General features: G+C 62.3%; 56 protein-coding genes and 2 tRNA genes (1 of these 58 running past the window's edge). 33 read left to right on the top strand and 25 right to left on the bottom strand.

Annotated elements, in window-relative coordinates:
- The 3 genes from NKI67_RS18500 to NKI67_RS18510 form a co-directional block, all read left to right on the top strand.
- Positions 1-451: TadE/TadG family type IV pilus assembly protein (locus NKI67_RS18500; protein WP_502909352.1), on the top strand; the 451-nt coding region annotated here is incomplete at its 5' end.
- Complete coding sequence (locus NKI67_RS18505) at positions 441-845, top strand: TadE/TadG family type IV pilus assembly protein (RefSeq protein WP_023677423.1); 405 nt, start codon at positions 441-443, stop codon at positions 843-845. The genes NKI67_RS18500 and NKI67_RS18505, both read left to right, overlap by 11 nt.
- A gap of 175 nt (positions 846-1,020) precedes the next feature.
- Complete coding sequence (locus tag NKI67_RS18510) at positions 1,021-1,902, top strand: YihY/virulence factor BrkB family protein (RefSeq protein ID WP_023677422.1); 882 nt, start codon at positions 1,021-1,023, stop codon at positions 1,900-1,902.
- 105 nt (positions 1,903-2,007) lie between these two features.
- Here NKI67_RS18510 and NKI67_RS18515 read toward each other — a convergent pair whose 3' ends face one another.
- The 4 genes from NKI67_RS18515 to NKI67_RS18530 form a co-directional block, all read right to left on the bottom strand.
- Complete coding sequence (locus NKI67_RS18515; protein ID WP_023677421.1) at positions 2,008-2,769, bottom strand: glutamine amidotransferase; 762 nt, start codon at positions 2,767-2,769, stop codon at positions 2,008-2,010.
- Positions 2,770-2,856: 87 nt separating this feature from the next.
- On the bottom strand, positions 2,857-3,858 hold the full coding sequence (locus NKI67_RS18520; protein ID WP_023677420.1) for a rhamnose ABC transporter substrate-binding protein: 1,002 nt from the start codon (positions 3,856-3,858) through the stop codon (positions 2,857-2,859).
- Between the two features lie 46 nt (positions 3,859-3,904).
- Positions 3,905-4,894, bottom strand: a complete 990-nt coding sequence (locus NKI67_RS18525) for an ABC transporter permease (protein ID WP_023677419.1) — start codon at positions 4,892-4,894, stop codon at positions 3,905-3,907.
- Positions 4,891-7,449 carry an ATP-binding cassette domain-containing protein gene (locus NKI67_RS18530; RefSeq protein WP_245274726.1) on the bottom strand — a complete coding sequence of 853 codons (2,559 nt, stop codon included), beginning with the start codon at positions 7,447-7,449 and terminating at the stop codon, positions 4,891-4,893. The genes NKI67_RS18525 and NKI67_RS18530 overlap by 4 nt, the downstream gene beginning before the upstream one ends.
- A 196-nt stretch (positions 7,450-7,645) precedes the next feature.
- Here NKI67_RS18530 and NKI67_RS18535 point away from each other — a divergent pair, with 196 nt between their 5' ends.
- The 5 genes from NKI67_RS18535 (at position 7,646) to NKI67_RS18555 (ending at position 11,575) form a co-directional block, all read left to right on the top strand.
- Positions 7,646-8,929: an ROK family transcriptional regulator gene (locus tag NKI67_RS18535; protein WP_023677417.1), complete on the top strand. Its 1,284-nt coding sequence runs from the start codon at positions 7,646-7,648 to the stop codon at positions 8,927-8,929.
- A gap of 192 nt (positions 8,930-9,121) precedes the next feature.
- Positions 9,122-9,322, top strand: a complete 201-nt coding sequence (locus tag NKI67_RS18540; RefSeq protein WP_023677416.1) for a CsbD family protein — start codon at positions 9,122-9,124, stop codon at positions 9,320-9,322.
- 524 nt (positions 9,323-9,846) lie between these two features.
- The gene (locus tag NKI67_RS18545) at positions 9,847-10,374 is read left to right on the top strand and encodes a hypothetical protein (protein ID WP_023677414.1); all 528 of its coding nucleotides are present in this window, start codon (positions 9,847-9,849) and stop codon (positions 10,372-10,374) included.
- Positions 10,375-10,639: 265 nt separating this feature from the next.
- Positions 10,640-10,897: a hypothetical protein gene (locus NKI67_RS18550; RefSeq protein WP_031211977.1), complete on the top strand. Its 258-nt coding sequence runs from the start codon at positions 10,640-10,642 to the stop codon at positions 10,895-10,897.
- An 84-nt stretch (positions 10,898-10,981) separates the two neighbouring features.
- Positions 10,982-11,575 (top strand): SOS response-associated peptidase, encoded by a 594-nt coding sequence (locus NKI67_RS18555; RefSeq protein ID WP_023677412.1) that lies wholly within the window; start codon positions 10,982-10,984, stop codon positions 11,573-11,575.
- 97 nt (positions 11,576-11,672) lie between these two features.
- On the opposite strand, the gene NKI67_RS18560 is transcribed toward NKI67_RS18555, so the two are convergent.
- Together NKI67_RS18560 and NKI67_RS18565 are read right to left on the bottom strand one after the other, a co-directional pair.
- Positions 11,673-12,224 carry a group I truncated hemoglobin gene (locus NKI67_RS18560; protein WP_031211976.1) on the bottom strand — a complete coding sequence of 184 codons (552 nt, stop codon included), beginning with the start codon at positions 12,222-12,224 and terminating at the stop codon, positions 11,673-11,675.
- A gap of 1,214 nt (positions 12,225-13,438) precedes the next feature.
- Positions 13,439-13,513 (bottom strand) — tRNA-Thr (locus NKI67_RS18565).
- A 159-nt stretch (positions 13,514-13,672) separates the two neighbouring features.
- On the opposite strand from NKI67_RS18565, the gene NKI67_RS18570 reads away from it, so the two are divergent.
- From NKI67_RS18570 to NKI67_RS18615, 10 genes are all read left to right on the top strand, one after another.
- On the top strand, positions 13,673-13,885 hold the full coding sequence (locus NKI67_RS18570; protein ID WP_023677409.1) for a hypothetical protein: 213 nt from the start codon (positions 13,673-13,675) through the stop codon (positions 13,883-13,885).
- Between the two features lie 157 nt (positions 13,886-14,042).
- Complete coding sequence (gene murA / locus NKI67_RS18575) at positions 14,043-15,335, top strand: UDP-N-acetylglucosamine 1-carboxyvinyltransferase (protein WP_023677408.1); 1,293 nt, start codon at positions 14,043-14,045, stop codon at positions 15,333-15,335.
- 301 nt (positions 15,336-15,636) lie between these two features.
- Positions 15,637-16,071, top strand: a complete 435-nt coding sequence (locus NKI67_RS18580) for a DUF2948 family protein (RefSeq protein ID WP_023677407.1) — start codon at positions 15,637-15,639, stop codon at positions 16,069-16,071.
- Between the two features lie 4 nt (positions 16,072-16,075).
- Positions 16,076-17,368 carry a histidinol dehydrogenase gene (gene hisD, locus NKI67_RS18585; RefSeq protein ID WP_023677406.1) on the top strand — a complete coding sequence of 431 codons (1,293 nt, stop codon included), beginning with the start codon at positions 16,076-16,078 and terminating at the stop codon, positions 17,366-17,368.
- 2 nt (positions 17,369-17,370) lie between these two features.
- Positions 17,371-17,856, top strand: a complete 486-nt coding sequence (locus tag NKI67_RS18590; RefSeq protein ID WP_023677405.1) for a UPF0262 family protein — start codon at positions 17,371-17,373, stop codon at positions 17,854-17,856.
- Position 17,857: 1 nt separating this feature from the next.
- A complete protein-coding gene (locus NKI67_RS18595) occupies positions 17,858-18,325 on the top strand; it encodes an arsenate-mycothiol transferase ArsC (protein ID WP_280952102.1) in 468 nt (155 codons plus the stop codon).
- An 89-nt stretch (positions 18,326-18,414) separates the two neighbouring features.
- Positions 18,415-18,633, top strand: coding sequence for a translation initiation factor IF-1 (infA, locus tag NKI67_RS18600; protein ID WP_006200926.1), 219 nt, complete (start codon positions 18,415-18,417; stop codon positions 18,631-18,633).
- A 25-nt stretch (positions 18,634-18,658) separates the two neighbouring features.
- A complete protein-coding gene (locus NKI67_RS18605; protein WP_023677403.1) occupies positions 18,659-19,288 on the top strand; it encodes a Maf-like protein in 630 nt (209 codons plus the stop codon).
- A complete protein-coding gene (yacG, locus tag NKI67_RS18610; protein ID WP_023677402.1) occupies positions 19,285-19,476 on the top strand; it encodes a DNA gyrase inhibitor YacG in 192 nt (63 codons plus the stop codon). Before NKI67_RS18605 ends, yacG begins: the two co-directional genes overlap by 4 nt.
- A 432-nt stretch (positions 19,477-19,908) precedes the next feature.
- Positions 19,909-19,984, top strand: a tRNA-Phe gene (locus NKI67_RS18615).
- 644 nt (positions 19,985-20,628) lie between these two features.
- Here the strand turns inward: NKI67_RS18615 and NKI67_RS18620 are convergent.
- From NKI67_RS18620 to NKI67_RS18655, 8 genes are all read right to left on the bottom strand, one after another.
- The gene (locus tag NKI67_RS18620) at positions 20,629-21,243 is read right to left on the bottom strand and encodes a class I SAM-dependent DNA methyltransferase (protein WP_245274725.1); all 615 of its coding nucleotides are present in this window, start codon (positions 21,241-21,243) and stop codon (positions 20,629-20,631) included.
- A gap of 217 nt (positions 21,244-21,460) precedes the next feature.
- Positions 21,461-22,216 (bottom strand): AAA family ATPase, encoded by a 756-nt coding sequence (locus tag NKI67_RS18625; RefSeq protein WP_051406149.1) that lies wholly within the window; start codon positions 22,214-22,216, stop codon positions 21,461-21,463.
- Between the two features lie 912 nt (positions 22,217-23,128).
- On the bottom strand, positions 23,129-24,721 hold the full coding sequence (ggt, locus tag NKI67_RS18630; protein WP_023677397.1) for a gamma-glutamyltransferase: 1,593 nt from the start codon (positions 24,719-24,721) through the stop codon (positions 23,129-23,131).
- A gap of 21 nt (positions 24,722-24,742) precedes the next feature.
- Positions 24,743-25,462: an ABC transporter permease gene (locus tag NKI67_RS18635; RefSeq protein ID WP_023677396.1), complete on the bottom strand. Its 720-nt coding sequence runs from the start codon at positions 25,460-25,462 to the stop codon at positions 24,743-24,745.
- Positions 25,459-26,172 carry an ABC transporter permease gene (locus NKI67_RS18640; RefSeq protein ID WP_023677395.1) on the bottom strand — a complete coding sequence of 238 codons (714 nt, stop codon included), beginning with the start codon at positions 26,170-26,172 and terminating at the stop codon, positions 25,459-25,461. Before NKI67_RS18640 ends, NKI67_RS18635 begins: the two co-directional genes overlap by 4 nt.
- A gap of 85 nt (positions 26,173-26,257) precedes the next feature.
- On the bottom strand, positions 26,258-27,103 hold the full coding sequence (locus tag NKI67_RS18645; protein ID WP_023677394.1) for a transporter substrate-binding domain-containing protein: 846 nt from the start codon (positions 27,101-27,103) through the stop codon (positions 26,258-26,260).
- 85 nt (positions 27,104-27,188) lie between these two features.
- Entirely contained in the window at positions 27,189-27,860 is a 672-nt protein-coding gene (locus NKI67_RS18650) for a GntR family transcriptional regulator (RefSeq protein ID WP_031211973.1), read from the bottom strand.
- A gap of 513 nt (positions 27,861-28,373) precedes the next feature.
- Positions 28,374-28,751 (bottom strand): VanZ family protein, encoded by a 378-nt coding sequence (locus NKI67_RS18655; protein WP_023677392.1) that lies wholly within the window; start codon positions 28,749-28,751, stop codon positions 28,374-28,376.
- Between the two features lie 166 nt (positions 28,752-28,917).
- Between NKI67_RS18655 and NKI67_RS18660 the strand changes: the two genes are divergently transcribed.
- Complete coding sequence (locus NKI67_RS18660; RefSeq protein WP_023677391.1) at positions 28,918-29,160, top strand: hypothetical protein; 243 nt, start codon at positions 28,918-28,920, stop codon at positions 29,158-29,160.
- Between the two features lie 247 nt (positions 29,161-29,407).
- Here NKI67_RS18660 and NKI67_RS33885 read toward each other — a convergent pair whose 3' ends face one another.
- Both NKI67_RS33885 and NKI67_RS18670 read right to left on the bottom strand, forming a co-directional pair.
- On the bottom strand, positions 29,408-29,698 hold the full coding sequence (locus tag NKI67_RS33885; RefSeq protein ID WP_502894410.1) for a DUF6894 family protein: 291 nt from the start codon (positions 29,696-29,698) through the stop codon (positions 29,408-29,410).
- Positions 29,699-29,776: 78 nt separating this feature from the next.
- Positions 29,777-29,968, bottom strand: a complete 192-nt coding sequence (locus tag NKI67_RS18670) for a DUF3606 domain-containing protein (RefSeq protein WP_023677389.1) — start codon at positions 29,966-29,968, stop codon at positions 29,777-29,779.
- Between the two features lie 410 nt (positions 29,969-30,378).
- Between NKI67_RS18670 and NKI67_RS18675 the strand changes: the two genes are divergently transcribed.
- The 3 genes from NKI67_RS18675 to NKI67_RS18685 all read left to right on the top strand — a co-directional run bounded on the left by NKI67_RS18675 (position 30,379) and on the right by NKI67_RS18685 (position 31,729).
- A complete protein-coding gene (locus tag NKI67_RS18675) occupies positions 30,379-30,678 on the top strand; it encodes a DUF1236 domain-containing protein (RefSeq protein WP_023677387.1) in 300 nt (99 codons plus the stop codon).
- Positions 30,679-30,756: 78 nt separating this feature from the next.
- The gene (locus tag NKI67_RS18680; protein ID WP_023677386.1) at positions 30,757-31,206 is read left to right on the top strand and encodes a hypothetical protein; all 450 of its coding nucleotides are present in this window, start codon (positions 30,757-30,759) and stop codon (positions 31,204-31,206) included.
- 181 nt (positions 31,207-31,387) lie between these two features.
- Positions 31,388-31,729 carry a hypothetical protein gene (locus tag NKI67_RS18685; protein ID WP_292663955.1) on the top strand — a complete coding sequence of 114 codons (342 nt, stop codon included), beginning with the start codon at positions 31,388-31,390 and terminating at the stop codon, positions 31,727-31,729.
- Positions 31,730-31,793: 64 nt separating this feature from the next.
- Here the strand turns inward: NKI67_RS18685 and ggt (NKI67_RS18690) are convergent, their stop codons facing one another.
- The 3 genes from ggt (NKI67_RS18690) to NKI67_RS18700 form a co-directional block, all read right to left on the bottom strand.
- Positions 31,794-33,530: a gamma-glutamyltransferase gene (gene ggt / locus NKI67_RS18690; protein WP_023677383.1), complete on the bottom strand. Its 1,737-nt coding sequence runs from the start codon at positions 33,528-33,530 to the stop codon at positions 31,794-31,796.
- Positions 33,531-33,809: 279 nt separating this feature from the next.
- Complete coding sequence (gene rhaI, locus NKI67_RS18695) at positions 33,810-35,102, bottom strand: L-rhamnose catabolism isomerase (protein ID WP_023677382.1); 1,293 nt, start codon at positions 35,100-35,102, stop codon at positions 33,810-33,812.
- Between the two features lie 124 nt (positions 35,103-35,226).
- Positions 35,227-37,329: a bifunctional rhamnulose-1-phosphate aldolase/short-chain dehydrogenase gene (locus NKI67_RS18700; RefSeq protein WP_023677381.1), complete on the bottom strand. Its 2,103-nt coding sequence runs from the start codon at positions 37,327-37,329 to the stop codon at positions 35,227-35,229.
- 187 nt (positions 37,330-37,516) lie between these two features.
- Between NKI67_RS18700 and NKI67_RS18705 the strand changes: the two genes are divergently transcribed.
- From NKI67_RS18705 to NKI67_RS18735, 7 genes are all read left to right on the top strand, one after another.
- The gene (locus NKI67_RS18705) at positions 37,517-38,326 is read left to right on the top strand and encodes a DeoR/GlpR family DNA-binding transcription regulator (RefSeq protein WP_023677380.1); all 810 of its coding nucleotides are present in this window, start codon (positions 37,517-37,519) and stop codon (positions 38,324-38,326) included.
- 55 nt (positions 38,327-38,381) lie between these two features.
- Positions 38,382-39,377: a rhamnose ABC transporter substrate-binding protein gene (gene rhaS, locus NKI67_RS18710; RefSeq protein WP_023677379.1), complete on the top strand. Its 996-nt coding sequence runs from the start codon at positions 38,382-38,384 to the stop codon at positions 39,375-39,377.
- 83 nt (positions 39,378-39,460) lie between these two features.
- Positions 39,461-41,002 carry a sugar ABC transporter ATP-binding protein gene (locus NKI67_RS18715; protein ID WP_023677378.1) on the top strand — a complete coding sequence of 514 codons (1,542 nt, stop codon included), beginning with the start codon at positions 39,461-39,463 and terminating at the stop codon, positions 41,000-41,002.
- Positions 40,999-41,976 carry an ABC transporter permease gene (locus NKI67_RS18720; protein WP_023677377.1) on the top strand — a complete coding sequence of 326 codons (978 nt, stop codon included), beginning with the start codon at positions 40,999-41,001 and terminating at the stop codon, positions 41,974-41,976. Before NKI67_RS18715 ends, NKI67_RS18720 begins: the two co-directional genes overlap by 4 nt.
- The gene (locus tag NKI67_RS18725; protein ID WP_023677376.1) at positions 41,973-42,974 is read left to right on the top strand and encodes an ABC transporter permease; all 1,002 of its coding nucleotides are present in this window, start codon (positions 41,973-41,975) and stop codon (positions 42,972-42,974) included. The genes NKI67_RS18720 and NKI67_RS18725 overlap by 4 nt, the downstream gene beginning before the upstream one ends.
- Positions 42,974-43,291: an L-rhamnose mutarotase gene (gene rhaM, locus NKI67_RS18730; protein WP_023677375.1), complete on the top strand. Its 318-nt coding sequence runs from the start codon at positions 42,974-42,976 to the stop codon at positions 43,289-43,291. Before NKI67_RS18725 ends, rhaM begins: the two co-directional genes overlap by 1 nt.
- Entirely contained in the window at positions 43,288-44,658 is a 1,371-nt protein-coding gene (locus tag NKI67_RS18735; RefSeq protein WP_023677374.1) for an FGGY-family carbohydrate kinase, read from the top strand. Before rhaM ends, NKI67_RS18735 begins: the two co-directional genes overlap by 4 nt.
- A gap of 36 nt (positions 44,659-44,694) precedes the next feature.
- Here the strand turns inward: NKI67_RS18735 and NKI67_RS18740 are convergent, their stop codons facing one another.
- Both NKI67_RS18740 and galE read right to left on the bottom strand, forming a co-directional pair.
- Positions 44,695-45,945, bottom strand: a complete 1,251-nt coding sequence (locus NKI67_RS18740; RefSeq protein ID WP_023677373.1) for a D-amino acid dehydrogenase — start codon at positions 45,943-45,945, stop codon at positions 44,695-44,697.
- Positions 45,946-45,988: 43 nt separating this feature from the next.
- Positions 45,989-46,984, bottom strand: coding sequence for a UDP-glucose 4-epimerase GalE (gene galE, locus NKI67_RS18745; RefSeq protein ID WP_023677372.1), 996 nt, complete (start codon positions 46,982-46,984; stop codon positions 45,989-45,991).
- Between the two features lie 265 nt (positions 46,985-47,249).
- Here galE and hemA point away from each other — a divergent pair, with 265 nt between their 5' ends.
- Positions 47,250-48,527 carry a 5-aminolevulinate synthase gene (gene hemA, locus NKI67_RS18750; protein ID WP_023677371.1) on the top strand — a complete coding sequence of 426 codons (1,278 nt, stop codon included), beginning with the start codon at positions 47,250-47,252 and terminating at the stop codon, positions 48,525-48,527.
- A 53-nt stretch (positions 48,528-48,580) separates the two neighbouring features.
- Here the strand turns inward: hemA and NKI67_RS18755 are convergent, their stop codons facing one another.
- Positions 48,581-49,747, bottom strand: coding sequence for a pyridoxal phosphate-dependent aminotransferase (locus NKI67_RS18755; RefSeq protein WP_023677370.1), 1,167 nt, complete (start codon positions 49,745-49,747; stop codon positions 48,581-48,583).
- 110 nt (positions 49,748-49,857) lie between these two features.
- Entirely contained in the window at positions 49,858-50,280 is a 423-nt protein-coding gene (gene mscL / locus NKI67_RS18760; protein ID WP_023677369.1) for a large conductance mechanosensitive channel protein MscL, read from the bottom strand.
- Between the two features lie 231 nt (positions 50,281-50,511).
- Here mscL and NKI67_RS18765 point away from each other — a divergent pair, with 231 nt between their 5' ends.
- Positions 50,512-54,000, top strand: coding sequence for a PAS domain-containing hybrid sensor histidine kinase/response regulator (locus tag NKI67_RS18765; RefSeq protein ID WP_352621853.1), 3,489 nt, complete (start codon positions 50,512-50,514; stop codon positions 53,998-54,000).
- Between the two features lie 3 nt (positions 54,001-54,003).
- Here the strand turns inward: NKI67_RS18765 and NKI67_RS18770 are convergent, their stop codons facing one another.
- Together NKI67_RS18770 and NKI67_RS18775 are read right to left on the bottom strand one after the other, a co-directional pair.
- Positions 54,004-54,666, bottom strand: a complete 663-nt coding sequence (locus tag NKI67_RS18770) for a response regulator transcription factor (RefSeq protein WP_031211969.1) — start codon at positions 54,664-54,666, stop codon at positions 54,004-54,006.
- Positions 54,667-54,784: 118 nt separating this feature from the next.
- The gene (locus NKI67_RS18775) at positions 54,785-55,216 is read right to left on the bottom strand and encodes a hypothetical protein (RefSeq protein ID WP_023677367.1); all 432 of its coding nucleotides are present in this window, start codon (positions 55,214-55,216) and stop codon (positions 54,785-54,787) included.
- A gap of 126 nt (positions 55,217-55,342) precedes the next feature.
- On the opposite strand from NKI67_RS18775, the gene NKI67_RS18780 reads away from it, so the two are divergent.
- Positions 55,343-55,693, top strand: a complete 351-nt coding sequence (locus NKI67_RS18780; protein WP_023677366.1) for a DUF952 domain-containing protein — start codon at positions 55,343-55,345, stop codon at positions 55,691-55,693.
- A protein-coding gene (locus NKI67_RS18785; protein ID WP_023677365.1) for a quinone-dependent dihydroorotate dehydrogenase crosses the window boundary here: on the top strand, positions 55,690-56,084 show its beginning. It continues 682 nt past the right edge of the window; 395 of the gene's 1,077 nt are visible here — the first part of the coding sequence; the start codon lies at positions 55,690-55,692; its stop codon lies off the right edge, out of view. The genes NKI67_RS18780 and NKI67_RS18785 overlap by 4 nt, the downstream gene beginning before the upstream one ends.

Here is a 56,084-nt window from a genome sequence, read left to right on the forward strand (position 1 = left end):
AGTAGTTTTCGTGGATCGGCTACAAGTCCGGATGTTCCGGAGTGATTCGGGTGTTGCCGCGGTAGAGTTTGCGCTGGTTCTGCCCGCCCTTTGCCTGGTACTTCTTGGCATCATCGACGGCTGGTCTTTTGTCTCGAGCGCATTGTCGATGCGTGCAGGCGTCAAAACCGCGGCGAACCTCGTGATGCAAGGAGCAGTCGAGGATACGACCATCCAAGCTGTCGCTCTTTCGAGCTGGGAAAACCATCCTGATGGCGCGCAGGTGGCAGTGAGCCGGAAATACATGTGCGGGAACATCGTGGCCGATCCATCGGTCCTGTGCGACACTTTGAAAGCCCCCTCGGTCTTCCTCGTAATACAGGCGACAGCCACCTGGTCACCGCCCTTCAGTTTTGGTGCGTTTTCCCTCTCGCGCGAACTCAGTCATCAACAGGTGATTCGTGTCCGCTAAGTCGAGAGCTTTCACGGGGGATGCATCAGGCGGAGCTGCATTAGAGTTCGCGCTGATCGCGCCTTTTCTGATAATGCTTTTGATCGGCATCTTTGCATTCGGCTGGGCTCTGAATGCTATGTCGAGTGTTCGGTACACGCTGGAAACGTCGTCACGTGCGCTGCAAATGAAGAACTCGCTGACGCAGGCCCAGATCCAAGCCATTGCCACGGAAAAATTACTGGATTTGGGATTGAAAGACGTCGATGTAACAATAGCAATCGACGCCCCCAGCGGCGGCTTTCGCATGGCACATCTGACCGCCCAATATGCGTTCGTGATCGAGTTCCCGTATTTCAACCGATATCCGATAAATTATCAGACAACTGTCACAGTTCCCCTGATTGCATCGTGAGCACGTCCCCGGCCAGTCGAGCGGCACCTTTCGCAGGATGTTCGCTGCACGCCGCCTTTATAGGCGATCGCCTTGTACAGCGCGCCGTTGCCGGCTTTGTTCCGGCCGAGCCGCCCACCCCTCGCCCAGCGCTGCGCCGCCGCTACTTGTTTGTTGACAGGCATGCGAGGCCTACATGTGGAATTTGGCAGCAGAGGGCTGGAGGCTCCTCAAGCAGAGCGTCATCGGCTTCATCGACGACAATGCGCTGAGCCATGGGGCGGCGATAGCGTTTTATGCCACGACCTCGCTTGCGCCGATCCTGCTCATCGTTGTGGCTATTGCCGGCATGGCCTTCGGGCACGAGGCGGCGCAACTCGCCCTTTCGGCACAGATCGCTGGCCTGATGGGGCCGCAAAGTGCCGAGCTGCTGCGAGCTACGATCGAAAACGCCTCGCAGAAGGAAGCCGGAACCCTCGCCAGCATTCTGGGGCTGGTCACGCTGTTCGTCGCCGCATCCGGCGTGTTCGGCGAGATGCAGCTGGGGTTGAACGAAATCTGGAAAGTCAAACCGAGCGGGGCAACGATTTCACGAATGGTTCGGGCACGCATTGCAAGCCTGGGCCTCGTCGCGGCGCTCGGCTTTCTGCTCCTGGTGTCGCTGGTCGTAAGCGCTGCAATTTCGGCGCTCGGAGACGTCATCAACGCCTACCTGCCGTTCGGCACCATCATCCTGAGCGCGATCAACGGGATCGTCTCGTTTGCCCTGATCACGCTGCTGTTTGCCGCAATCTACAAGGTGCTGCCGGACCGCAGCCTGCAATGGCGCGATGTCGGCATCGGCGCCGTGGTCACCGGGTTTCTGTTCACCATCGGCAAGTCGCTAATTGGCTGGTATATCGGAACCAGCGCCATCTCATCGTCATACGGCGCGGCCGGCGCCCTGCTCGTCGTGCTGTTATGGGTCTATTATTCGGCCGAGATATTTCTGCTGGGCGCCGAATTCACGCGAGCCTATTCGGTTCGACACGGCAGCCGGTCCGATTTGAAGAACAAGGTGGAATTGCATGACAAATGAGTTCACGCCGAAATTCGACCTCGCCGGCAAGGTGGTGCTGGTCACCGGGGCCTCGCGCGGCATCGGAGGCAGCGGCAGGCAGCCGCACTGGTCAAACCAGCTTTCTCATCCATCGCCGGCGAGCCAACCGACCATGTTCGCCATCAGTCTTCCGTAGAACGGCCATCCGAGGAAATCCTGCGAGAGCCAATGCGGGCCGATATCGGTTGCCCAGGCAATCGTGCGGCCGCGGCCATGGCTACCGACGGCAAGGAGCGGCCAGTCGGTGCCGCGATGGTGGCAGGTCGCCAGAAGCCGGGACGAACCGTCGCGCCTGAATTCCAGCTTGTTCATGCCGAGAATCGGCGGCAAAGGCCCCTCCACCCCGGAAAAAATCGGATGTGACGACTGCAGGATGGAGGCCTGCACGCCTTGCGGCACCTCCATGCCGTCGCAGTAGGGTAGGCAACGGACCGGCAGAACGTCCTCGACCGGGGTGTCGTGGAAACGCGCCGTCCCGAACATGCCCTGAAAGCCCATGTAACCGCCGGCCAGCATCAGCCCGCCGCCACCTTCGACATAGGCCTTGAGCACATCGAGGCGGTTGACGCCGACACGCCCGGCGCGGGCATCCGGCGTCACCAGCAATGTCAGGGCGCCGACGTCGGAGATCACCACCGCCTGATATTGGGCGAGCCCATCGAGGTCATAGGGAAACGCCGCGCTGCAACGCTCGCCGCCGATCTGCGTGACCGCGATGCCTTCAGTGGCCAGCGCGGCATTGAAGGCCGTCGCACCATTTGTCGAGGCCGCACTTGTAAGCACGTCGCTGCCGATGGCAACCGAGGTCGTCGCTGCAAAGGTTTCGCCTGCAAGCAATATCTTCATTGCCGCCCCGCACTGTTTTCATTTCGAGAGGTTTTTGGGAAGGGCGCCGGATGGACCGGCGCCCCCTAGAACTCAAGCTCTATAGGATCAGAATTTGAACTCGGCCAGATTTTCGGGAGTCACGATCTTAGCCGGGCCAAGGATCAGTTCGCCGCCGGCGCCAATCGTGTATTCGCCGAGCCTGCCTGCCGTGAACTTCTCACCCTCCTTGCCGGTGATCTTGCATTGCGCAAACGCCTGGGCCGTCTGATAAGTAAGATAGCCAAGATCGGTGACGTTCCACCAGATATCCTGAGCCGCTTCGTCCTTGATGTATTTCGAGATCAGAGTGGCCGGCGCGAGACCGGTCAGCTTGACCTTGCCGATCATGCCCGCCTCCTCGAGTGCACGCGCGGCCGCCGGAAGGCCGATGCCAGCCGGGACGATGATCACCTTGAGATCGGGAAACGCCTGGACCAGCGCCAACGCCTGTTGCTGGTTGATTTGTTCGCTTTCTTCGCCATAGGCCACCTGCACCAGCTTCATTTTGGAGAACTTCGGCTCGGCCGCCATCTTCGCCTTCATGAAGTCGATCCAGGCGTTCTGGTTGGTTGCCGTCGGCGTCGACGACAGGATCGCGAATTCGCCTTCACCGCCGCTGAGGGCGAATGCACTTTCCAGCATCATCTCGGCGAGGCTGTCGCCCTTCACCTGATTGACGAACACCGCACGCGCATCGGCGGCCACATCGGAGTCATACGAAATCACCCTGACCCCCTGCTGAACGGCGCGCTTCAGCGCAGGCGCGACGGCATTGGCGTCGTTGCCGGCAATTGCGATGACTCCGACCTTCTGCGACACGAGGCTGTTGATGAATTCGATCTGCGCCTCGGCGGTCGCCTGCGATGGGGCGACCTGCGTAGCGGTGCCGCCAATTTCCTTGGCTGCCTCTTGTGCGCCTCCGAAGGCCACTTTGAAGTAGGGATCCGTGTCGAGCTTGGGCAGGAAACCGACCGTTACGGGTTCCTTGGCGCACTCCTGGCTGAAGGCCAGCGAGCTTGGCGCAAGCAGAACCGCGGATGCGAGCAGGGCTAATCTAAACGCTTTCATTGTGACTCCTCCGTCAAAATTCGGGCTTGAAGGAAGGGGCCCGAGATCACCCCTTTGTCTCGCGCATTGCGCGGGATCTGCTGAGCATCTCCTGTGTGGAGCGCCAGTAATTGCCGACCAGCAGCGAGCCGATCAGAAGCAGGCCGATGATCATGCCCTGCGCGTCGCCACCGATCTGGTTCAGCGCCAGCACGTTGCGGATGATGGCGATCAGGACCAGTGCCAGCATGACGCCGGTCAGGCGGCCCTTGCCGCCAAAGACGCTGACGCCGCCGAGCAGCACGATGGTGATGACGTCGAGCTCCATGCCGAGCGCATTGTTGGCGCGGGCGTTGGAAAGGCGCGCGGTATAAACGATGCCGGCTATCGCCGCGACGACGCCCGAGACGACGAACAGGTTCAGCACCATCCGGCGCGTGTTTATGCCGGAATAGCGCGCCACTTCGGGGCTGCCGCCGAGCGCGTAGATGCGCTTGCCGGTCGGCGTCTTCTGCAGCACGACCGCAAACACCGGCGCCAGCACCAGGAAGGGCACGATGGTCCACGGTATCTCGGTGCCAGGCAGGTTGTTGATGCCGAAATCGACGAGCGCGGGCGGCAGGATGTTGACCGAGCCGGTGCCGAGCAGGATGTAGCCAATGCCTCGGTAGAGCGCCATGGTGCCGAGCGTCACAACCAACGACTGCAGTCCAAGGCCCGAGACCAGATAGCCGTTGAAGGCGCCGAGCAGGCCGCCGATGACGAGCGTCAGCGGGATTGCGGCAAGCGTCGGCACACCGGCCTGGACCAGCAAGCCAAAGACGACGGACGTCAGCGCCAGCACCGAGGCGATCGACAGGTCGATCTCGCGGGTGATGATGAGCAGCGTCATCGGCAGGATCAGCAATGCCTTTTCCGAGGCGCTGGCGGCCAGTTGCGAGAGATTGAAGCCGGAAACGAAATTCGGCACGAAGATCGCGGCATAGAGGAAGATGGCCACGCAAGAGGTCGCCAGCAGCAGATCCCAGAAGTCGATCGAACGGAGGAACTTTTTCACCGCGCCCTCGCCTGTCTTGCCTGCTCGGCCCGCCGCACGATGAAGGTGTCGATGCCGATGGCGACCAGGATCACGAGGCCGTAGACGCCCTGCAGCCACAGCGGGTCGACGCGCACCAGCGTCAGCCCGTTCTTGATGACGAGCAGCGTGAGCGCGCCGAGGATGATACCGAGCAGCGTGCCCGAACCACCGCGGATGGCGACGCCGCCGACCACCGCCGACGCGATCACGGTGAGTTCGAAACCGAGCGCGACGCGTGCATCGATGGTCGCATAGCGCGATGCCCACAGCGCGCCGCACAGGCCGCCGAGCAGGCCGGCCATGCCAAAGGCCAACAGAATGCGGCGGTCGACGGGGATGCCGATAAGACGCGCGCCGTCGGGATTGGAGCCGGCGGCGAACAGTTCGCGCCCGATGGCCGTGCGATAGAGCAGCACATAACCCAGGCACAGGATGACGATCGCGATGACGACGATCAGCGGCACGCCGGCGATCTTCAGGCCGGTCATGTCGAGCCAGGCTTGCGTGACTTCGTCGGCGCTGATCTGGTCACCGGCTGCCCAGATCGAGTTGAAGCCGCGGAAGATCGACATCGAGGCCAGCGTGACGACGATCGCCGGGATCTTTCCCCTGGTGACGACGAGGCCGTTGATCAGGCCGGCGACGCCACCGACGGCGCATGCGGTTATCAGGCCAATGCCGATGTCGAGCCCTGGATAGGCCTGGACCATGCTGGCCGCCATGTAAGCCGACAGGCCGATCACCGCAGCGATCGAAAGGTCGATGTTGCGGGTGATCAGCACCAGCATCTGCGCGAGTGCTGCAACGACGAGCAAGGCGGCATCCATCGACACGGCGGTCAGGTTTGCAGCGCTCACCATGCGCGGGTTGATGACGGTGACCGGGATGGCGACCGCCAGCATCGCGGCGAGCAGACCGAACTCCCGCCGCTTCAGTATGTCGAGCGGTCCTCTTCTCTTCTCCTCGCCGGTGGCCTGTGCCGCCGCATCGGCGCTTTCGCCGGCCTTGGTCGCTGCTTCCAGCACCTTTTCCTGAGTGGCTTCGCCCCTGGCAAATTCGGCCGTCCGATGGCCTTCGCGCAGGACGATGATGCGGTCGCACATGCCGATGAGCTCGGGCATTTCGGAGGAGATCAGGATGATTGCCATGCCCTGGGCGGCAAGGTCGGCGATCATCGCATGCACTTCCGCCTTGGTGCCGACGTCGATGCCTTGCGTCGGCTCGTCGAGGATGAGGAGGCGCGGTTCGCTGCGCAGCCATTTGGCCAACACTACCTTCTGCTGGTTGCCGCCGGACAGTTCCTTTACCGGCTGCGCATAGCCGGAAAAGCGAAGCTTCATGCGCTTCAGCCAGTCCGAAACCAGATTGATCGCGCGGTTCGTGCCGTAGAAGCCGGAGCGGGCTGCCTTGTCGAGGACTGGCAGCACCGCGTTGTCGAGGATGGAAAAATCCATCACCAGGCTCTGGCCCATGCGGTCTTCAGAGACATAGGCGATACGCGCATCCATGGCGTCGCGTGCCGACGCGAAGCGCACAGCTTCGCCGTCGATCAGGATTTCACCGGCATCGGGCTGGTCGATTCCGAACAGCACGCGGGCGATCTCGGTCCGCCCGCTGCCGACCAGGCCGCCGAGCCCGAGCACCTCGCCGGCATGGAGCTTGAGGTCGATATTGGAAAAGCCACCGGCGTGCGAAAGCCCCCTCGCCTCCAGCACCAGTGCGCCGGTGGCGTGGCTTCGTTGCGGATAGAGGTCGGTGACCTCGCGGCCGACCATCATGCCGATGGCAGCGGCGCGGCCAAGCTCGGCCTTCGGCTTGACGCCAATGAGGCGCCCGTCGCGCAGCACCGCGATGCGGTCGGCGATGCGGAAGATCTCGTCCATGCGGTGGCCGACGAACATCATCGCCACGCCGTGCAGCCGCAGGTCGGCGACGACGGTGAACAGCCGCTCGACCTCGCGCTGCGACAGGGCGGCCGTCGGCTCGTCCATGATCAGCACCCGCGCGTCGAGCGACAGGGCGCGAGCGATCTCGACCAGTTGCTGTTCGGAGGTGCGCAACGTTCCGAGCCGGGTTTCGGCCGGCATGTCGAGGCCGACTGTCGCCAACACCCTGCGCGCGCCGGCAAGCATGGCGGCGTTGTCGATGCCGCCGAAGCGGTCGCGCGGCATATGGCCGAGATAGATGTTCTCCGCCACCGAAAGATCAGGGAAAAGACCGGGGTGCTGGTGCATGACCGAGATGCCGGCAGCCTGGGCGTCGTGCGGCGAATGGAAGACCACAGGCTTGCCATCGACTTCGACATGGCCGCCGGTCGGGAGATACACGCCGGCCAGCAGCTTTACGCAGGTGCTCTTGCCGGCGCCGTTTTCGCCAAGCAGAGCCAGCACCTCGCCTGAGCGCAATTCGAAGGACGCGTCCTTGAGGGCAATCGTGCCGCCGAAGGCTTTTGTCGCCTGAACCAGGGCAACGGGGACAGCCGCGTCGCTCTTCACCATGGCGTCGGCTTCGCCTAATGCGACCAAGTGCAGCACCTTTCCTCCCTGGTCCTGTTTTTTCAATTTGCTATATTAAATGGCCGAATGCCGCAACTGGAAAATTGACTTCCATGGCCGCGAAGGGCACTGTCGCGTCGCGCACGGGTGCGATTGGAGTGCTCGACCCCGCGGCAGCCTCAAAGCTGCAAGCGGCTGGAGTGGCTCTGCGGGAATGAATGGGGAGGCGCCGGTTTTGTCCGGAAAAGGCAGCAATTCGGTCAAGGTTCGGCATTATAACGAGCGCTTCGTGCTTGATGCCATTCGCCGCCTGAAGGAGGCATCCAAGTCCGATCTGGCGCGCGCCGCAAATCTGACGCCGGCCGCGGTCGCCACCATTGTCGACGGGCTGGAATCGTCCGGATTCGTAAAGCAAGTGGGGAAAAGGTTCGGGCAACGCGGATCGCCATCCACTCTCTACCGACTTGCACCTGAGCGTATCTACAGCGTCGGCATCAAGATCGGCCGGCGCGCGCTGGAAGCCGTGCTCGTCGACTTTGCCGGCGAGGTCCGCTCGCGCGAGTCGCACGAATATCGCTTTCCGGATCCCGACATGGTGCTCAAGGCCGGCAACATGTCGCTGGCCAATTTCGACAAGCTGGTCGAGGGGCTTGGCGATGCCAGCATCGTCGGCGTCGGCATCGCCTCGCCATATTTCCTCGGCGGCTGGAGCGAAGAGCTCGGCTTTCCCGACGATCTCGGCAGCCGCTGGGAAGCAATCGATCTGACGACGTTCTTCGCCACAAAGCCGAAGACCCCGGTCTTCGTGGAAAACGACGCATCATCGGCCGCACTCGCCGAACTCATCCAGGGGACCGGCGCACGGTTCCGCGACTTCATGCATATCTCGATCGACACCTTTGTCGGCGGCGGACTGGTGCAAGGCGGCAAGGTCCATACCGGGCCGCACGGCAACAGCGCCGCGCTCGGTCCTTTGCCGGTCTCGCCTTCAAGCCTCGATTCGGTGGCGGCCAAGCCGGCGCGCTACCAGAGCCTGCTGCATCGCGCTTCGATCTATGTGCTGGTCAATCATCTCAAATCGCGCGGCATCGAGATCAACCGTGTGCGCGAACTCGATCCCTTGCCGCCGGGGGCGCGCGAGCCGCTGTCCGAATGGATCGACGATTGCGCCAATGCGCTGGTCGAGGCGATCATCGCCATCACCTCCGTCATCGACATCGAGGCGATCGTTCTCGACAGCATCCTGCCGCGGCCGATTCATCTCGAGCTGTTGGCAAAGGTGCAGACCCAGTTCAACAGGATCAGCGCCATCGGCATCGTGGCGCCGGAAATCGTGTCGGGACAATTCGGCCCCGAGGCTTCGCCGATCGGCGCGGCGATGCTGCCGTTCTCGGCACTGTTGGCGCCCGACAGCGGCGTGCTCATGATCGGCAAGGACAGAACAATGCTGCCGGGCAGCCTTTCGAGGCTTGCCAGCCAAGGCCAACCAGCAAGAAGCTCAGCGCCTTCAACGGCATAAGATAGTGCCGCGAAAGAGCATCAAGCTCCGGGCATCATCAACATCAGCTCGCAGTCCGGCACGGGCACGACGGGCTTTTTGCGTCGGCACCGGAACTTTTAGCGGCTGCTAATCTTCATTCGTCACCAACATTGAAATGCCGATCGGTCCGCGCTCCGCTTCAGTGCGGGCCCAGGAAGCAAGGAGGAACATATGAACTGGGATCAAATCAAGGGAAAATGGACGCAGTTCAAAGGCAAGGCGAAAGAGCAGTGGGGTGACCTCACCGACGATGATCTTGATCGCATCGAGGGCAACCGAGACCAGCTTTTGGGACGTATCCAGGAGCGATATGGCATCGCCAAGGAAGAGGCAGAGCGCCAGGTAGATGACTGGTCCCGAAGCATCAGCTGAGCCTTGGGCGCAACGCCGTTTGCTGCCCCACCACCGGGGTGAAACTCTGCGTCGCCCGCCGTGCCGACTGGTGCGGTGGGCTCTTTCGACAGCGAGGCGAGCGAGGAACCTTTAGCCGCATCTAATGTTCTACTTGCGTGGCGGGCTTCGCCTCGGCGTGCACCCCACCCGGAGGCGAAGGAGTGCAATCATGAACAACATTATCTGGCTGGTCGGCGCGATCGTGATCGTAATCGCCATTTTGAGCTTTTTGGGTCTGCGATAGGCCTTAGCCCTCTCCTCGACCTCTTCGATTCAGCAACGGCTCCCTCTCGGCGTGGCCTCACTGCCCGTTGCATTCAAGCAGGTCAGACTTAGGTCCCAAGCAAGATACTCCAGGATTGGACCGAAGCCCCGGCTGGGAACGTAGCCGGCTGGCTCACGTTGTGGTGAGCTTTGGCGCGACGAAGATGCGTCCGGGCGGAAGAGTTCAAGCCAGGGAGGAGAGGCCCGACGCTCCGAACGGGCGGCGGGGCTGGGCGTAAATGCAAACGATCAGCAGGCTGTTCAATTCCCATGCCCAGGCAGCACGTGCCGTTGCCAGGCTTCAGGCTGCCGGGATTCGTCGCCGGCAAATCAGCGTGGTCGGATCTTACAATGACAATGATGAACCGATCAGCGTTGCTGGATATTACGACGATGAGATGAGCGCTCTCTGGCGGGGTGCGGTTGCTGGTGCCGCACTTGGCGCCACGGCTGGTCTGTTGGCCGGTTTCAGCGCTTTTGGAGTTCAAGGCGTTGATCCTGCGGGGATGACCGGCATGGCCCTGGTCGGTGCGGCGTGGGGCGGCTTTGCCGGCGTGCTTCTCGGAACTTTCGCCAATTTCGCCCAGAAGCCGCGCAAGCCGAAGATCGCAGAAGGTGTCGTACTGGTGATGGCTCGCGTCGATGAAAGGCAGGCCGGCGCCGCGCATACGGTGCTCCGGAGTTTCGCGGAGATGCCTTCCGGGCCGATGAAGAGGAGCGCTTTGCCAAATTCAAGCCGGCTCCGCGTCCGATCTGGTGCCCGATGAAGTTTGTTTCGCGAAACGGGAATTCAAACCGGAGGCGCCCGACGAAAGCTTGGCAAACCAACACTTTGGAAGCATGCGGGCTACTTGCCGTCGTGTTGTCCTTTATTCTTACCGTTCTGTTGGTTGGTCTCATCCTTGGCTGAACCCATGCCCTTGCCACCGGCGACACTATGCCCGGCAATTGGCGAAGGTTGTGGCCAGTTCGAAGGATTAAACCATTCGTGCTAAGCGTTAATAGCTTGTAGCCATAGGAGAGGACGCCAACGTGGACAAACGGGCTGAAGGAGACGCGGAGAAATTGGCTCGAGGCGAGTTCGAGCTCAGAGCCGAACGATATGGTGTGAACGCCTTTCTTCTCGTTGTCGAACTCGTAAATCTGCTGGAAAAGCGTGGAACGATCAGCAGCGACGACGTCGCGAAAATAGCCGAAGCCGCCGCACTTGCCGTTGCCGCATCCAGCGAACCCGACGTGAACAGCATCAATCTGTTGCAGGCCATCGCTGCCGCACGCCGGCCCAAATAGGCTTATATCAAATCCGCCAGCAATCGGCGCCAACCGATAAACGCTATGTTGAACTGGCCTCAGTCGAGCGTACGGAGCCTTTCCATGTGCAATGACTACGAGCAGCACATCGCCTGGGCCGAATACTGCCGGATGATGGAATCGCTGGCGCTCAAAATCCCCAGCCATCAAACCGAATTGGATCTGCCGCAGGCGGATGACATCCACATCAACGACCCCGCGCCTGTAATGCGCGCCGCTGGCGACGCAATCGAACTGGCGTCGATGACGTTCGGCTTTCCCCCGGCCGGGCCAAAAGGCGGACCTGTATTCAACTTTCGCTCGGAGGGCCGGCAGTTCAGCAACAGCAAGCGCTGTCTCGTTCCGGCGTCGGCATTCTTCGAATTCACGGGAACGAAATATCCAAAAACCAAGCACAGGTTCACGCTGAATGGCCATTCGTTCATGGCGATTGCCGGGCTGTGGCGCGAGGGTGTCGGAAACAAGCCGCCGACGTTCACGATGCTGACGAGCGAGCCAGGGCCGGACGTGGCGCCATATCACAACCGGCAAGTGGTTGTGCTGCGGCCATCGGACTGGGCGGCATGGATCCATCTGACGAAGTCCGAGGCTGAACTCATGCTGCCACTGCCGGAAGGGTCGCTCAGTGTGGAAACAGCTCGGGCAGGTTCGGAGTAGGAACCATCGGATAATTGCGCGCTGAGCTGCGGCCGCGCCGCATAGTCACGGCGATGCGCGCCATGCTCAGAACGAATGCCCGCGCGATATAAGCGCTTCAGCCCCGCTTGACGTAGCCGGCGGTGACCTCGTCTTTGTGGGCGGCGAAAGCTTCCAGGACTTCGGTTTTCTCAGGCTTCGGAATTTTGAAATGATCCAAGGTCCGCCCGAGTTCGGCTGCGACCTCATCGAATTCGGCGGGGGAAATCTGCAGGTCGCGATGCGCCTCCTCGAGACCGAGCGGCGTCGTGCCGGGCTTGGTGGCGACGAACTTGAAGGGCCCGCCAGAAACGTCGCAGACCCACAGCGTGCGCATGAACTTGAGGCCGGGCAACCTTTCCAGGTTCTTGGTGTGCCATTTGCGCAGCTGCGGATTCTTGGATTTCTTGCCGACGATCGGGTTCTTCACGACGGCGTCGCTGAAGTGATCGATCACCGCTGCGATGGCAAACACGCCGCCCAGCCGCTCATACAGACTTTTCTCAGCTGTGGTTTTCTTGGCCTGGGCGAGCGCGTTGTCGGCAGGCAATACCGCCGTCGATGCCGCGGTCAGCGCCAGCGCGGCGACAACACTTCGTCTTGTCAAAGAGGTCGAAACAGCCGTTTTCATTCCTGGTTCCCTTCGCGGTTAGGCCAGAGCGAGCCGCAGCCTGTCTGGCGGGCTTCATGAGATGACATTCGGACACTTTGCCGTATTTTAGCACCGTCTAACGAACTAACGAGCCGTTCGCCCGAATTAGTCCGATTGGGCGCATTGTCATGGTCAACATGCGTCAAAAGGGGCGAAGGCCGCGCGGATGAGGAAGGCTTAGCAGGCGTCGCTGCACGCGGCAGAGGTCGCGAAGCCACTTCGGCCGCATCTGTGCCCCTGACCTTGGGCATTTTCCTTCTGTGTCGTGTTGTCGGCGGCAATCAGCCCCGGTAGGGGGCGTACAATCGCTTCCCGCGGCTTTGCCGGCTGCTTGCGGCCAATAGCTTGTGCTTTTCGAAGATCGCGAGCTTCTGCGGATAGGTCATCCGCACCTTGGCGTTGCACCCGTCGCATCTGAAGTGCGCGATTGTTCTTAGTGCGGAGCCCTTTCTTACCGCCGGGTGTGAGCAATCCGGACATTCGAATGTGAGCGCGACATCAGATAAGTCTTCGGCCAAACCCATTTCTATCCCCTTCGCAAGCTCGGTGGCTACACTCTGGCGATCATCAATGGGCAATTCAGATGCCAATCCGATTGTGCCAATGCGGGACCAGACCAATTCGCCCCGGAACGCTGGCAAGCTAGTGCGCCTTCTCTGCACCTTTTGAGCGACGAAGAGACCTAACTTCCTCCAGCAGTTCGCGCTCATTGGTAGTCACGTTTCGGAAGATTGCGACAATCATCACCGCCAAGGCTTCGGCATCCAGGCTTAGAGGGTCAATGTGCTCATCTGCGCAAACCTGATCAAACACGCGTTCACAAATAGCCAAATCGTGAGGGCTGAGGCGAGTGCGATTGAAACGCCGGCGCGACATTTGCGAGCCTTCGAGGCCGCTGCCCGTGCAAAAGAAGCGGGTCTTCGCAAGAAACGCGAGTCATTGAGCGATTGTTCCCGGCTGCAAGCTTTGTTAAGCCGCCTGCAGCAGGGCAGACTAGAACGCTTTCCCCGCGCGCATCATGGCGCGTGCGAGCGCCGGGAGGTGCGCGTGCAAGACCACTGTTTCGACGAGCTTGTGCGCGTGGCACTCGGCAGATCGCGGGGCGTCATATTTTTCGGCAACCTCGCCAACCGCGCACAATCATCATCGAGCAGGTCAAAGAGGCCTTGGAAGATGCGCCAGCGAAAACAATCTGGTGCTGCGAGAGAGGATTGAACTCTCGACCTCTCCCTTACCAAGGGAGTGCTCTACCACTGAGCTACCGCAGCCGCCGATGGCGGGGCTTCTGCCATATCGAACCGGCAAGCGCAAGGCCAAGACAAAGACGGGTTGAAAGGCCGCACCGGCGATTGTTCCGGACATGGCCGTGCCACAATGTTGGCTATCCCTTGATAGCAGCTGGCGGGTCGCCGGCCGGAGACGGGACGATGAACGACAAGACGCTTTCACCAAAAAAGGATGACCCACCGAAAAAGCCCGGAACGGGCCGCAAGGACCGGCTGGCCGAGCAGTTGCGCGCCAACCTGCAGAAGCGCAAGGCGCAATCGCGCTCACGAAGGACCGGCGACGCCGACAAGCGGCGCGCTGGCGAGGCCGACGAGCGGCCGGAGGGGCTGCAGGCGGCGATGAAAAAAGATTAACGCGAATCGGCTATGTTGGTCGCCGGTACTTTGGCCAAGTCGGCGTGGGCCAAAGTGGGGAGTAGCCTGTTTCTTGAACCAAGCCGGCCAATGGTCTAGATGGCCGCAACAGACTCAACCGATTTAAACCGGCCTTGGCGCCGAGGGGACGCTCTTCATGGATCGCATCAGAATTGTCGGCGGCAACAAGCTTGCCGGAAGCATTCCGATCTCGGGCGCGAAAAACGCTGCGCTGCCGCTGATGATCGCCGCGCTTTTGACCGATGACACGCTGACGCTGGAAAACGTGCCGCATCTGGCCGATGTCGAGCAGCTGATCCGCATCCTCGGCAATCACGGCGTCGACTATTCGGTCAATGGCCGCCGCGAAAAGCAGCAGGAAGGCTATTCGCGCACCATCACTTTCTCCGCCCGCAACATCGTCGACACGACGGCGCCTTACGAGCTGGTGTCGAAGATGCGGGCCTCGTTCTGGGTGATCGGCCCGCTGCTGGCCCGCATGGGCGAGGCCAAGGTGTCGCTGCCCGGCGGCTGCGCCATCGGCACACGGCCGGTTGACCTCTTCCTCGAGGGCCTGCAGGCGCTGGGCGCCGATATCGACGTCGACACCGGCTATGTCATTGCCAAAACCAGGAACGGCCGGCTTGTCGGCAACCGTTATGTGTTCCCGAAAGTTTCGGTCGGCGCCACCCATGTGCTGATGATGGCGGCCTCGCTGGCCAAGGGCGAGACGGTGCTCGAAAACGCCGCCCGCGAGCCGGAGATCGTCAACCTCGCCGAATGCCTCAACGCCATGGGCGCGAAGATCTCGGGCGCCGGCACGGCGACCATCACCATCGACGGCGTCGAGGCGCTGTCGGGTGCCCGCGTCAGGGTGATCCCCGACCGCATCGAGACCGGCACCTATGCGATGGCGGTGGCGATGACCGGCGGCGACGTCGTGCTGGAAGGCGCGCGGCCCGACCTGTTGCAGACGGCGCTCGACATCATTTCGCAGACCGGCGCCGAGATCACGCAGACTAATTCCGGCATCCGCGTCAGGCGCAACGGCGCCGGCATTTCGCCGGTCGACGTGACGACGGCGCCCTTCCCGGCTTTCCCGACCGATCTGCAGGCGCAGTTCATGGGCCTGATGACGATGGCCAAGGGCAAGTCGCGCATCACCGAGACGATCTTTGAAAACCGCTTCATGCACGTCCAGGAACTCGCCCGGCTAGGCGCCCACATCACGCTGTCCGGCCAGACGGCGATCGTCGACGGCGTAGCGAAACTGAAGGGCGCGCCAGTCATGGCGACCGATCTTCGGGCCTCGGTGTCGCTGGTCATTGCCGGCCTTGCTGCCGAAGGCGAAACCACGGTCAACCGCGTCTACCATCTCGACCGCGGCTTCGAGCGGCTGGAGGAAAAGCTGTCTGGTTGCGGCGCGGAAATCGAGCGCATTTCGGGGTAACGATAGCAGGCTCAGGTCGCCGCTGCCCCTCGCCTGCCTGCCGGCATCTTCTCGCCGTATAGGGACGGGAAGTAGGACCGCCTCGCGAAGAATTTCGCCAATCTCCGGCGTTGCGGAGAGGGTGCCGAGGTTGCGGCCAGCCCCTACACCCGTCCCCTATACGGGAGAAGGTCCCGGCAGGGGGATGAGGGGCGGCGCCGACCGGAGCGATTGCCTGGCCAAGACCTCCGGCGCGGTTGCACGAGCCGGAAAGACCGCCTAACAGAAGGTCGAATAATCAACTCGCAGGTGCGAATTCCGCATGAATGGCCTCAAGCTTGTCGCGCTCGACGATCAGGATCTGAGCATCATCTCGGCGCATCTCCAGGATGCCGTCATGAAGGTCAGCGATCTCGAATACCTGCCTTCGGTAAAGCGCTTCGTGCTGACCATGAACCGCTTCGTGTGGGAGGCGAAATCCGGCTTCTTGCGCCAGCACAATGAGCGGCGGCAGGCCGTGCTGCATTTCGACCGGGTGCTCGGCGCCAAGACCAGCGGCATTGCCCGCGACAAGCCGGACGAAGTGCTGTCGCTGCTGGCGATCAGCTTTCTCGCGCTCGACAAGCCGGCCGGCATCGTCGAGCTGATCTTTTCGGGCGGCGGCGCGATCATGCTCGATGTCGAATGCATCGAGGCACGGCTTGCCGATGTCGGCGGCGCCTGGGAAGCGACGTCGCGCCCGGTCCACAGGGTTTGAGCCGATGGCCATCACGCTTCGCCAGTCCGACGCCGATTTCGAGCAGCGCTTTGCCGCGTTCCTGCTGACCAAGCGGGAAGTCTCGGCCGATGTCGACGCCGTGGTGCGCGAGATCATCGCCAAGGTGCGTGCCGAGGGCGACGCGGCGCTGGTCGGGTACACGCAGAAATTCGGCGGCGGTGACCTGGCCAGGCTCGGCATCGCCGTCTCCAGGGACGACATTGCCAAGGCTTATGAGGCCGCCGATCCGCAGACGGTCGAGGCGCTGAAATTCGCGCGCGAGCGCATCCGCTCCCACCACCAGCGGCAGCTGCCGCAGGACGACCGCTACACCGATGCCGCCGGCGTCGAGCTCGGCTCGCGCTGGACGGCAATCGAGGCCGTCGGGCTCTACGTGCCGGGCGGCACGGCGAGCTATCCGAGCTCGGTGCTGATGAACGCGGTACCGGCCAAGGTCGCCGGCGTCGAGCGCATCGCCATAGTGGTGCCGGCCTCCGGCGGCGAGGTGCCGCCGCTGGTGCTGGTGGCAGCCGACCTTGCCGGTGTCTCCGAAATCTACCGCGTTGGTGGCGCCCAGGCGATCGCGGCCCTTGCCTATGGTACCGAAACGATAAAGCCCGTCGCCAAGATCGTCGGCCCCGGCAATGCCTATGTCGCGGCGGCCAAGCGCCAGGTGTTCGGCACGGTCGGCATCGACATGATCGCCGGGCCGTCGGAAGTGCTGGTTGTCGCCGACGGCAGCAACGATCCGGACTGGATCGCCGCCGACCTGCTCGCCCAGGCCGAACACGACGTGTCGGCGCAGTCGATCCTGATCACCGACGACACTGCCTTTGGCGCGGCGGTCGAACAGGCGGTCGAACGCCAGTTGCAGAACCTGCCGCGCGGAGAAACGGCGGCGGCGAGCTGGCGCGATTTCGGCGCCGTGATCCTGGTGCCGACGATCGAGGCAGCACTGCCGCTGGTCGACCGCATCGCGGCCGAACATGTCGAGCTTGCCATCGACGACCCAGAGGCCTTCCTGGCGCGGATGCGCAATGCCGGTGCGGTGTTTCTCGGCCGTCATACGCCGGAAGCCATCGGCGACTATGTCGCCGGCTCCAACCACGTGCTGCCGACGGCGCGCTCGGCGCGCTTTTCGTCCGGGCTTTCGGTGCTCGATTTCGTCAAGCGCACCTCGGTCCTGAAGCTCGGGCCGGAGCAATTACGGGCGCTGGCGCCGGCGGCGATCACGCTCGCCAAGGCGGAAGGCCTCGATGCGCATGGGCGCTCCGTCGCCATCCGGCTGAACATGTAGAAATGTCCGACTACGACCAAACCCGCGCCAGGCTGATCGATGTCGAGCTCGACGAGACGATCGGCCGCTCGACGCCCGATGTCGAGCATGAGCGGGCGGTGGCGATCTTCGACCTGATAGAGGAGAACCGCTTCCAGCCGGTCAATGACGACGGCGCCGGCCCGTACCGGCTGAAACTGTCGCTGGCCGAATCCCGGCTGGTGTTTGCGGTGGCGCGCGAGGACGGCGCAGCCGTGGTCACCCACATCCTGTCGCTGACGCCGCTTCGGCGCATCGTCAAGGATTACCACATGATCTGCGAAAGCTATTACGATGCCATCCGCACCGCGACACCCAGCCACATCGAGGCGATCGACATGGGCCGGCGCGGCCTGCACAATGAAGGCTCGCAGACGCTGATGGACCGGCTTGCCGGCAAGATCGAGATTGACTTCGACACGGCGCGCCGGCTGTTCACGCTGGTTTGCGTGCTGCACTGGCGAGGCTGAACTGGCCGCCCCGCTGCCCCGCCCGATCCTGCCCCGCTCGATCCTGTTTGTCTGCGGCATGAACGCCGTGCGCTCGCCGATGGCCGAATTGCTGGCGCGCAAGGTGCTTCCGCCCACCACCTTCGTCGCCTCGGCGGGAGTGCGCGGCGGCGAACGCGATCCGTTCGTTGATGCCGTGCTGGCCGAAGAAGGGCTGTCGCTCGGCGAACGGCACCCGAGAACGATGGACGACCTCGAGGACGATTATTTCGACCTGATCGTGACGCTGGCGCCGGAAGCTCACCACACCGCGCTCGAGCTCACCCGCTCGCTGGCCGTCGAGGTCGAGTATTGGCCGATGCCCGACCCGACCGGCGTCAGCGGCACGCGCGAGCAGATCATGGCCGCCTACCGCGACGTGCGCGAGCGGCTGAAGGCGCGGATCGGCCGCCGTTTTCTCGGCAACGGGGCTAAAAACGCCGCGGATTAAGCATGTTCACAAGCGGACGTTTATCATATAGGTTCCGCGCAACTTTCCGGCCGGGGCGCTGGAAGTACCCATCCAAGCAAAGGTATCGAATGCCGAAGGAAGAAGTCCTCGAGTTTCCGGGTGTCGTGACGGAACTGCTGCCCAACGCGATGTTCAGGGTCAAGCTCGAAAACGAACATGAAATCATCGCCCATACGGCCGGCCGCATGCGCAAGAACCGCATCCGCGTTTTGACCGGCGACAAGGTCCTGGTCGAGATGACGCCCTACGACCTGACCAAGGGCCGCATCACCTACCGCTTCAAGTAAGTTCAAGGACCCGGCCGGGATCGCGATGGGCATTTTGCAGAAGCTCGTGCTTGCCTCGGGTTCGCCGCGCCGGATCGAGCTGCTGCAGCAGGCCGGCATCGAGCCGGACCGTGTGCTGCCGGCCGATGTCGACGAGACGCCGCTGCGCGCCGAGCACCCGCGCTCGCTGGCCAAGCGCCTGGCAACACAGAAGGCCGAGAAGGCGCTGGCTTCGCTGAAGACCGAGACGGACTACCTGCCGAGCTTCGTGCTGGCCGCCGACACGGTGGTTGCCGTCGGGCGGCGCATCCTGCCCAAGGCCGAGACGCTCGACGACGCCGCCAACTGCCTCGGGCTTTTGTCCGGCCGTTCGCACCGGGTCTATTCCGGCATCTGCCTGATCACGCCGGGCGGCAAGCAGCGCTTGCGGCTGGTGGAGACCAGGGTGCGTTTCAAGCGGCTGCCGCGCGAGGAGATCGAGGCCTACATCGCATCCGGAGAATGGCGCGGCAAGGCCGGCGGCTATGGCGTCCAGGGGCTTGCCGGCGCCTTCGTCGTCAAGCTTGTCGGCTCCTACACCAACGTCGTCGGCCTGCCACTCTACGAGACGGTAGCGCTTTTGAGCGGCGAAGGGTTTAAGGTGCACGCCAACTGGCTGTCGGGTGCGCGGATATGAGCCCGGACGACAAGGTCACGCCGTTGCGGCCCAAGCGGCCCTGCCCCGAATGCGGCAAGCCATCGGCGCGCGAAACCTACCCGTTCTGCTCGACGCGCTGCAAGGACATCGACCTCAACCGCTGGCTGAAGGGGGTCTACGTCATCCCGGGCCGCGACGACGAAGACGAGAACGACGACCAGAAATAGCGCCGTCCACCTGCGGTTTTCCACAGGCTTGGGACGGTTTCGCAGCCGCGATCGTGACCGATGATCGGCCTTGCGGACTGCCTGTCGTTTCCCGCCTGAAATCAATGTCCAGAACTTGTTCCATCCGGGCACTGTCGGACGGAACAGGTTCTGGCGTTTTGTTTGAGCATGATCTTTTCCGAAAACCGGATTCCACTTTTCGGGATCATGCTTTTTGTTTGAGCATGATCTTTTCCGAAAACCGGATTCCACTTTTCGGGATCATGCTTTTTGTCTGAGCATGATCTTTTTCCGAAAACCGGATTCCACTTTTCGGGATCATGCTCTAAGCGCTGGACAGGCCGAATTCCCGTGCTATAACCCACGCGCTTTCAAGGGGTGCCGACGGCGCTTTCATGAACCCGGTGTGCAGATTGCCGCCCGCCGGAGCAGGCCCAGATAGCTCAGTTGGTAGAGCAGCGGACTGAAAATCCGCGTGTCGGTGGTTCGAATCCGCCTCTGGGCACCACTACTTCCTCATATAAAATCACTCAATGGCTTGCGGTGTCGCCAACTTGGCGACTTACGGCATTTCATGTCGCGCCGTGTTGCGAACTGTTACCGTTGATTTTCAAGGGTTTCCTGCGACTGTCGGCAACTCCACGCGACATGAACGCGACATGGGCACGCGTAAAGCGCGCCGTAGCCGCTTTCAGACGTTCTCTCATGCGTCTTTATGGTTCGAGATGCGTGGGCACTGTCTGCGAGAGGCTTACAGGCCGGCAGGTGCGGCATCGGGCCAAACCGGAGTTCATACGCAGGCATTACGAGGAATTCGCGTCCCGCAATCGGCAGGGAGATACTTGAACCTCAAGACGTCTGGAAATTACGGCGCGAACCCGCGTTACGTTGCCGGAATCCCCCAACCTACGAAAGTACCTCGCGACGTCGGGATGCTTGCGATCGTCCTGCCTCAAAAGGGCAAGTGCATCGTTGGTCACCGGCGAGCGCCGTCGCCAAACGCACTGATGAGCAGAGGCGAGCAGCGCTTTGTCTGATTGAGCCAAGCGAAGCGCAGCCAAAAACGACACTCGATACTTTCCTGCCAATAGCTTCAACAAAGACCAGCCTCATGGCAAATGCTCGGTTTCAAATTTCATGTGCCCGCCGGCTTTACCGCTTTCTGGCAACCACCAGGAAATTCTGCGCAAGCTCCGCCGGAATCCTGGCACTTGCGCAGATCCTTTCAAACGGCACGATCAATATTTCGCAGAGTCTTGGCAGCAATTTCCCGGGTCGCGGCAAAAAACCGTACCCAACTATCCGCTCGACAATAAAGCCGTTTGCAATGAGCGTCTGCTCGTATCCTTTAATGCTCAAAGTGTGGCGGACTGTCCCTCCTGCATAACGGTTCAGAATGCGGCAGACCAGCCCTATTGGCGAGGTCGCATTCATGTGGATATTCGAGATTAGCAATCCACCTTCGTTCAAATGCGCGCTGATGGCCGACAGTGCATCCTTCCTGAGCTCATCTTCAGCATTGAGGAAGAATCTGAATGCCGTGACCACGTCGAACCTTTCGGCGAGCGGAGAGAGCGTAATATCAGCGCGGACCAATTTCACGTTCTTCGGAACCCGTGCGCTAGCCAGCATAGATTGGGAGATGTCAACGCCGACGACTTCACCAAAAAATTGAGCTGCGATATTTGCTATGCGGCCTGTGCCGCATGCGAAGTCCAGGCATTTCCGGTTCGGCCCGCCGACAGGCAGGAGAGTACGTTCGACCAAGGGCTTTTCGATACCCGACCACAGAGCTGCATAGTAGCCGGACCGGAACGTGTCGGAGTAATGGGCACCGTACCCATCCGTCTGGTGGCTTGCTCGGTAATCCCGACGAGCGGGTGCACGGTTCTCATGGACGCTGCCTAACGGTCGCCGCTGCGCCCGTAGAAATCTGCGAATGCCAACGAACGATCTCACCGTGAGCACCATGCAACTCGCGCCTCTAGTCTGGCCCGACGCATGCCGTCGCGGGCAATCCGTGCCCCACGATGCGCGCGACGACCTGTTCGAAATTGCGTGGGTCGAGGCCGTCGACACGCATCAGCGGCCATTTGTCTTGCAGGCATTGGCCGATCTCCCTCGCGATATCCGCTTGCTTCAGGCCCCTGACCACTCCGACTTCGAGAAGGCGCTCGAGGTACGGCTGCCGCGCATACCGCTCAATGAGGCGGTGGCGCAGCGTTTCCCCGGGCGCGTCGACTTGAATGAGGAGATCCGGTCGCGGCAGGAACGTCATGCAATTACGAACCATGTCGATACTTGGATTTCGTGCCAACAGGACGAGCGCACACAACGCCTGAACGATGCCCTCTTCGAAAATGAAGTACCCTTCTGAGGCCTGCGCCGTATTCCAGGCTTCGAAGAGCAAAACGACGTCGATCTTCAGACGCAACGCCCATATTCGACTTTTTGGAGGGATCGATGCCAAAAGCCGCGCAGCGGCCCCCTCGCTCGGCGGGGTCGAGAACAAGACCGGACTCGCGGTGGCGAGCTTGTGCACCAGACGCTGGATGCCATGGCGTGTCTCCGGGCCTTCATCCTCGACCGAATCGACTTCGCTGCCGAAAGACACAAAATCAATCCGGCGATAGCCATTGACTGTCTTCACACGGATGTCGCGTTTCGCCAGCTCACGGCAAAGGGCGCGGAGAAGGGTCGTCTTGCCTGCACCAGGCGGACCGAACAACTCGATAATCATGTAGGGACCTCCCGAACAGGAAACAGAAAGATCGGATGAAGCGAGCTCGCCCGCTCCGGCCGTGTGGCGAGCGTAAACACTCTGGCATCCGCCTGGCCGAGTTGACCCCGCTCGCTGGCATCCTGCTGACGCCGCAAAAAGATTTGGAGGAGATGCGATGCGGCGGGAACTGCCTTTCCATGGCGTGCAGTCCCGCCTGTCGAGCCGCGACAGCGTTGCCGGTTGACTTGAGAACTTGCAATTGCTTCTCGATCGCCTGCGCTTGCGGCTGGTTGACACGCCTGTCGCTGTCGAACTGGCTCGTCGCCCGTGCCATCTCCTGATCGATCGAGCGCCCCACGGTTGCCCGTTGGTCGACGTCGGTCGTCGTGGCTTCCAGGCGTGCGAGCCTCGACGACGCCGACCCCGCCGCCTGCGCCAACACCTCCGTCGTCGCGCCGCTTGCGCCCATAGGAACATGGACCTCAGAAAGTCTCTAAATTGCCTGGTGATCGGAGCTTACTAGGAGTGCCGAACCATACCATCATCCATCTGAATGACTGTCGGCACCACGGCACGCGTGTTTGGGCGCTGAACAGGGCAACGAGTTCAGGCCGAGCGGGCGCTTTTGGCTTGACGCGACACAAACGCGACATTCGGCCTAAAATTTGAACAATATCAATCACCGACAGCGAACTGAAAATCCGCATGTCGGTGGTTCGAATCCGCCTCTGGGCACCATTTTTCCCTGTACGGCCCGGAGATATGGGTAACAGTTTGTACCTAAGACATGGGTGACAACCTCGCGCCGATCGGATTGTCGATGGCGTGCAAGAATTATCTGGACCATGGCGCCAGCGGCTCCTGCTCGCCGGCCAAATGTCGATGAAGAGCATCTTCGGCATCTTGGCTCCCGCTCTGGCCATAACCGCTCTACAGACCGAGGGCGCAGCCGTCCTTGCGCGGTTCAGAACCGCCCAGCAGGGTCCCGTTTGCCCAATCGATGCGAATGGCCTGCGCACCGCCGATCGGGTCCGTGGCGGGAATGATTTCGAAACCGCGTCGGCTAAGTTCAGCTACGGTTTCGCCAGCGAGCCCGTGTTCGGCCTGGACGTTCATGGTGCCGCTGACGGGGGCGACCCGCGGCAGATCAATCGCCTCCTGCAGATCCATCCCGAAATCGAGCACCTTCGTCAGCAGGTGCGCGTGGCCCATTGCCTGGTAGTAGCCGCCCATAACGCCGAAAGGCATTTCTGCCCGGCCGCCTCTCGCAAGCATCCCGGGTATGATGGTATGCAAAGGTCGCTTGTTCGGCGCCACTGCATTGGGGTGCCTGGGGTCAAGCGAAAAGCTTTGCCCGCGATTGTGCAAGACGACACCGGAGCGTGGCGAGACCAGGCCCGAGCCAAAGCTGTCGAAGACCGAGTTGATGAAACTGACCGCATTGCGATCCTTGTCGACAACGGAAATATAGACCGTGTCGCTGTGCAGCGGCATATCGAACGCCGGCAGGTCCGCGCGGGCGCGCTTTAGGTCAATCATGCCGGCCAGACGATCGGCCCAGGCATTCGACAACATGTCGGCCACCGGGACCTCGGACGCATCAGGATCGGCGACGAGCAGGTCACGCGCGGCGTAAGCGAGGCGTGTTGCTTCGATTTCCAGGTGAAGCCGGTCCGCGGATTGCGGGTCGCCGTGCGCTTCGAAGCGCGAGAGGATGTTTAGAATGAGCAGCGCGATCACACCCTGGCCATTCGGCGGACATTCGAACACATCGCAGCCTCGGAACGCGGTGCTGATCGGGGTCACGTATTCGCCTGTTGCCGAGGCGAAATCTTCGAGTGTGTGCAATCCGCCGAGCCCACGAAGATAGGCGACCATGTCTCCGGCCACAGGGCCGGTGTAGAAGGCCTCTCGTCCCTTCTTGGCGATCAGCCGCAGCGTTGCAGCCAACTCAGGCTGGCGATGCACTTCGCCAACGCCTGGCGCGCGGCCGTTTGGCAGGAAAATCCGTTTCGCGGCTACATCGGAGGCCAGAAGTTCTTCTTCCAACGCCCAGTCACGATGGACCCGCGGTGAAATGGCGTAGCCTTCCTCGGCGAAACGTATAGCGGGGGCCAGGATTTGATCGAAAGGCATATGCCCGTGATCAGCGTGCAATCTGGTCCAGGCATCGATCGCTCCCGGGATGGTGACGGAGCCAGGAGAATTGCGGGCCACCTCCGCCATGCCACGTTCGAGGAACCAGTCAATCGTGAGGGCGGCGGGTGTCCTGCCCGATCCGTTGTAGGCGATGACTTCGCCGGATCCGTTTCGCGACAGAAGAGCGAAGCAGTCGCCCCCGATGCCGGTCGAGGCTGGCTCGACGACACATTGCACCGCGCAGGCTGCGATGGCGGCATCCATGGCGTTGCCGCCGGCCGCCATGATCTCCACCGCCGTCAGGGTCGCCGACGGATGAGAGGTGGCGGCCATGGCCTCGCGTGAAACGACGACCGAGCGCGTTGGTTTCTCAAAATTTCGCATGCTATGCCCTTCTGATCGTGCTCAAGAGGCGGCGTCGCTCATCGTCGAGGGGCGGTGCCGCAGATGCCGCGACATCCAGTATTCGAGTGCCGCCAAGGCACGGATGATCGCGAAGTTCAAAGTGAGATAAATGGCGCCCGCGCAGATGAAGACTTCAAAGGCGCGGTAGGTCTGGGCGATCAATCCCTGGGCAATTCCAGTCACCTCCATCAAGGTCACGATGGAAGCCAGAGACGTGCCCTTGATCATTAGGATGATTTCATTGCCGTAACTCGGCAGCGCCTGGCGAAAGGCCAGCGGCAGGATAACGTGCCGATAGGTCAAATAGGTGGACAGGCCGACAGACCGGGCCGCCTCGACAAGGCCGCGTGGCACCGATTGAATCGCGCCGCGGAGGATTTCGCTGCCATAGGCGGTGGTGTTGAGTGTCAGCGCGATGATTGCGCACCAGTAGGGTTCGCGGAAAACGGCCCATAATCCAATTGCCGACAGTTGGTGCCGGAACTGACCAAGGCCATAATAGGTCAGAAAAATCTGCACCAGCAGAGGCGTGCCCCTGAACACGGCAACGAAGCCACGGATCGGCAAGACGACGAAGGGCGATTCCGATTGCTGGGCAAGCGCCAATGTGACGGCAAGAACGAAGCCGGCAACGATGGAAGTCAGGGCCAGTTCCATCGTGAGCGGCAGGCCGGCGAGTAGCTTCGGCAGGATTTCGAGGAAAAAACTGAAATCTATCATGCCGACCGGACGCGCCACGGCGCCTTCCGTTCCAGACGGTAAAAGGCGTGGCCCGTGACGGAAGCGATAGCCAGATAGAGCAAGGCTGCAGCAATGTAGAAGATGAACGGTTCACGGGTCGAACCTGCAGCGATCTGCGCCTGGCGCATCAGTTCAACGAGGCCGATTACCGATATCAGCGACGAGTCCTTCAGAACCAACTGCCACACATTGCCGAGACCTGGCAGCGCGTATCTCAGGAGCTGGGGAAAAATAACCTGTCGCAGTCGCTGCAGCCGGTTGAGACCAAGCGCGCAAGCGGCATCGTGCTGTCCCTGGTCGATGGCGAGGTAAGCCCCTCGATAGACCTCGGCTTGATAGGCGCCCGAGATGATCGCGATAGCCAAGGTTCCAGTGGCAAAGGCCGGAACGCCGACGAATCCGGACCCGCCCAGGCTATGACCAAGCGAGGTCAGGGCGACGCTTCCTCCGTAGTAAAGCAGATAAATGGTCAGAAGGTCGGGCACGCCCCTGAAAACCGTGCAATAGCCAAGGGCCAAGAACCTCAATACCTTGGAGTTGCGGAGACGCCCGGCCGCTGCCAGCCCGCCAAAGACAGCGCCAAGCGCAAAGCCCAGCACAGACAGGAGCACTGTGACCGAGGCCGCCATGAGAAGAGCAGCCCCCCAACCTCCGTGCTGGAAACCAAGCAGCCGGAATGCGTCAACCATTGATACCCCCGGCATTGATACCCCCGGCAGGACGAACGGCTCAGCTCCGGAACGTGGTCAGGAATGGCCGTTCGCCGGCAAGCGCTTACTTGACTGGAGTGACGTCGCTCTTGAGCCATTTAAGTGACAGGGTTTTGATCGTGCCGTCGGCGGTCGCGGCGTCGATGGCGCCGTTGAGCATGTCTTTCAGCTTGGTGTCCTCTTTGCGGATACCGGCCCCGGAGCCAAGACCGAAGAGACCCCCGACAAATCCTGGTCCTGCAAGCGTATAGTCGCTGAACTCCGGCTTGCTCAGCGTGGCGGCCAGCGCTGTCTGTTGCGCGAAGAGCGCGTCGATGCGACCCGCGGCGAGATCGAGATCGTGTTGCTCGGTGGTCTTATATTCGCGAATCTCGGCGACGTCCGAGAAGTATTTTTTCACAAATTCCAGGTTCGCCGTTGCAGCCTGAACTCCAATGATCTTTCCCTTCAGCAATGGCTTGAGCTTGTCGATTGCCGCCTGCGCAGAGGCTTCATTCTCCAGCTTGAACCGCTCGTTGGAAATGCCGAGCTTGCCCAGTTCGCTATCCTTGGCGACCGCGAAACCTGAGGGATCCACCGCATATGGCTGGGTAAACTCAATGATCTTCAGACGTTTTTCAGTGATGAACATGCTCGCCATGATCACGTCGAACTTGCCGACGGTCAGCGCGGGGATCATGCCGTCCCAGTCCTGTGCGACGATCTTGCACTCGATCTTCATTCGCCCGCACAGATCATTGGCGAGATCGACTTCGAAGCCGTCCAGCTTGCCGTCGGCTGTTGTGAAATTCCAGGGCGCGTAGGCTCCTTCGGTGGCAATGGTAATTGCCTTTGGTGTTTCTTGTGCAACGGCGGCCTGGACCAGGCCGAACAGGACCGACGCAATGGCTGCGATGCGGCTAATTTTCATATCATTCTCCTCTTTTTGCCGGTATGGCAGTTCCCTTTCGTCGTGCCGGATTATCTTCCGGCTTCAACGAGTTAGATGGTATTCCCTAGCGGCGGCCGGGACTTGCGAAGTTGGCCAGAAGCGGCGCCGTCTCGACGATATGATCCCGCATGACGATCTCAGCCTTGCCGGCATCACCTGACCGCAGCACGTCGATCAGGATCTCGTGCTCGGCACGCGCGCTGGCGGGCTTGTCGACATAGTCGAACCAGATGCGCAGGTAGGGCTCGATCACGACGTGCAGGCTGGCGATCTGCCGGACCAGCTTGGGCCGGTTGCTCAATTGGCAAATCTGCAAATGGAAGGCCTGATGGCGCACGACCCAGTCGCTGCTGCCGGTCTGGCTGGCGCGCTCCATCCGGTCGAGCTGGCGTTCCAGTTCTTCAAGCACTTCGACATCGATGTGCGGCATGGCAAGCCTCACCGCCAGCCCTTCGAGCACCGAGCGTATTTCAAATGTTTCGTAGATCTCATCGAGGGTAAGCCCGGCGACGATGCAGCCACGGTTCGGGCGAATGAGCACAAGACCTTCCGCGGCCAGTTGGCGGAATGCTTCGCGAACCGGCATGCGGCTCATGCCGATTTCCGTCGCGATCTCTTCCGGGATCAGCCGGTCCCCGGCCCGATAACGCCCCATCCTCAGGGCCCGCTGAATGTGGCGATAAGCTTCCTCCTCGGCGGTCGTGATGCCCAACGGCTCGATTGCGTCAGCTGCCATGTCTTGGGTCCGATCAGAGCGTATCTGTGTATCCACTTATCCAGTTCTCGAAACCTGTGTCAAGCACCGATGCTTGGGCGCTTTGGAATTTCTCTTGTGAGAATAAGCACTTGGTAGGGGAAATCGGGCTAAGCACACTGTGATCGGCTAAGCCGCTGATCGGCCTACTTTTCAACATCCGGCAAAAAGGCCCGCCGCTCCATTTGCGAAGCGGCGAGGCCCCATATTCGGGGACGATTGCCGGGATTCCCCGGCATTGCCTACAGTGCAATTCAGGTGCCAGAATTGTTGACCCAAAACGGGTCACCGCACCGGAGGCGCGAGCGCGGACCTTCCGCGATCACGCTACTGCCGCGCATTGCCGTTCCTGCTATGTTACTTTGCGGCGGACGTAATTTTTCCGCCTGGCCGGCGCCCCATCAGGCAACTTACCCCAACGCGCCCCCCAAGTGGCGCCGGCCATTTTCCCCTTATTGGGGCATGGGCGCGCCGATTCCGTTATGCGCTTTCGAGCTATGGCAATCCGCCGGCGAGCCGCTTTGTCCAGCCTGCAACCATCAGTCCGCACGCGATTCCCGCGCAGTCGGCCACCCAGTCGAATAAATCCGGGTCGCGCCCTATCAGTTGCACGGCCTGAAGCCCCTCGATCGCCGCACCCGTGAGAACGAGGAGTACGATCAGCTTCGCCTTGCGTTCCGGCCAGCCGAGACTTCCGAGAGCCGCCAGGACGACGAAGGCGGCGGCGTGATTGAGCTTGTCGTGATCAAACGTGAAAGCCAGGCCAAGACCCTGCAGGAGTTGCTCCGGCAGAAGGGCGAACAGCAGAACGCCGGCAAACGCGGCCGGAAAGGCAATCCTTGCCACGATCTGATAAGAATCCAGGCGCAACAAGGATAGAATGGCCTTTCGTCCGAAATCTGCAGGGAACACCGGCCGCTGAATCGAGAGCGAGCGCTGCGTCCAATTTCCGCCGTCGGGGCGTCCGGTGCATCGTCAGAATGAATGAATGCCTCGGGTCAGCCGCTGGGCAGGCCGAACTGCTGGGGAGGGCTCTGCAATGGTGCGGCTTCCGCGATCACGCAATTACCTGCTGCGCCAGCGCGGCTACTATCTGGCTGCGGCGGACCTGATTTCCGCTTGGCCGGCGCTGCGTCAGGGCACCTTACCCCATGCCACACGAATCAGCGCCGGCCAGAATTCCATCGATTGCGTGATGACCGACCCGCGTCAAAAAAGCCCGCCGCCCTGTCGGACGACGGGCTCCGTTGCCTGGGCGCCAGGGCGCCGCGGTAGCGACTGATGTTACTAGTGCTCCCGCAGGTCTCCAATATGCTGCCGCCGCATGGCGTTGCGCATCGGCTAAACAAACGAAGCCCGCGCCTCTGGCGGAGGGCGCGGGCCGACCGGGTTGCACCCGATCTGCAGCAGAATCCTGGGAGGTTCCCGCTGCTTAAGATAACAATTAGAGACTTCTAATGTTCCGCGCCAGGGGAAGATGCCGCTGCACCAGAAATCTGATGATGGTCGGCGCGATGATGATCGAGCCGTCAGTTCGTGCGCAAGTCGATCTGGAAAATCCGCTCGTCGAAGTGCCGCGTTTCAACGGCAAAGGTCAAAGCCACTTCAAGGACCAGACCGCCACGGTCGTCCCGGACCTTGACTGCAATCCTGCGATGAGGAAGGCCATCCCTGGCCATCTCGGCCAATGTGCGAAGGGCTTCTTTCCTGAGCAGCGGGAGATCGTCATATAACGTTCCCTGATCGTCGGAATAGACGATTCCGTCTTCATCGGAATCGAAGAAGTAGCGGGGCATTGCGCTTGGCCGAAGCGGCGGCATCCGAGCACGTTGTCGATTGCTGGCCGGATCTCGGCCGATCGCGATCAGCGCCTCTCCACCGTTGGCTTCGCCGCCAGCTCACTTGCGCTCGCGCAATGCCTTCACCGCCTGCGAGAGGATCATCCGGTCGCCGCCGGTCCTTTTGATCAACTTGCTCACCTGGCTGGGCGAAACACCATTTTCCCGCGCGAAATGTTCGACCTCATAATATTCATCCGCCGAAACGCGATTGCGGTCGCTGAAGTCTCGCTTGGTCTTGTCGTCGGCCATTTCTGTTCTCCTCGCCTCAGGGCCAACTTTGGACTGACGCACGCTGCAATCGAGGGTTCGCCCGCCACCAAAGTGACGCGCGAACCCTATCGGCGCAGGAAGGGACAAGGCTGCGCAGATGCTGTATTCGATCGAAATGGAAACAGCCAGGATCGGTGCGAGCCGCCATCGATATTTTCCAAAGAATCCTCCCGGCACGTGCAGCCAGCAACGGCTAGGTGCCGCGGCGGTTCCGGGTCACGCGGCAAACCCGCCCTTTGCGCGCAAGGATCAGACTTAGGTCCTGCGGCAACACGTCGGTTGGTCCCTGCCGGGCGGGACCGAAGCCCGTCGACGGAACGTTTTCAGCTGCCTTCCGTTCGAATGAGCCTTGGCGCGAAGAGCGGACCGAGTTCGCAAAGGAGACGACCATGAGAATGCATCTTTCCACCGCGGTGGCGGGATTTTTGCTGCTGGCAGGCATCGGCGCCGCTGCAGCGCAAGACGTTGTCATCGAACCGCAGCAGGAAACGGTCATCAAGGAGTATGTGAAAAAGCAGCCGCTGGCCTCGGTGAAAATCCCTGGGGTGGAGCTCAACATCGGCTCGGCGCTCCCCGATACCGTCGAGCTTCATGAAGTCCCCAGTGTCAAATACCGCTATGTCATCGTCGACAACCGCACCGTCGTCGTCGACCCAGGCACGCGCAAGATCGTCGAGATCATCGAGTGACGTGAAAGCTCGGGCAGTCGTCGCTCAGCAGGAACCCGCCGTACCGTCGAGGGCCGGGGGGCCTCACAGGCAGTTTCAATGCGAACAATCAGCAGACTTTTTGATTCCCATGACCAGGCGGCGCGTGCCGTCGAAGCACTTCAGGCGGCAGGAATTGCGCGCCACCAGATCAGTATCATCGGACCCTACGACGACGAAATCGGCGCCGTCTTGCGCGGTCCAGGCACCGGTGCCGCTCTTGGCGCGGCAGCCGGTTTGTTGGCCGGCCTCGGCGCGTTCGATATCCCCGGCATCGATCCCCTCGGCGCGGGATGGCTGGCATCGGCCCTCGTCGGTGCAGCCTTGGGCTGTGTTGCCGGCAGACTTTTCGACACATTGTCCGATATCGGCAAGCAGCCAGACCAGACGAATGCCGCACCAGGTGTGATCCTGGTGCTGGCGCATGTCGATGAAAGGCAGGCCGACACCGCACAGGCGGTGCTTGGGGCTTCCGTTCAGGCAACGCAGTCTTTGGCCAGGGCGGCATGAAGATTCAGCTCGGGCAAAGCGCTTGACCAGGCCGCGCAGCGGGGCGGCGATCCAAGCGCGAATTCAAAAATCTCTGGCAAGCCGTCGCCAGAAAGTGTTGAACACCGTGCCGATCACATTCGGCGAGCGGTTGCGCTCGACGAGGCTTGATGATTTGCTGTCGGTTTGCGGAGAACGAATAATGCATGAGCCTGTCGGTCAAGACGAATATGGGTCGACCAGCCCGTTCGATCCGGACGATCTGTCGAGGTTGAACGCAATCGGCCCGAGCGCCGGCAGCAACGATTTCGAAAAATACGCAGTCGCCGTGATCATCGTGTTCGGCGCCCTGATCATCGGTGGCCTGATGGCTGCCGGCTTGAGCTTCGGGCGCCGCAGCACCTTCTTTTTCGCGCTTGGTGGCGCCACTGCAGCATGGATATCCGGCAATGCGCTTCTGCTCGACCGGCCGCGCATCTACGCCCTGTTCGTCGGCATCGCGGCGCTGATGCTGATAGCGTCGACGATCGCGCTGGTCACCTGAAGCAAGGCGCAATCTTCTTGTTGACCATGATCTTATCCGAAAACCGGTTCCCACTTTTTGGGGTTTAATACCCGATAGCCTTGCCGGCTGCGGCGCGGCTGTCGATGGCGCCATTGTAGCGGGCGCCGCCACCCTTCTCGATTTCCGCCAGGCTCTTGCCGCCGACCAGGATGCCGGCCGCCTGGCCCCAGGTCGTGTCGGCAAGATCGAGGCGGTAGCCCATGCCGGTAAGCAGCTTTTCGGTATCGGGCGACAGGCCGAAGGGTTCGATATAGACCGTGTCAGGCAGCCACTGGTGATGGATGCGCGGCGCGTCGATGGCCTCCTGGATGTTCATGCCGTGATCGACGACGTTGACGATCGCCTCCAGCGTGATGGTGATGATGCGTGAACCGCCGGGGCTGCCGATGACCATGAACGGCTTGCCGTCTTTGGCGAGGATGGTGGGGCTCATCGACGACAGCGGCGTCTTTTTCGGCGCAATCGCATTCGCCTCGCCCTGGACGAGGCCATAGAGATTGGGCACGCCGGGTTTCTGGGTGAAATCGTCCATCTCGTTGTTGAGCAGGATGCCGGTGCCGGCGGCGACGACGCCGGCGCCGAAAGAGCCGTTCAGCGTGTAGGTTACCGCGACGGCATTGCCGTCATTGTCGATGATCGAAAAATGCGTCGTCTCGTTGCTCTCGCCAAAGCCCTTCGGCATCAATTCCTGCGAGACGCCGGCCCGGAACGGATCGATCTTTTCGCGAATTTCCCTGGCGTAATTCTTGTCGAGCAGTTTTGCGACCGGATTGTCGATGAAGCCGGGATCGCCGAGCGCCGAATTGCGGTCGACATAGGCGTGGCGCATCGCCTCGACCATGACGTGAACCGTCTCGGCCGAACCGGCGCCGAGATAGGACAACGGATAGAACTCAAGCACGTTGAGGATCTCGCAGATGATGACGCCGCCGGAGCTCGGCGGCGGCGAGGAAATGATCTCGTAGCCGCGGTAATTGCAGGTCGCCGGCTTGAGCTCGCGCACCGCATAGTTTTCGAAATCAGCCCTGGCCAGAATGCCGCCCTTCTCGCCACTCGCCTTGACGATGGCGTCGGCGGTCGCGCCTTTGTAGAAGGCATCCGCCCCGCGTTCGGAAATGGCGGCAAGCGAAGCCGCGAGATCGGGCTGAACAAGGCGCTCGCCGACAGCATAAGGCTTGCCGTCCGGCTTGAGGAAAATGGCCGCCGCCGCTGGGTCCCTGGCCAACCGCTCCGCGCCGCCCTGGAGCGAGGCCGCATCGCCCTGCTCCAGCACGAAGCCTTCTTTGGCAAAGCGGATGGCCGGCGCCAGCAAGTCCTGCCGCGACAGCGTGCCGTATTTCTCCCGCGCCATTTCGAAACCAGCGACCGAGCCCGGCACGCCGACCGCCAGATAGCCGTCGAGACTGGCGCCTTTTACCGGCTTGCCGTCCTTGTCGAGATACATGGTTTTGGTCGCGGCCAGCGGCGCGCGCTCGCGAAAATCGAGGAAGGTCGAGCGGCCGTCCTTGAAGCGGATGGTCATGAAGCCGCCACCGCCGATATTGCCGGCGGTCGGATAGACCACGGCCAGCGCATAGCCGACGGCGACGGCGGCATCGACCGCGTTGCCGCCCTGCTTCAGCACCTCGACGCCGACCTCAGACGCAAGGTGCTGGGCGGTCACCACCATGCCGTGCTCGCCCTTCGCCGGCTGCGGCGAGGCGGCATAGGCGAGGAAGGGTACGAAGGTCAGGGTGAGGGAAAGGCTTACGGCGATTAGGGTTCGGCGGGTGTTGTGCATGGCCGTCCTCCGAGGCGTGGGGTAGGCCTAGGAAAGCGGTTTGGGGAGGCTGAGTCCACTGCTGATGATGGGAAGATTCGACGAGGCTTCGCGCCTTCTATCAACACCTGGGGTTCCTCGCCCCCATTCATGGGGGAGAGGAAGCCAAGCTGAACGCCGACAGGCAATTTTGTTCTTGCTTTGTGCCGGCAGCTATGCTACTAATCTGGCGGTGGTGCTAATTGGCTCCCACGACCCGCCCTTCCCCTTCGTGGCGGGTTTTTCATTTCGCAGCCACCTTCAAACAATCCCGCCGCCGACGCTCGCCACCGCCGGCCGTTCGGCTGCGACCTTCGCTCGGTAGCCGGCGGCGCGGTAGGCGGCGACCGGATCGATGGCGCCGCCGGTCTTCAGCCGCGCCATGGCAAGGATCGGCTCGACGTCGGTGCGATAGGCTATCTTCAGCGTCTGCGTCGCCATCAGCGCGTCATTGGCGTCCTGGAAACCTTCGAGCGCCTTGCGGTCGACCAGCAGCGCCTGAGCATAGGCGCGCTGCACCTCAATTGCCGACAGCATCAGGCTTTCGATCGGGTCGGTGACGTTGTGGCTCTGGTCGAGCATGTGAGCCGGATCGAACCCTTCTGCACCTGAAAGCTCGGCATCGACCAGTTCATTGAAGACGAGGAACAGCCGGTAGGGATCGATCGAGCCGGCGTCGAGATCGTCGTCGCCGTATTTCGAATCGTTGAAATGGAAGCCGCCAAGTTTCTTGAACTGGATCAGTCGCGACACGATCATCTCGATGTTGACGTTGGGGGCGTGATGGCCAAGGTCGACCAGACAGAACGCCTTGTCGCCAAGCTCTTTGGCGATGATGTAGTTGGTGCCCCAATCCTGCACGACGGTCGAATAGAAGGCCGGCTCGTACATCTTGTGCTCGGTGAACAGTTTCCAGCCGTCCGGCAGTCCGGCATAGATCTCCTTCATCGCGTCGAGATAGCGCTCGAATGCCTTGGCGAAATTGACCTGGCCGGGAAAGTTCGAGCCGTCACCGATCCATACCGTCAGCGCTTTGGAGCCCAGCGTCCTGCCGATCTCGATGCATTCGAGATTGTGCTCGACCGCCTGCCGGCGTGTTGCTGCATCGGCATGCGACAGCGAGCCGAATTTATAGGAAAGTTTTTGGTCCCTGGCGTCGGAGAAGGTGTTGGAGTTGATGGCGTCGAAGCCGAGGCCGAAGCGGGATGCCGCCTGCTTCAGCCGGTTCGGATCGGCCTTGTCCCAGGGAATATGCAGCGAGACGGTCGGCGTCGCCTGCGTCAATTGCCGGATGACGGCGCAGTCCTCGATCTTGTCGAAAATGTCACGCGGCTCTCCGGCGCCGGGAAAGCGGGCAAAGCGGGTGCCGCCGGTGCCGACGCCCCAGGACGGGATGGCGACGGCGAATTTCTCGACCTTGTCGCGGATGGCGTCGATGGCGATGCCGCGGCGGTCGAGGCGCTCGCCGAGAGACTCGTAGTCGCGCTTGAGATTGGCGTTGCGCGCGGCATTGTCTTTCTCGACAACATCGGCGGAGATGATGGTTTCGGACACTAAAGTTTCCTCCCAAATGCGTTCGGTTGGCGCTGCCCCTCATCCGCCTGCCGGCACCTTCTCCCCGTATGGTGACGGGGAGAAGGTAAAGCTCCGGCGTCGGCGCCAACCCTCAAACGACTGCTTATCGCGTAAAGCTCTGTGCGTTGCCGGCGTCGACGTTGATGATGTTGCCGGTCGATTTGGCCGACATATCGGAGGCGAAGAAATAGATCGCCTCGGCGATGTCTTCGGGGAACACCGACCGCTTCAGCATCGAACGCGAGCGGTAGTGCTCCTCGAGATCGTCGGTCGACATCTTGTAGGCGGCGGCGCGCTGTTCCTTCCATTCGCCGGTCCAGATCTTCGAGCCGCGCAGCACAGCGTCGGGGTTGACGACATTGACCCTGATCTGCGCTTCCGCGCCTTCCAGCGCCAGGCAGCGTGCCAGATGGATTTCGGCGGCCTTGGCAGTGCAATAGGCGGCGGCGTTTGGCGATGCGGCAAGCCCATTCTTGGAGGCGACGAAGACGACGTTGCCGCCGATCTTCTGCGCCCGAAACAGCCGGAACGCCTCCCGCGAAACCAGGAAATAGCCGGTCGACAGGATGTCCATGTTCTTGTTCCACAGCGTCAGCGTGGTGTCCTCGATCGGCGCCGAGGAGGCCAGGCCGGCATTGGAGACCAGAATATCGATGCCGCCGAATTCGACCGCCGTTTCGGCAAAGCCGGAGATCACCTGATCCTCGGACGTGACGTTGATGACTACGGGCCGCACGAAATCCTTGCCATAGGCCTTGGCAAGCTCGTCATTGGCGCTGGCAAGGGCTGCTTCGTCGATATCGGCCAGCACGACGCACGCGCCCTCGCGCAGCAGCCGGTTGGCGGTGGCCCGGCCGATGCCGCCGGCGCCGCCGGTGACCAGCGCAATCTGGCCGGCAAGAGCCTTTGGTTTCGGCAGGCGCTGCAGCTTTGCCTCTTCGAGCAGCCAGTATTCGATGTCGAAGGCTTCCTGGTCGGGCAGGCCGACATAGGTCGAGACCGTCGAGGCGCCGCGCATGACGTTGATGGCGTTGACGTAGAATTCGCCCGAAATGCGCGCCGTCGCCTTGTCGCCGGCGAAGGTGAACATGCCGACGCCCGGCATCAGATAGACCACCGCGTTAGGGTCGCGCACCGGAGGCGAGTCGGCGTGCTTGCAGCGGTCATAATAGGCCTGATAGCCGACGCGATACTCCGCCACATCATCGGCAAGACGGGCAATGACGGCATCGACGTCGGGATTTTGGGGGTCGAACTCGATGACCAGCGGCCGGATCTTGGTGCGCAGGAAGTGGTCCGGGCAGGACGTGCCGAGTGCCGCCAGCGGCCGCAAATCCCTGGAATTGACGAATTCGAGCACGGCAGGGGAATCGTCGAAATGGCCGAGCTTGTGGCTGTTCTCCGAGATCAGGCCACGGATCCTCGGCATCAGTTTTGCGGCCACGGCGCGACGCGCAGGCGCATCGAGGGATTTGACGACTTCGCCGCCGAAAATCGGCTTGCCATGGCTCTTGCGCTCGAACCAGTCGATCGCCTGGTTGATCACCGAGATCGTCGTCTCGTAGCATTCCTTCGGCGTGTCGCCCCAGCTGAACAGGCCATGACTGGCCAGTACGACACCCTTGGCTTCGGGGTTTTCGCGGCAGAATTTCTCCAGCCATAGGCCGAGCTCGAAGCCCGGACGTTTCCATGGCAGCCAGCCGATCGTGTCGCCGAAGATTTCCTTGGTCAGCGCCTGCGAATCCTTGGCGGCGGCAATGGCGATGATGGCATCGGGATGCATATGGTCGACATAGGGCTTCGGCACGAAGGCATGCAGCGGCGTGTCGATGGAAGCCGCGCGCGGGTTGAGGTTGAAGGTGCAATGGGGCAGATAGCCGACCATCTCGTCTTCATGTTCGAGGCCGCGATAGAGACCTTTCAGCGCGCGCAATTTGTCCATGTAGAGCGTGGCGAAGCCGTCGAGCTTGATCGAGGCGCTGTCGCCGCCCGAGCCCTTGACCCACAGCACTTCCACGCTCTCGCCGGTGAGCGGATCGTTTTGCCAGATCTTGGAGGAGGTGTTGCCGCCGCCATAATTGGTGACGCGCTTGTCGGAGCCAAGAACATTCGAGCGATAGACCAGACGTTCGGGCTCGCTCATTGCTTGCGCTTTTGCGTCATCCCAAAGATTGGCGAGGCGCGTGCCGGAGCGCTTGTCGAGCATAGGTATCCTCCCTTTGGGACACGCAAACGGCGCGGGTCCCTTTTGTACGAATTTCTACGCAAGCGGCGGTCTTGTCAATCACAAACGATCAACATCAATCATATTGCATTGCACAATGAAATTATCTGATCGGAAATGATTGACACTGCGCGCTTTGGGTGCCTAGATGCTCAGGCAGGGAGGAACCATGCACGAGAAAGAGCGCCACAGGATCATTCTGTCCGCCGTCCAGGAAAAGCCTGTGGTGACGGTGCAGGAGATGGTCGACCTGACGGAGTCGTCGGAGGCGACGATCCGGCGCGACATCGCGGCATTGCATGTGCAAAAACGGCTGCGCCGGGTGCGCGGCGGCGCCGAGGCGCTTTCGCCGCCGCAGTTCATCGGCCTTGCCGGCCGGCCCTTTTCCGTCAACGAGACCATCAACGCTTCGCAGAAGCGGGCAATCGCGCGGGAAGCCGTGGATCTGTGCAAGGACGGCGAGCCGATCATCATCAATGGCGGCACCACCACCTTCCAGATGGTGCATTTCCTGACCGGCCGCCGCATGCCGATCTTCACCAATTCCTTCCCGATCGCGGAGCACTTGCTCAGGCACTCCAAGAACACGGTGATGCTGTCGGGCGGCACCATCTACCGCGAGCAGAACATCATCCTGTCGCCGTTCGACAATGACGTGACGCGCAATTTCTACGCGCGCCGCATGTTCATGGGCGCGCAAGGGCTGGGGCCGCTCGGTCTTATGGAAGGCGACCCGCTGCTGATCCAGGCCGAGCAGAAACTGATCGACCAGGCAGACGAATTGGTGGTGCTGGTCGATTCCTCGAAGTTCCGCAAACGCTCGAGCCTGATCCTGTGCGGCCTGTCGCGCATCGCCACGGTGATCACCGACGACGCCATCGAGGATCGCGAAGCCAAGATGCTGGAGACCGCCGGCGTGACGCTGATCATCGCCCGCACAACGGCAACCAACAAGGAAGAATCTTCGCTGCAGGCCTGAGAACCACTCACGCCCGCAGCGGCGATGGAATGCAACGCTCAAGGGAGGATATTCGATGAGCTTTCTGAAGAAATTGATGGTTACGGCGGCGTTCTCCGCCGCCATGTTCGTGAATGCCGCCTACGCCGAAAACGTCAAGATCGCGCTGGTGGTGAAGTCGCTCGGCAACGGCTTCTTCGACGCCGCCAACAAGGGCGCCGAAGAGGCGGCCAAGGAGCTCGGCGATGTCGACATCATCTACACCGGCCCGACCAAGGCGACCGCCGAAGCGCAGATCGAAGTGGTCAATTCGCTGATCGCCCAGAAGGTCAATGCCATCGCCATTTCGGCGAACGACGCCGACGCGCTGGTGCCAGTGCTGAAGAAGGCGATGCAGCGCGGCATTGCCGTCATCTCGTGGGATTCAGGCGTCGCGCCGGAAGGACGCCAGCTTCACCTCAACCCCTCCGATACCAACCTGATCGGTGAGACCATCATCAAGCTGGCCGCCGACTACCTGCCGGAAGGCGGCGATGTCGCCATCCTGTCGGCTTCTTCGACCGCGACCAACCAGAATGCCTGGATCGACGCGGCCAAGAAGGTGCTGCCGGAGAAGTTCCCCAAGATCAAGCTCGTCGCCACCGTCTATGGCGACGACGACTCGGCCAAGAGCACGGACGAAGCCAAGGGCCTGCTGAAGTCCTATCCGAACCTCAAGGCGATCATCGCACCGACCACGGTCGGCGTCGTTGCCGCCGCGCAGGTGGTGACCGATGAAGGCCTGATCGGCAAGGTCAACGTCACCGGCCTGGCGCTGCCGTCGGAGTTCAAGAAGTTCATCGACAATGGCGCCAGCCAGGCGGTTGCGCTGTGGAACCCGATCGATCTCGGCTACTCCGCCGTCTACCTCGCCCACGACCTGGCGGTGAAGAAGGAAGAGGCCAAGCCCGGTGCTACGCTGTCGATCGGCCGCGTCGGCAAGGTCACGCTCGACGACACCAACTCGGCTGCGATGGCTCCGCCCTTCCAGTTCGACAAGTCGAACATCGAAAAGTTCTCCAAGATCTATTGATCCTGGAGCCTTCGAAACGGTGCGGCGGGGCTCACGTTCCGCCGCGCTTTCAAACGAACCTTGCTACAGGGCTTGATACGATTATGGACACGACAGCCCAGCACGAAGTGGCACATGAAGCGCCTTTGTCATCCGGACCGCGCCTGACGCTGTCCGGCATCTCGAAAAGCTTTCCCGGCGTGCGGGCGCTGCACAATGTCGGCCTGTCGCTCTATCCCGGCCAGGTAACCGCGCTGATCGGCGAAAACGGTGCCGGCAAGTCGACGCTGGTCAAGATCATGACCGGCATCTACCAGCCGGATGCTGGCACGATCAGCATCGACGGCCAGCCGGTCACACTGCCCAGCGCCCACGCCGCGTTCGGGCATGGCATCACCGCCATCCACCAGGAAACCGTGCTGTTCGACGACCTGACGGTGGCCGAAAACATCTTCCTCGGCCATGCGCCGCGCACGCGTTTCAAAACCATCGACTGGCGCACCATGCGCAAGAATGCCCGCGAGGTGCTCGACACGATGGGCGCCGGCCATATCGACGCCGACGCCAGGCTGAAGGATCTCGGCATTGCCAACAAGCACCTAGTCGCGGTTGCCCGCGCCATGTCCATCGACGCGCGGATCGTCATCATGGACGAGCCGACGGCAGCGCTTTCGATGAAGGAGATCGAAGAGCTTTTCCTGCTGATCGAATTCCTCAAGAGCGACGGCAAGGCGATCCTGTTCATCAGCCACAAATTCGATGAGATCTACCGCATCGCCGACCGCTATACCGTGTTCCGCGACGGCGAGATGGTCGGCGAAGGCCTGATCAAGGATGCCGGCCAGAGCCAGATCGTGCGCATGATGGTCGGCCGCTCGGTCGATCACATCTTTCCGCAGCGCAAGGCCGAGATCGGCGCGCCGGTGCTGGCCGTCTCCGGCCTGTCGCACCCGACCGAGTTCGACGACATAGGCTTCGAGCTGCACAGGGGCGAAATCCTCGGCTTCTACGGCCTTGTCGGCGCCGGGCGCAGCGAGGTGATGCAGGCGATATCAGGCATCACCCGCACCAGCGGCGGCACGATCACGCTGGAGGGTAAGGCAATCGCGCCGAAATCGGCGGCGGATTCGATCTACGCCGGCATCGTCTATGTGCCGGAGGAGCGCGGCAAGCAAGGCGTGGTGATCGGCCTGCCGATCTTCCAGAATGTCTCGCTGCCCTCGCTCAAACGGACATCCAAATCCGGCATATTGCGGCTGGCCGAAGAGTTCGCGCTGGCCCGCTCCTATACCGAGCGGCTCGATCTGCGCGCCTCCTCGCTCAGCCAGGACGTCGGCACGCTGTCGGGCGGCAACCAGCAGAAGATCGTCATCGCCAAATGGCTGGCGACCGCGCCCAAGGTGATCATCCTGGACGAGCCGACCAAGGGCATCGACATCGGCTCGAAGGCGGCCGTGCACGGCTTCATGGCCGAGCTCGTCGCGCAAGGCCTGTCGGTGATCATGGTGTCGTCCGAATTGCCGGAAATCCTCGGCATGTCGGACCGCGTCGTCGTTATGCGCGAGGGCCGCATTGCCGCGGTCTACGACAATAAAGGGCTCGACGCCGAAACCTTGGTCAGGACGGCAGCGGGGATCGCGGCATGAAGGCTCTTCTCAAATATCGCGAGGTCTGGCTGCTGGCGGCAATCGTCGTGCTGATCGGGCTGATCTCCACGCGGTTTCCAGGTTTTGCCGATCCGGCCAACCTGCGCCAGGTGTTCAACGACACGTCGATCCTGATGATCCTGGCGCTCGGCCAGATGGTCGTCATCCTGACCCGCTCGATCGACCTGTCGATGGCTTCAAATCTCTGCTTCACCGGCATGGTGGTGGCAATGCTGAACGCCGCGCATCCGGCGATCCCGATCCCGCTGCTGATCGTCATCGCACTGCTGGTCGGCCTGGTGCTCGGCGCCATCAACGGCCTGCTGGTATGGCGGCTGAACATTCCCTCGATCGTGGTAACGCTCGGCACCCTCACCATCTACCGCGGCGCCACGTTCGTCATTTCAGGCGGCGCCTGGGTCAACGCCGACCAGATGAGCGCTGAGTTCATCGGGTTGCAGCGCGCGGCTTTCCTCGGTATTCCGGTACTGTCGTGGATCGCCCTGCTGGTTATTGCGCTGTTCTTCCTCGTGATGACGCGCACCGCGCTCGGCCGCTCGATCTATGCCATCGGCGTCAACCCGACCGCATCGATCTATGCCGGCATCGATGTCGGCCGGACGAAATTCATCGTCTTCTGCATCTCGGGGATGATCGGCGGCCTCTGTGGCTATCTGTGGATCTCGCGCTACGTCATCGCCTCGGTCGAGGTCGCGAATGGCTATGAGCTCAATATCATCGCCGCCTGCGTCATCGGCGGCATTTCGATTGCCGGCGGCATCGGTTCGGTCGGCGGCGCGGTGCTCGGCGCGCTGTTCCTCGGCATCATCTCCAACGCGCTGCCGGTCATCAATATCTCGCCCTTCTGGCAGATGGCGATTTCAGGCAGCGCCATCATCCTGGCCGTGGTGCTCAACGCGCGCGGCGAACGCCGGCAAGGCCGCATCATTCTCAAAAAGGCGGAAGCGGCATGACCGACACCCCTGCCCCACGCCACATTCCCGATCGGCTCGACAAGCCGCTGACGTCGGCGATCTTCTCATGGGAGGCGCTGCTGGTCGTCGTGGCGGTTGCCATCTTTGCCGTCAACAGCTTTGCCTCGCCCTACTTCCTCGACGCGTGGTCGCTGTCGGACCTGACCTTCAACTTTACGGAAAAGGCGCTGATCGCGCTGGCCATGGCGCTGCTGATCATCTCGGGCGAAATCGACCTGTCGGTGGCCGCCATCATCGCGCTGGCGTCAACAATGATGGGAATGGCGGTGCAGGCCGGCGCCGGCATGCCTGAACTGGTGGCAATCGGCCTCGTCGTCGGGCTCGGCTGCGGCGCCTTCAACGGACTGCTCGTCACCAGGCTCGGCTTGCCGTCGATCGTCGTCACCATCGGCACGATGAGCCTGTTTCGCGGCATTGCCTTCATCATCCTGGGCGACCGGGCCTACAAGGGCTATCCCGCGAGCTTCGCCTTCTTCGGCCAGGGCTATGTCTGGTGGGTGGTGTCGTTCGAACTGACGCTTTTCCTGGTCGCGGCAGTCGTCTACTGGTTCCTTCTGCACCGGACGAGCTTCGGCCGCCGGGTCTTTGCCATCGGTAACAACCCGGTCGCGGCGCAGTTTTCCGGCGTACGCGTCGGCCGTATCAAATTCATCCTGTTTTGCCTGACCGGCCTGATGGCGGGCATCGCCTCGGTGCTGATCACATCGCGGCTCGGCTCGACCCGGCCGTCCATCGCACAGGGCTACGAGCTGGAAGTCATCACCATGGTGGTGCTCGGCGGCGTCAGCATCCTGGGCGGCGCCGGCAGCATTCTGGGTGTGATGCTGGCCGCCTTCATCATGGGACTGGTGACCTTCGGCCTCGGCCTGCTCAACGTGCCGGGGATCGTTATGTCGATCTTCATCGGCCTGCTGCTGATCATCGTCATCGCGCTGCCGATCCTGTGGCGGCGAGTACGGCGGGAGCGCTTTGCCTGATGCCGGAGAAATACGCGTTCAAGATGAAGCTCAATCCGGGCATGAAGGCCGAATACAAGAGGCGCCACGACGACATCTGGCCGTCGCTGGTCGCGCTGCTCAAGCAGGCCGGCGTATCTGATTACTCGATCCACCTCGACGAGGAGACCAACACCTTGTTCGGCGTGCTGTGGCGCCGTGACGACCATGGCATGGACGAATTGCCGAAGCATCCGGTGATGCAGCGTTGGTGGGCCGAGATGGCGGACATCATGGAGACCAAGCCGAACAACGAGCCGGTGGCGGTGCCGCTGGAAACAATGTTCCATATGGAATGACCCGCCACGTCGCCGTCATCGATATCGGCAAGACCAACGCCAAGGTGGCGCTGGTCGATCTTGCCGCAGCAAGCGAAGTCGCGCTGCGCAGGATGGTGAACGAGCCGGTTCGGCAAGGCCCATACCCGCACCATGACGTCGAGCGGTTATGGGCGTTTATCCTTGGCAGCCTGGCCGAGATCGATCGCGAGCAGCGCATCGATGCGATATCGATCACCACCCATGGCGCAACGGGCGTGCTGGTCGACGCATCAGGCGAACTGGCGCTGCCGGTGCTCGACTACGAATTCGACGGGCCGGATGCCCTTGCCGGGGACTATGACACGATCCGTCCGGCGTTCTCCGAGACCGGCACGCCGCGCCTGCCGGCCGGCCTCAATCTCGGCGCACAGCTGTTCTGGCAGCAGAAGCGCTTTCCGGCGGATTTCGCCGGAACCGCCGCGATCCTGATGTATCCGCAATACTGGGCCTTGCGCCTGACCGGCGTCGCCGCCAGCGAGGTGACTTCGCTCGGCTGCCACACCGATCTGTGGAACCCGTGGAAAGCGGATTTTTCGTCGCTGGTCGACCGGCTGGAATGGCGCCGGCTAATGGCGCCGGTGCGGCCGGCGAAGGACCGCCTCGGGCCGATCCTGCCCGCGCTTGCGACACGGACCGGGCTCGACCCGCAAACGCCGGTGTTTTGCGGCCTGCACGATTCCAACGCCTCGCTGCTGCCGCATCTCCTGTCCGACAGACCGCCTTTCTCCGTGGTCTCGACCGGCACCTGGGTGGTGTCGATGGCGATTGGCGGCAACAAGATCGCGCTCGACCCGGCACGCGATACGCTGGTCAATGTCAACGCGCTCGGCGATCCCGTGCCCTCGGCGCGCTTCATGGGTGGCCGCGAGTTTTCCGTGCTGACCGAGGGCCAATCGGAGAACTGGACGGAAGACGATGTTGCCACGGTGCTGGCGCGCAAGACGTCCCTATTGCCCTCGACCCAACAGGGTTCGGGGCCGTTTCCGCATCATACCGCATCATGGCTTAACGCGGACGGTATGAGCGTCGGCCAGCGCTTTGTCGCCATCTCGTTCTACCTGGCGCTGATGACCGCGACCTGCCTCGACCTGATCGGCGCGGACGGTCCCACCATCGTCGAAGGACCCTTCGCCCGCAACCGGCTGTTCACCCGCATGCTGGCTGCGGCGGCGGCGCGCGCCGTCATTGCCTCCGAGGCTGCGACAGGCACCAGCATCGGCGCCGCCTTGCTGGCGTCGGACCAGGGGACACCGCAAGGCAGAGGCGAAAGGACCGAACCGTCGGCCGATCCACTCTGGACAAGTTACGTGCGCTCCTGGCGTTCGGCGGTCGACGAACGAACCTGACCGCCGAGCTCATGGCGCCCTGATGTCTGGAGATGCCTAGTTCCTGTAGAGCAATCCTTGCGGATCGATCTCCGGCTTGCGGCCGGCGACCACGTCAGCAAGGAATTTTCCCGAACCGCAGGCCATGGTCCAGCCGAGATGGCCGTGGCCGGTGTCGAGGTAGAGATTGTCGTACCGCGCCCGTCCGATGACCGGCACGGAGTTAGGCATCATCGGGCGAAGTCCAGCCCAGAGCTCAGCCTTGCTCTCGTCGAAAGCGCCGGGGAACAGGTCCTTGCCGGTGTTCAGGATCGAGTTGAAATCGCGTGGCTTGAACGTGCGGTCGAACCCGGTGAACTCCGCCGTCGAGGACATCCGCAGCCGATTTCCCAGCCTGGAATAGCCGATCAGCCGGTCCTCGTCGGCGCCACCCATGATCGGCCCCTTGCTTTCATCTTCCAGCGGAACAGTCACGGTATAGCCCTTCACGGGATAGACGGGCAGGTCGATGCCGTAGCGGCGGCCGAGCAGACCGCTCTCCGGCCCCATGGAAATGACCACCGCGTCACCGGCCACCGGGCCGGCCGAGGTCATCACCGCGCGCACCCGGTCGCCGTCGATGTCAAGGCCTTCAACCGTGGTGCCGTAGAGGAATTGGACGCCGAGTTTCTCGGCGGCATAGGCAGCGAGGCGCTGCGTGAATTGGCTGGAGTCGCCGGTCTGGTCGATCGGCGAATAGACGCCGCCGGCTATCTTGTCCTTGGCGCCGGCAAGGCCGGGCTCGAGCTCGACCAGCCGGTCGCGGCCGACGATCTCGATCGGCAGGCCGTGTTCGCCGAGATAGCGATAATTGTCGGTGCCGGTATCGAAGCTCTGCTGCGAGCGGAAGAAATAGAGAATGCCTTTCTTGCGCTCGTCATAGTGGATGCCGGTTTCGGCCGAGACGGCGTTGATGCAGTCGCGCGAATAGAGCGCCAGACGCAGCTTGACGTCGGTGTTGGCGCGCATGCGCTTATGCGTGCACTGGCGCAGGAAGCGCAGGCTCCAGGCGAAAAAATACGGATCGAAGCGCAGCCGCACCTTGATGCCGAGATCGTGGTTGTAGAGGCCGCGCAGGAACGTCTTCAGCGCGGCTGGCGAGGCCCAGGCGGTGGCGTCTCCGGGCGACACCAGGCCGGCATTCGACCGGCTGGTGCCGCGTGCCGCCGCCGGATGGCGCTCGATCACCGTCACCTCATGGCCGTCGCTGGCCAGATAATAGGCCGCCGCCGTACCGACGACGCCCGCCCCAAGCACCAGGATTTTCATTCCGCCCCCAGCGCGCTGAACCAACCTTTGCGGAGAGCCCACTTCACCCCAGAGCCGAATTCTTGCTGGTCAGGATGCGCTCCCAGGCAAGCGCATCGGCAACGATCCGGTCGAGGTTGTCGCGCTGCGGGGTCCAGCCGAGCTCGCCGCGCGCCAGCTCCGAATTGGCGACGACCGCGGCGGCGTCGCCGGCGCGGCGATCGCCCATCCGTACCTCGAAATCATGGCCGAAGACGCGGCGGACGCTGTCGATGACCTCGAGCACCGAATAGCCGTGGCTGTAACCACAATTGGCGACCAGGCTCGATCCGCCGGCACGCAGCCGCTGAAGCGCCAGCCGATGCGCCGCCGCCAGGTCGCTGACGTGGATATAGTCGCGCATGCAGGTACCGTCCGGCGTCGGATAGTCGGTGCCGAACACCTGCATGAAGGGGCGCTTGCCGAGCGCCGTCTCGCAAGCGACCTTGATCAGATGCGTGGCACCGGGCGTCGACTGGCCGGTGCGGCCCTTCGGATCGGCGCCGGCGACGTTGAAATAGCGCAGCGCCGTATAGCGCAACCCATGGGCAATTGCCGCGTCGCGCAGCATCCATTCGCTCATCAGCTTGGACAGGCCATAGGGCGATTCCGGCGCAGGCCGGGCATCCTCGCGCACCGGCTCCAGGCCGGCGCCGCCATAGACGGCGGCGGTCGAGGAAAAGATAAAATTGGGCACGCCTTCGCGCACCGCAGTCTCGATCAAGGTGCGCGTCTTGCAGGTATTGTTCTCGTAATAGGCAAGCGGGTCGGCGACCGATTCGGGGACCACGATCGAGCCGGCGAAATGGATGATCGCGTCGACCTTATTGTCGCGAATGATCGAGGCGACCAGTTCCCTGTCGGCGACGTCGCCGACGACGAGCTTTGCTTCCGGGGCCACCGCCCATTCAAAGCCGGTAGAAAGCCGGTCGAGGACGACGACGTTGTCGCCCGTGTCCAGCAATTCCCAGACCATATGGCTACCGATATAGCCGGCACCGCCTGTCACCAAAACCGTCATCCGCATCCTCGCTATTCATGATTTATCGGAACTGTCTCAATCGTCGCCGTACTGGAAAACTCGCCGCCAGGCCATTAAAACCTGCGGTAACCAGTCTCATCGGCGCGTGGCATTGTCGTGAAACAAGATTGATCCACATCAAGGGAATAGGCCACGTTCCGTGGTCGTTAGGAACAGGCTCGGGGCGTGGCATTTTGACCAAAAAGGCCAGGTGGACGACGAATGGGCCAATGACTATGATCCCGCGCAAAACTGGGAAGGCGACATGAACTATCAGCGGTTTTTCGAGGAAGCGATCGACCAGCTCCATGCGGAGCGTCGCTACCGCGTCTTCGCCGACCTTGAGCGTATTGTCGGGAAATTCCCGCGCGCCATCTGGCGCGCCAATGGCCGCGCCGAGGAAATCACCGTCTGGTGCTCCAACGACTATCTCGGCATGGGCCAGCATCCCGACGTCATTGCCGCGTTCCAGAAGGCGGCAGGCAAGATGGGGTCGGGGGCCGGCGGCACCCGCAACATCTCCGGCACCAGCAACCCGCTGGTCGAGCTCGAACTGGAGCTGGCCGACCTGCACGACAAGGAAGCCGCACTGGTTTTCACCTCCGGCTTCGTTTCCAACGAGGCGTCGATCTCGACCATTGCAAAGCTGCTTCCCAATTGCCTGATCATCTCGGACGAGCTCAACCACGCTTCGATGATCGAGGGCGTGCGGCGCTCAGGCGCCGAGAAGAAGATCTTCCGTCATAACGACGTCGCGCATCTCGAAAGCCTGCTGCAGACGGCCGGCCGCGAGCGCGCCAAGCTGATTGTCTTCGAGAGCGTCTATTCGATGGACGGCGACATCGCGCCGATCAAGCAGATCGTCGATCTCGCCGAGCGTTACAACGCCATGACCTACATCGACGAGGTCCACGCCGTCGGCATGTACGGGCCGCGCGGCGGCGGCATCACCGAGCGCGAAGGGCTGGCCGACCGCATCGACATCATCGAGGGCACACTGGCCAAGGCGTTCGGCACGCTTGGCGGCTACATCGCCGGCAACACTGCGGTGATCGACGCGGTGCGCTCCTATGCGCCGGGCTTCATCTTCACCACGGCGTTGCCGCCGGCGATCGCTGCCGCGGCAACCACCTCGATCCGCCATCTCAAGCGCTCGCAGGCCGAGCGCGATGCGCAGCTGCGTCAGGCGACACGGACCAAGCAAGTGCTGGCCGCGGCCGGCCTGCCGGTGATGGAGTCGCCTACCCACATCGTGCCGCTTCTGGTCGGCGATCCCGAGCTCTGCAAGATGGCCACCGACCGCCTGCTCGGTGTGCACGGCATCTACATCCAGCCGATCAACTACCCGACAGTGCCGCGCGGCACCGAGCGGCTGCGCATCACGCCGACACCGTTCCATTCGGACGCGCTGATCGCGTCGCTGCAGGACGCACTGGTCGAGACATGGGACGCGTTGGGGATTCCGTACGGGTCCGCCGGCCGACCGTCGGTCGCCAAAAGCGATCGCGTCATTCCGCTGCTGGTGCCGAAGTCGGGCGGCTGAAGGTCGTTTAAAACTCTACGCCGAGAACCATTTGGTCGTCAGAGCGAAGTCGCTCAGACAGTCTTCATCCATTTCGCCAGCCTATTTGCCGCTTCCTCGAGCTGGTCGAGGCGGCGGTGGAAGCACAGCCTGAGGAAGGCTTCGCCGCCGGGGCCGAAGGCGGTGCCGGGCGCCAGGCCGACATTGGCGCGGTCGACCATGTCGAAGGCGGCAGCGCGGGAATCGGTGATGCCGTCGACCGCAAAGAACAAATAGAATGCGCCCTGCGGCACTGTGAACCGCGCCCTGCCGGTGGTAGCGAGAATGCCGCAGACCAGGTCGCGCGCCGCCCTCGCCCGCTCCACCTGCTCGACGATGAAGGCGTCGCCTTCGTCGAGGGCGACGACGGCGCCGCGCTGCATGAACTGCGCAACGCCGGAAGTCGAATACTGGACCAGGTTCTCGAACACCTGCTGCAAGGCGGGATGGATCTTGATCCAGCCGATGCGCCAGCCGGTCATCGCCCAGTTCTTGGAAAAGGAATTGACGAACAGGATGCGATCCTCATCGGCCATGATGTCGATGAAGGACGGCGCGCGGCCATGGCCGTAATGAAACAGCGAGTAGATCTCGTCGGCGATGATCCACAGGCCCCTTTCGCGGGCGAGATCGAGGATCGCCTGCAGCGTCTCCTTGTCGGCGGTCCAGCCGGTCGGGTTGGACGGCGTGTTGACGAACAGCGCCTTGGTCCGTGGCGTGATCGCCGCTGCGATCTTGTCGACATCGCAAGACCAGCCATTGCCCGACTGATCGAGCGTGACCGCGACTGGAACGGCGCCCGCGATGCCGGCGGCGGCGGCGAAGTTCGGCCATGCCGGCGACAGGTAGACGAGTTCGTCGCCCTTGCCGGCCACCGCATCGATGGCCATCTGGATGGCATGCATGCCGGAGCCGGTGACGATGAATTCCTCGTTGGCGAAAGTCTTGCCGAAATGCCTGGTGTAGTAGCGGGCGAGCGCCTGCCTGAGTTCAGGAATGCCCCTCTGCCAGGTGTAGAAGGTTTCGCCGCCAGCCATCGCCTTGGCGGCGGCATCGGTGATGAAGGCAGGCGTCGGCAGGTCGCCCTCGCCGGCCCAGAGCGGGATCATGCCGTCGCGGCCGCGGCCGCGATTCATGACGGCGACAATGCCGCTTTCAGGCGCCGCCCGCGCTTCGGCGCGCAGAGTATCGATCAGGGTCATGGATGGTCCGCTTTCGTTTGCTCGACTGCTAGCGTGTTTCAGGGCGGACGAAAACAGAAAACCCCGGCCGCAAGCGACCGGGGTTTTGGTCCAGAAAGTTACCGCAGGCGCTACTTTCTGGCGAGGAGATCGCGAATTTCGGTGAGCAGCGCGACATCGGCCGGCGGCGGAGCGGCCGGGGCGGCCGGTTTCTCGCGCTCCAGCCGCTGGCGCAGATTGTTCACCGCTTTGACCATCAGGAAGATGATGAAGGCGAGGATAAGGAAGTTCAGCGCCACGGTGATGAAGCTGCCATAGGCGAAGACCGCGCCCTGTTTCTTTGCCTCAGCCAGCGATGTGGCGTTAACGGCCGAGGACAAGGGCAGAAAGTAGTTGTTGAAGTCCAATCCGCCCAAAATCGCCCCGATGACCGGCATGATGATGTCGTCGACCAGCGAGGTGACGATCTTGCCGAAGGCAGCGCCAATGATGACGGCGACGGCCAGGTCCATCACATTGCCCCTGGAAATGAATTCCTGAAACTCTTTCAGCATTCGACGCCTCCTTGTCTTGACCGGCCGTTCTGCCGCTCCTCCGGCATCGACCGGCAGGCAGAATAGCAAAAACCTGCGGTTGCAACAGGAGCAAAAGCTGGTTTCAGCCGGTCACGATTGCCCGACGCAGCCGATATAATACGCCGAAAGCCGCGATGGACTCGGTCGCCAAGCTGTGATTGCGTCTGGAAGGCCGGATGAAAAAGCCGGCGCAGGGAGGAAGTTCGAGCCGTGCAAGGCTGGTTCATCGTCATCATCGCGATCGCCTATGTGACGTTGCTGTTCGTCATCGCCAGCCTGGGCGACCGCCGCTCGACTTCAACCGGGCCCGGCCGCGCCCGGCCGTTCATCTATGCGCTCAGCCTCGCGATCTACTGCACCTCCTGGACTTTCTTCGGCTCGGTCGGCCTGTCCTCCGAGCGCGGCCTGGAGTTCCTCGGCATCTATATCGGACCGGTCCTGGTGTTCGTGTTCGGCTTTCCGCTGCTGCAGCGCATCGTCAGGCTGGCCAAGACCGAGAAGATCACCTCGATCGCCGACTTTCTCGGTGCCCGCTACGGCAAGAGCTTCGCTGTCGCGGCGATCGCCACGCTGATCGCGACCATCGGCGCCGTGCCGTATATCGCGCTGCAATTGAAGGCAATCTCCGGCTCGGTCAGCCTGATGGTCGAGCACTATACCGGCTCGCCGCCGTCGTTCGATCCGTTCGTCAGTGACATCTCGCTGGTCGTGGCCATGCTGCTGGCGCTGTTTGCGGTGCTGTTCGGCACGCGCCATGCCGATGCCACCGAGCACCAGGACGGGCTGGTGCTGGCTGTGGCGGTCGAGACCGTGGTCAAGCTCGCCGCCTTCCTGGCGATCGGCCTGATGGTCACGTTCCTGATCTTCGGCGGGCCAGGCGATATGTTCGACCAGCTCGCCGAAAACACGCAGGTGCGCAAGGCGATGGGCTACAACACCTCGCTCGCTACCTGGCTGGTGCTGACATGCCTGAGCGGCTTTGCCATCCTCATGCTGCCGCGCCAGTTCTACGTCACCATCGTCGAAAACCGCAGCGAGGCCGAGCTGCGCACCGCGACATGGGTGTTTCCGCTCTATCTGGTGGCAATCAACCTGTTCGTGCTGCCGATCGCATTGGCCGGCCTGGAACTGGTCGGCCCCAGGACCAGCAGCGACCTTTACGTGCTGTCGCTGCCGCTGTTCAGCGGCCACGACGTGCTGGCCATGGCCGCCTTCATCGGCGGGCTGTCGGCGGCGACCGCAATGGTGATCGTCGAAAGCGTCGCGCTGTCGATCATGATCTCCAACGACCTGGTCATTCCGCTGTTCGTGCGCCGGCTTCTGCGGACCACGACATCCGAGAACGAGGACTGGTCGACGCTCATCCTCAATGTACGGCGGGCGGCGATCTTCATCATGCTGTTCATCGCCTTTCTCTACTACCGCGAGAGCACCAACAGCGCGCGGCTGTCCTCGATCGGCCTGATGTCGTTCGCCGCGATCGCACAGTTCGCGCCGGCAATGATCGGCGGCCTGGTCTGGCGCGGCGCCAACGGCCGGGGTGCGGCGCTTGGCATGGTCGCCGGCATCGTCGTCTGGAGCTATACGCTGCTGCTTCCCTCGCTCGTCGCGCCCGATACCGGCATCCTCGTCCACGGCCTGTTCGGCTTCGATGCATTGCGGCCGCAGGCTCTTTTCGGCACCGTCGCCGAGCCGCTGAACCATGGCGTGCTGTGGAGCCTGTCGATCAACACGCTGTTTTTTGTGTTCGGCTCGCTATCGCGCGCCTCTGTGCCGCTGGAACGCATCCAGGCGTCGATCTTCGTGCCGCGCGAAGCGGGTCCGCTGCCCAGCCTGCGCCGCTTCCGCACCACCATTACCGTCAACGACCTCAAGGACACGATCGCGCGCTATCTCGGTGTCGAACGGACCGAGCGGTCCTTTCAGTCGTTCGAAAAGAGCAGCGGCACTTCACTGCTCGGCAACGAACAGGCCAGCATGGATGTCATCCGCTTCTCCGAGCAGCTTCTGGCCAGTGCCGTCGGCTCCTCTTCGGCGCGGCTGATCCTGTCGCTGCTGCTGCGCCGCAACGACCGCGAATCCAAGGACGCCTTCCGCCTGCTCGATGACGCCACCGAGGCGCTGCAGCACAATCGCGACCTGCTGCAGATCGCACTCGACCAGATGGAACAGGGCATCACTGTCTTCGACCGCGATTTCCGGTTGATTTGCTGGAACCGCCAGTACCGGGCGCTGTTCGACCTGCCCGACGAGATGGGCCAGGTCGGCGTCTCACTCGATCGTATCCTGCGCCACCTTGCCGAGCGCGGTGACATACCGGCAGACCAGCGCGTCACCATGCTCAACCGCCTGACCAGCTTCGTCAGCCCATGGCAGATGGAGCTGAAGACAAGCGGGCGCATCCTGGAATTGCGCTCCAATCCGATGCCGGACGGCGGCATCGTCGCCACCTACGCCGACATTTCCGGACGTGTCGAGCAGGATCTGGCGCTGAAGCGCGCGAACGAATCCCTGGAACAGCGAGTGAAGAGCCGCACCGCCGAGCTCACCCGCGTCAATGAGGAGCTGGCGCAGGCGCAGATGCTGGCCGAGGAGGCCAATCTCGGCAAGACCCGCTTCCTCGCTGCCGCCGGCCACGACATCCTGCAGCCGCTGAACGCCGCCCGCCTCTATTGCTCGTCGCTGATCGAGAAGACCGGCAAGGGACCTGCCGGCAAGGCGGCGATGAACATCGAATCGTCGCTGGAATCGGTCGAGACCATCCTCGGCGCGGTGCTCGACATTTCGCGCCTCGATGCCGGCGCGATGAAGCCGGACGATACGAGCTTCGGCCTCGACGGGCTGCTGCGCCAGATCGGCAACGACTTCCGGCCGCTTGCCGCCGAAAAGAAGCTCGAACTCTCGATCATGCCGTCGTCGCTCAGCGTCATGACGGACCGCAATCTGCTGCGCCGGCTGATCCAGAACCTGGTTTCCAACGCCATCAAGTATACGCGCCGTGGCCGCATCCTGGTCGGCGCGCGGCGGCGCGGCGAACTGGCCGAGATCCAGGTTATCGACACCGGCATCGGCATTGCCGGCGACGAGCTCAACACCGTGTTCCGCGAATTCACCCGGCTCGACGAGGGCGCACGCGAGGCGGAAGGCCTCGGCCTTGGGCTCTCCATTGTCGACCGCATCGCCCGCGTCCTGCGCCTCGAAATCCGGATCTTCTCCAACCCAGGCAAGGGCACACGCTTTTCCGTGTTGCTGCCGGTGGTGGCCGTGCAGGCACCGCGGCGCGAGGCCGAGGCGAAGCCGCCTGCCCGTGCCGCGGCCTCGCTTGCCGGGCTCCATGTGCTCTGCATCGACAACGACGCCCGCATCCTCGACGGCATGCGGCTGCTGCTCGAGGGTTGGGGCTGCAGCGTCGACACGCTTTCCGGCGCGGAGGATCTCGACAGGTCCGGCATGCATCGGCCGGACCTCGTGCTTGCCGACTATCATCTCGACAACAGGACCGGCCTCGAATTGATCGCCCAGTTGCGTGCGATCCATGGCGAGGACCTGCCGGCCGTGCTGGTCACCGCCGACCGCTCCAGCGAGGTTCGCGCCGCCGCCGGCAGGCTCGACGTGCCGGTGATCAGCAAACCACTGAAACCGGCGATGCTGCGCTCGATGATGGCCAGGGTCAGGCCGCTGGCGCCGGCGGCCGAATAGGAATCAGCCGGCCGTCTGCAGCGGGTCGCTGCCGATTTTGGACAAAAGGATGACCGCCTGCGTGCGGCTGTCGACGCCGAGCTTCTGCAGGATGGCCGAGACATGCGCTTTGATCGTCGCTTCGGAGACCCCGAGCTCATAGGCGATCTGCTTGTTGAGCAGTCCCTCAGCCAGCATGCCGAGCACGCGCGTCTGCTGCGGGGTCAGCGCCTGCAGCCGCTTGATCAGGTCGGAAATCTCGGGATCGCGCTCGACGCCGAGATCGATGCCGACGGGAGCCGCGATATCGCCTGCGAGCACCGACTGCACCGCATTGCGGATCTCCTCCATGCTGGCCGATTTGGAGATGAAGCCGGAGGCGCCGAGATCGAGCGCGCGCCGGATCGTCACCGGATCGTCATGCGCCGAGACCACCATCATCGGCACCGCCGGATGGATGCCGCGCAGCGAAATCAGGCCGGAAAGACCGCTTGCCCCCGGCATCGAGAGATCGAGCAGCACCAGATCGACATCCTCATTGGCCAGGACAAGCGCCTTGGCGCTTTCGAAATCGCCAGCCTCGTGAATGGCGGCAACATCTCCGATACCCGCGAGTGCCTCCCTCAATGCACCGCGAAAAAGCGGGTGATCATCGGCAATGACGAATGTGTAGCCCAACGGTGATATCCCTCCCCGAATCCCGTTGGCGATGTTCCGCCTTGCAGGATCTGAACGATTGTAACGCTACGCCTGCCGTCCGGCGTGGGCGGCTTGCTATTCCCGCCCCAGGTCTTTTGCGAATTGCCTAGGTCTTTTGCGAATTGAGCTTGGCGCCGTCGTCGTCCTTGTCCATGTCCTTGACGATATCCATGAAGCTGCGCAGGAAGCGCTCCATGTAGCCCATCGTCTTGTTGAAATCCTCCTCGCTGGGCAAAGTCGATTCGAAACGGGCGGCAAGCGAATTTTCGAGCTTGGCGACGCGTTCGTCGAGCGCCTTCACCGAACTTTGCAGCCGGTCGACCTCATCTTGTAGGGCGGCACGTTCGTCGGCCGCCGTCTTGCAGACGAGCTGGCCGGAGCGTTCCTCGCAGAGCGACATGGCGCCGGTTTGCGTATCCATGCGGACATAGCCATTGGCCGATTTCTCCAACCGGTAGCGATCGGCTTCCTCGGAAAAGGCCGACGCCGCGACAAGCGACACCAGTGCTGCGGGGATCAAGACGTGTTTCAGACGCATGTTTTCCTCCATGAGCCAGTCAGCGCAATCTATCACAGTTTGCGCCTGAAATGGGGATGAACCTGAAATGGGGAAGAACACGGGCCTGCCCTTCCCCGCGTGGTCGGTTCGGACTATAGCGCAACGATGTCCGAGATCATCTACAAGATAGTTCCCGAGGCGCTGTGGCGCGAGGCTGAAAGAGAAGGCGGCTTCACCGGCGCGCCGATCGACGTCGCCGACGGCTTCATCCATTTTTCCACCGCCGGGCAGGTTCGGGAAACGGCGGCCAAACATTTCGCCGGCCAAAGCCGGTTGCTGCTGGTCGCCGTCGATAGCGCGCGCCTCGGCGATGCGCTGAAATATGAGGTCTCGCGCGGCGGCGCCCTGTTCCCGCATCTCTATGGCGGGCTCGGCCTCGATGCGGTCGTTTCGGTGCAGGCATTGCCGCTCGGCGCTGACGGCCGGCATGAATTCCCGGCGCTGGAGGCCGAATGAGCGCGTTCGACCGGATCGGCCAGAAACTGCTGTTCACGCTCGATCCGGAAACCGCGCATGGGCTGTCGATTGCCGCGCTGAGATGCGGGCTGCCGGTCGCCGGTCGTCCGCCGCAGGACAACAGGTTAAAGGTCAGCCGTTGCGGGCTCGGTTTCCCGAACCCGCTCGGCATGGCCGCGGGTTACGACAAGAATGCCGAAGTGCCGGACGCGCTGCTCGGCCTCGGCTTCGGCTTCGCCGAGGTCGGCACGATCACGCCGCTGCCGCAGACCGGCAATCCGAAGCCGCGCATCTTCCGGCTGCCTTCGGACGGGGCAGTGATCAACCGGCTGGGCTTCAACAATGAAGGCCACGCCGCCGCGGAAAAGCGCCTTGCCGCCCGCATGGGCCG

It is taken from the genome of Mesorhizobium sp. M0408 (assembly GCF_040321495.1).
GTDB lineage: Bacteria > Pseudomonadota > Alphaproteobacteria > Rhizobiales > Rhizobiaceae > Mesorhizobium.

Excerpts from the sequence above, each read along its gene's own strand:
- hisD (WP_023677406.1), top strand. The coding sequence starts at position 16,076 with ATGGCCATCACGCTTCGCCAGTCCGACGCCGATTTCGAGCAGCGCTTT.
- galE (WP_023677372.1), bottom strand. The coding sequence starts at position 46,984 with ATGACGGTTTTGGTGACAGGCGGTGCCGGCTATATCGGTAGCCATATG.
- NKI67_RS18660 (WP_023677391.1), top strand. The coding sequence starts at position 28,918 with ATGGTGCGGCTTCCGCGATCACGCAATTACCTGCTGCGCCAGCGCGGC.
- murA (WP_023677408.1), top strand. The coding sequence starts at position 14,043 with ATGGATCGCATCAGAATTGTCGGCGGCAACAAGCTTGCCGGAAGCATT.
- NKI67_RS18650 (WP_031211973.1), bottom strand. The coding sequence starts at position 27,860 with ATGGCAGCTGACGCAATCGAGCCGTTGGGCATCACGACCGCCGAGGAG.
- NKI67_RS18720 (WP_023677377.1), top strand. The coding sequence starts at position 40,999 with ATGAAGGCTCTTCTCAAATATCGCGAGGTCTGGCTGCTGGCGGCAATC.
- NKI67_RS18775 (WP_023677367.1), bottom strand. The coding sequence starts at position 55,216 with ATGCGTCTGAAACACGTCTTGATCCCCGCAGCACTGGTGTCGCTTGTC.
- NKI67_RS18725 (WP_023677376.1), top strand. The coding sequence starts at position 41,973 with ATGACCGACACCCCTGCCCCACGCCACATTCCCGATCGGCTCGACAAG.
- NKI67_RS18590 (WP_023677405.1), top strand. The coding sequence starts at position 17,371 with ATGTCCGACTACGACCAAACCCGCGCCAGGCTGATCGATGTCGAGCTC.
- rhaM (WP_023677375.1), top strand. The coding sequence starts at position 42,974 with ATGCCGGAGAAATACGCGTTCAAGATGAAGCTCAATCCGGGCATGAAG.
- NKI67_RS18640 (WP_023677395.1), bottom strand. The coding sequence starts at position 26,172 with ATGGTTGACGCATTCCGGCTGCTTGGTTTCCAGCACGGAGGTTGGGGG.
- NKI67_RS18545 (WP_023677414.1), top strand. The coding sequence starts at position 9,847 with ATGCAAACGATCAGCAGGCTGTTCAATTCCCATGCCCAGGCAGCACGT.
- NKI67_RS18675 (WP_023677387.1), top strand. The coding sequence starts at position 30,379 with ATGAGAATGCATCTTTCCACCGCGGTGGCGGGATTTTTGCTGCTGGCA.
- rhaS (WP_023677379.1), top strand. The coding sequence starts at position 38,382 with ATGAGCTTTCTGAAGAAATTGATGGTTACGGCGGCGTTCTCCGCCGCC.
- NKI67_RS18635 (WP_023677396.1), bottom strand. The coding sequence starts at position 25,462 with ATGATAGATTTCAGTTTTTTCCTCGAAATCCTGCCGAAGCTACTCGCC.
- NKI67_RS18605 (WP_023677403.1), top strand. The coding sequence starts at position 18,659 with ATGGGCATTTTGCAGAAGCTCGTGCTTGCCTCGGGTTCGCCGCGCCGG.
- NKI67_RS18680 (WP_023677386.1), top strand. The coding sequence starts at position 30,757 with ATGCGAACAATCAGCAGACTTTTTGATTCCCATGACCAGGCGGCGCGT.
- NKI67_RS18510 (WP_023677422.1), top strand. The coding sequence starts at position 1,021 with ATGTGGAATTTGGCAGCAGAGGGCTGGAGGCTCCTCAAGCAGAGCGTC.
- ggt (WP_023677383.1), bottom strand. The coding sequence starts at position 33,530 with ATGCACAACACCCGCCGAACCCTAATCGCCGTAAGCCTTTCCCTCACC.
- infA (WP_006200926.1), top strand. The coding sequence starts at position 18,415 with ATGCCGAAGGAAGAAGTCCTCGAGTTTCCGGGTGTCGTGACGGAACTG.
- NKI67_RS18645 (WP_023677394.1), bottom strand. The coding sequence starts at position 27,103 with ATGAAAATTAGCCGCATCGCAGCCATTGCGTCGGTCCTGTTCGGCCTG.
- ggt (WP_023677397.1), bottom strand. The coding sequence starts at position 24,721 with ATGCGAAATTTTGAGAAACCAACGCGCTCGGTCGTCGTTTCACGCGAG.
- NKI67_RS18555 (WP_023677412.1), top strand. The coding sequence starts at position 10,982 with ATGTGCAATGACTACGAGCAGCACATCGCCTGGGCCGAATACTGCCGG.
- NKI67_RS18625 (WP_051406149.1), bottom strand. The coding sequence starts at position 22,216 with ATGATTATCGAGTTGTTCGGTCCGCCTGGTGCAGGCAAGACGACCCTT.
- NKI67_RS18740 (WP_023677373.1), bottom strand. The coding sequence starts at position 45,945 with ATGAAAATCCTGGTGCTTGGGGCGGGCGTCGTCGGTACGGCGGCGGCC.
- NKI67_RS18715 (WP_023677378.1), top strand. The coding sequence starts at position 39,461 with ATGGACACGACAGCCCAGCACGAAGTGGCACATGAAGCGCCTTTGTCA.
- yacG (WP_023677402.1), top strand. The coding sequence starts at position 19,285 with ATGAGCCCGGACGACAAGGTCACGCCGTTGCGGCCCAAGCGGCCCTGC.
- NKI67_RS18705 (WP_023677380.1), top strand. The coding sequence starts at position 37,517 with ATGCACGAGAAAGAGCGCCACAGGATCATTCTGTCCGCCGTCCAGGAA.
- NKI67_RS18670 (WP_023677389.1), bottom strand. The coding sequence starts at position 29,968 with ATGGCCGACGACAAGACCAAGCGAGACTTCAGCGACCGCAATCGCGTT.
- NKI67_RS18580 (WP_023677407.1), top strand. The coding sequence starts at position 15,637 with ATGAATGGCCTCAAGCTTGTCGCGCTCGACGATCAGGATCTGAGCATC.
- NKI67_RS18685 (WP_292663955.1), top strand. The coding sequence starts at position 31,388 with ATGCATGAGCCTGTCGGTCAAGACGAATATGGGTCGACCAGCCCGTTC.
- NKI67_RS18780 (WP_023677366.1), top strand. The coding sequence starts at position 55,343 with ATGTCCGAGATCATCTACAAGATAGTTCCCGAGGCGCTGTGGCGCGAG.
- NKI67_RS18515 (WP_023677421.1), bottom strand. The coding sequence starts at position 2,769 with ATGAAGATATTGCTTGCAGGCGAAACCTTTGCAGCGACGACCTCGGTT.
- NKI67_RS18560 (WP_031211976.1), bottom strand. The coding sequence starts at position 12,224 with ATGAAAACGGCTGTTTCGACCTCTTTGACAAGACGAAGTGTTGTCGCC.
- NKI67_RS18570 (WP_023677409.1), top strand. The coding sequence starts at position 13,673 with ATGAACGACAAGACGCTTTCACCAAAAAAGGATGACCCACCGAAAAAG.
- NKI67_RS18755 (WP_023677370.1), bottom strand. The coding sequence starts at position 49,747 with ATGACCCTGATCGATACTCTGCGCGCCGAAGCGCGGGCGGCGCCTGAA.
- NKI67_RS33885 (WP_502894410.1), bottom strand. The coding sequence starts at position 29,698 with ATGCCGCCGCTTCGGCCAAGCGCAATGCCCCGCTACTTCTTCGATTCC.
- mscL (WP_023677369.1), bottom strand. The coding sequence starts at position 50,280 with ATGCTGAAAGAGTTTCAGGAATTCATTTCCAGGGGCAATGTGATGGAC.
- hemA (WP_023677371.1), top strand. The coding sequence starts at position 47,250 with ATGAACTATCAGCGGTTTTTCGAGGAAGCGATCGACCAGCTCCATGCG.
- NKI67_RS18520 (WP_023677420.1), bottom strand. The coding sequence starts at position 3,858 with ATGAAAGCGTTTAGATTAGCCCTGCTCGCATCCGCGGTTCTGCTTGCG.
- NKI67_RS18735 (WP_023677374.1), top strand. The coding sequence starts at position 43,288 with ATGACCCGCCACGTCGCCGTCATCGATATCGGCAAGACCAACGCCAAG.
- NKI67_RS18700 (WP_023677381.1), bottom strand. The coding sequence starts at position 37,329 with ATGCTCGACAAGCGCTCCGGCACGCGCCTCGCCAATCTTTGGGATGAC.
- NKI67_RS18540 (WP_023677416.1), top strand. The coding sequence starts at position 9,122 with ATGAACTGGGATCAAATCAAGGGAAAATGGACGCAGTTCAAAGGCAAG.